Annotated in this window: 49 protein-coding genes (2 of these 49 only partly in view); 22 read left to right on the plus strand and 27 right to left on the minus strand. The window is 66.5% G+C overall.

The annotated features are described in order from the left end of the window. The 3 genes in view from hutH to hutU are tightly spaced (each overlapping or abutting the next) and all read left to right on the plus strand, a layout consistent with a single transcriptional unit that may run on beyond the window. Positions 1–622, plus strand: partial view of a histidine ammonia-lyase gene (gene hutH, locus AC5P6A_RS17135; protein ID WP_171952790.1) — the final stretch only. It extends 920 nt beyond the left edge of the window; 622 of the gene's 1,542 nt are visible here — the last part of the coding sequence; its start codon lies beyond the left edge, outside the window; it ends in the stop codon at positions 620–622. Next, positions 619–1,473 (plus strand): N-formylglutamate deformylase, encoded by an 855-nt coding sequence (gene hutG, locus AC5P6A_RS17140; RefSeq protein WP_227844477.1) that lies wholly within the window; start codon positions 619–621, stop codon positions 1,471–1,473. The genes hutH and hutG overlap by 4 nt, the downstream gene beginning before the upstream one ends. Continuing rightward, positions 1,470–3,137 (plus strand): urocanate hydratase, encoded by a 1,668-nt coding sequence (hutU, locus tag AC5P6A_RS17145; RefSeq protein WP_233653978.1) that lies wholly within the window; start codon positions 1,470–1,472, stop codon positions 3,135–3,137. The genes hutG and hutU overlap by 4 nt, the downstream gene beginning before the upstream one ends. Positions 3,138–3,283: 146 nt before the next feature. Here hutU and AC5P6A_RS17150 read toward each other — a convergent pair whose 3' ends face one another. After that, positions 3,284–3,952, minus strand: a complete 669-nt coding sequence (locus AC5P6A_RS17150; protein ID WP_346715078.1) for a GAD-like domain-containing protein — start codon at positions 3,950–3,952, stop codon at positions 3,284–3,286. Between the two features lie 194 nt (positions 3,953–4,146). Here AC5P6A_RS17150 and AC5P6A_RS17155 point away from each other — a divergent pair, with 194 nt between their 5' ends. Both AC5P6A_RS17155 and AC5P6A_RS17160 read left to right on the plus strand, forming a co-directional pair. Continuing rightward, positions 4,147–5,583, plus strand: a complete 1,437-nt coding sequence (locus AC5P6A_RS17155; protein ID WP_346715079.1) for a serine hydrolase domain-containing protein — start codon at positions 4,147–4,149, stop codon at positions 5,581–5,583. Positions 5,584–5,775: 192 nt separating this feature from the next. Continuing rightward, positions 5,776–7,887 carry a TonB-dependent receptor family protein gene (locus tag AC5P6A_RS17160; protein WP_155029796.1) on the plus strand — a complete coding sequence of 704 codons (2,112 nt, stop codon included), beginning with the start codon at positions 5,776–5,778 and terminating at the stop codon, positions 7,885–7,887. A gap of 46 nt (positions 7,888–7,933) precedes the next feature. Here AC5P6A_RS17160 and AC5P6A_RS17165 read toward each other — a convergent pair whose 3' ends face one another. The 3 genes from AC5P6A_RS17165 to AC5P6A_RS17175 form a co-directional block, all read right to left on the minus strand. Next, on the minus strand, positions 7,934–8,452 hold the full coding sequence (locus AC5P6A_RS17165) for a hypothetical protein (RefSeq protein WP_021202757.1): 519 nt from the start codon (positions 8,450–8,452) through the stop codon (positions 7,934–7,936). A gap of 224 nt (positions 8,453–8,676) precedes the next feature. Then, the gene (locus AC5P6A_RS17170; RefSeq protein ID WP_164144609.1) at positions 8,677–9,057 is read right to left on the minus strand and encodes a VOC family protein; all 381 of its coding nucleotides are present in this window, start codon (positions 9,055–9,057) and stop codon (positions 8,677–8,679) included. 44 nt (positions 9,058–9,101) lie between these two features. Beyond that, a complete protein-coding gene (locus AC5P6A_RS17175) occupies positions 9,102–9,683 on the minus strand; it encodes a TetR/AcrR family transcriptional regulator (RefSeq protein WP_164144610.1) in 582 nt (193 codons plus the stop codon). A 69-nt stretch (positions 9,684–9,752) separates the two neighbouring features. Here AC5P6A_RS17175 and AC5P6A_RS17180 point away from each other — a divergent pair, with 69 nt between their 5' ends. Beyond that, on the plus strand, positions 9,753–10,298 hold the full coding sequence (locus tag AC5P6A_RS17180) for a thioesterase family protein (RefSeq protein ID WP_019660345.1): 546 nt from the start codon (positions 9,753–9,755) through the stop codon (positions 10,296–10,298). A gap of 89 nt (positions 10,299–10,387) precedes the next feature. Here the strand turns inward: AC5P6A_RS17180 and AC5P6A_RS17185 are convergent, their stop codons facing one another. Next, positions 10,388–11,218 carry an SGNH/GDSL hydrolase family protein gene (locus tag AC5P6A_RS17185; RefSeq protein ID WP_134730852.1) on the minus strand — a complete coding sequence of 277 codons (831 nt, stop codon included), beginning with the start codon at positions 11,216–11,218 and terminating at the stop codon, positions 10,388–10,390. A 47-nt stretch (positions 11,219–11,265) separates the two neighbouring features. Continuing rightward, on the minus strand, positions 11,266–12,231 hold the full coding sequence (locus AC5P6A_RS17190; RefSeq protein WP_180877805.1) for a DUF2268 domain-containing putative Zn-dependent protease: 966 nt from the start codon (positions 12,229–12,231) through the stop codon (positions 11,266–11,268). 138 nt (positions 12,232–12,369) lie between these two features. Here AC5P6A_RS17190 and AC5P6A_RS17195 point away from each other — a divergent pair, with 138 nt between their 5' ends. Further along, a complete protein-coding gene (locus AC5P6A_RS17195; RefSeq protein ID WP_346715080.1) occupies positions 12,370–13,353 on the plus strand; it encodes a hypothetical protein in 984 nt (327 codons plus the stop codon). A 13-nt stretch (positions 13,354–13,366) separates the two neighbouring features. On the opposite strand, the gene AC5P6A_RS17200 is transcribed toward AC5P6A_RS17195, so the two are convergent. The 4 genes from AC5P6A_RS17200 to AC5P6A_RS17215 all read right to left on the minus strand — a co-directional run bounded on the left by AC5P6A_RS17200 (position 13,367) and on the right by AC5P6A_RS17215 (position 18,895). Next, entirely contained in the window at positions 13,367–13,687 is a 321-nt protein-coding gene (locus tag AC5P6A_RS17200; protein WP_058981328.1) for a hypothetical protein, read from the minus strand. Between the two features lie 251 nt (positions 13,688–13,938). Then, complete coding sequence (locus tag AC5P6A_RS17205; RefSeq protein ID WP_429001275.1) at positions 13,939–15,771, minus strand: M3 family metallopeptidase; 1,833 nt, start codon at positions 15,769–15,771, stop codon at positions 13,939–13,941. 165 nt (positions 15,772–15,936) lie between these two features. Then, positions 15,937–18,399 carry a S9 family peptidase gene (locus AC5P6A_RS17210; protein WP_346469907.1) on the minus strand — a complete coding sequence of 821 codons (2,463 nt, stop codon included), beginning with the start codon at positions 18,397–18,399 and terminating at the stop codon, positions 15,937–15,939. 166 nt (positions 18,400–18,565) lie between these two features. After that, the gene (locus AC5P6A_RS17215; protein WP_099605154.1) at positions 18,566–18,895 is read right to left on the minus strand and encodes a hypothetical protein; all 330 of its coding nucleotides are present in this window, start codon (positions 18,893–18,895) and stop codon (positions 18,566–18,568) included. A 239-nt stretch (positions 18,896–19,134) separates the two neighbouring features. Here AC5P6A_RS17215 and AC5P6A_RS17220 point away from each other — a divergent pair, with 239 nt between their 5' ends. Both AC5P6A_RS17220 and AC5P6A_RS17225 read left to right on the plus strand, forming a co-directional pair. Next, on the plus strand, positions 19,135–19,911 hold the full coding sequence (locus AC5P6A_RS17220; RefSeq protein ID WP_155029802.1) for a HipA family kinase: 777 nt from the start codon (positions 19,135–19,137) through the stop codon (positions 19,909–19,911). After that, positions 19,889–20,296 (plus strand): DUF3037 domain-containing protein, encoded by a 408-nt coding sequence (locus AC5P6A_RS17225; RefSeq protein WP_154351077.1) that lies wholly within the window; start codon positions 19,889–19,891, stop codon positions 20,294–20,296. The genes AC5P6A_RS17220 and AC5P6A_RS17225 overlap by 23 nt, the downstream gene beginning before the upstream one ends. Positions 20,297–20,443: 147 nt before the next feature. Here the strand turns inward: AC5P6A_RS17225 and AC5P6A_RS17230 are convergent, their stop codons facing one another. From AC5P6A_RS17230 to ligA, 8 genes are all read right to left on the minus strand, one after another. After that, positions 20,444–20,950 (minus strand): REP-associated tyrosine transposase, encoded by a 507-nt coding sequence (locus AC5P6A_RS17230; protein ID WP_233653970.1) that lies wholly within the window; start codon positions 20,948–20,950, stop codon positions 20,444–20,446. 205 nt (positions 20,951–21,155) lie between these two features. After that, the gene (locus AC5P6A_RS17235; protein WP_164144614.1) at positions 21,156–23,678 is read right to left on the minus strand and encodes a membrane-bound PQQ-dependent dehydrogenase, glucose/quinate/shikimate family; all 2,523 of its coding nucleotides are present in this window, start codon (positions 23,676–23,678) and stop codon (positions 21,156–21,158) included. 350 nt (positions 23,679–24,028) lie between these two features. Then, the gene (gyrA, locus tag AC5P6A_RS17240) at positions 24,029–26,743 is read right to left on the minus strand and encodes a DNA gyrase subunit A (protein WP_346715081.1); all 2,715 of its coding nucleotides are present in this window, start codon (positions 26,741–26,743) and stop codon (positions 24,029–24,031) included. Between the two features lie 261 nt (positions 26,744–27,004). Further along, positions 27,005–28,069, minus strand: a complete 1,065-nt coding sequence (gene mtnA / locus AC5P6A_RS17245; protein ID WP_111098196.1) for an S-methyl-5-thioribose-1-phosphate isomerase — start codon at positions 28,067–28,069, stop codon at positions 27,005–27,007. A gap of 47 nt (positions 28,070–28,116) precedes the next feature. Continuing rightward, a complete protein-coding gene (locus tag AC5P6A_RS17250; protein ID WP_155029804.1) occupies positions 28,117–28,845 on the minus strand; it encodes a DUF3011 domain-containing protein in 729 nt (242 codons plus the stop codon). Between the two features lie 141 nt (positions 28,846–28,986). Further along, entirely contained in the window at positions 28,987–29,943 is a 957-nt protein-coding gene (gene epmA / locus AC5P6A_RS17255; RefSeq protein ID WP_155029805.1) for an EF-P lysine aminoacylase EpmA, read from the minus strand. Then, positions 29,940–30,425, minus strand: a complete 486-nt coding sequence (locus AC5P6A_RS17260) for a GNAT family N-acetyltransferase (protein WP_019660365.1) — start codon at positions 30,423–30,425, stop codon at positions 29,940–29,942. The genes epmA and AC5P6A_RS17260 overlap by 4 nt, the downstream gene beginning before the upstream one ends. Before the next feature lie 47 nt (positions 30,426–30,472). Beyond that, entirely contained in the window at positions 30,473–32,944 is a 2,472-nt protein-coding gene (gene ligA, locus AC5P6A_RS17265) for an NAD-dependent DNA ligase LigA (RefSeq protein WP_180877810.1), read from the minus strand. Positions 32,945–33,224: 280 nt separating this feature from the next. On the opposite strand from ligA, the gene AC5P6A_RS17270 reads away from it, so the two are divergent. Then, entirely contained in the window at positions 33,225–34,349 is a 1,125-nt protein-coding gene (locus AC5P6A_RS17270; protein ID WP_171952804.1) for a pyridoxal phosphate-dependent aminotransferase, read from the plus strand. A 118-nt stretch (positions 34,350–34,467) separates the two neighbouring features. Here the strand turns inward: AC5P6A_RS17270 and zipA are convergent, their stop codons facing one another. The 6 genes from zipA to AC5P6A_RS17300 all read right to left on the minus strand — a co-directional run bounded on the left by zipA (position 34,468) and on the right by AC5P6A_RS17300 (position 40,799). Further along, positions 34,468–35,205: a cell division protein ZipA gene (gene zipA / locus AC5P6A_RS17275; RefSeq protein WP_058981305.1), complete on the minus strand. Its 738-nt coding sequence runs from the start codon at positions 35,203–35,205 to the stop codon at positions 34,468–34,470. 46 nt (positions 35,206–35,251) lie between these two features. Beyond that, complete coding sequence (smc, locus tag AC5P6A_RS17280) at positions 35,252–38,755, minus strand: chromosome segregation protein SMC (RefSeq protein ID WP_180877799.1); 3,504 nt, start codon at positions 38,753–38,755, stop codon at positions 35,252–35,254. A 250-nt stretch (positions 38,756–39,005) separates the two neighbouring features. Further along, complete coding sequence (gene rplI / locus AC5P6A_RS17285) at positions 39,006–39,455, minus strand: 50S ribosomal protein L9 (RefSeq protein WP_005410227.1); 450 nt, start codon at positions 39,453–39,455, stop codon at positions 39,006–39,008. Positions 39,456–39,559: 104 nt separating this feature from the next. Then, positions 39,560–39,790, minus strand: a complete 231-nt coding sequence (rpsR, locus tag AC5P6A_RS17290) for a 30S ribosomal protein S18 (RefSeq protein WP_002804494.1) — start codon at positions 39,788–39,790, stop codon at positions 39,560–39,562. Positions 39,791–39,801: 11 nt separating this feature from the next. Continuing rightward, complete coding sequence (gene rpsF, locus AC5P6A_RS17295; RefSeq protein ID WP_005410228.1) at positions 39,802–40,239, minus strand: 30S ribosomal protein S6; 438 nt, start codon at positions 40,237–40,239, stop codon at positions 39,802–39,804. 203 nt (positions 40,240–40,442) lie between these two features. Continuing rightward, positions 40,443–40,799, minus strand: a complete 357-nt coding sequence (locus tag AC5P6A_RS17300) for a HesB/IscA family protein (RefSeq protein ID WP_346715082.1) — start codon at positions 40,797–40,799, stop codon at positions 40,443–40,445. A 128-nt stretch (positions 40,800–40,927) separates the two neighbouring features. Here AC5P6A_RS17300 and asnS point away from each other — a divergent pair, with 128 nt between their 5' ends. The 12 genes from asnS to AC5P6A_RS17360 all read left to right on the plus strand — a co-directional run bounded on the left by asnS (position 40,928) and on the right by AC5P6A_RS17360 (position 51,405). Then, on the plus strand, positions 40,928–42,322 hold the full coding sequence (asnS, locus tag AC5P6A_RS17305; RefSeq protein ID WP_021202732.1) for an asparagine--tRNA ligase: 1,395 nt from the start codon (positions 40,928–40,930) through the stop codon (positions 42,320–42,322). A gap of 30 nt (positions 42,323–42,352) precedes the next feature. Next, positions 42,353–42,652 carry a hypothetical protein gene (locus AC5P6A_RS17310; RefSeq protein WP_005417403.1) on the plus strand — a complete coding sequence of 100 codons (300 nt, stop codon included), beginning with the start codon at positions 42,353–42,355 and terminating at the stop codon, positions 42,650–42,652. 7 nt (positions 42,653–42,659) lie between these two features. After that, a complete protein-coding gene (locus AC5P6A_RS17315; RefSeq protein ID WP_019660373.1) occupies positions 42,660–42,974 on the plus strand; it encodes a hypothetical protein in 315 nt (104 codons plus the stop codon). Between the two features lie 7 nt (positions 42,975–42,981). Next, positions 42,982–43,620, plus strand: a complete 639-nt coding sequence (locus AC5P6A_RS17320; protein WP_155029809.1) for an FMN-binding negative transcriptional regulator — start codon at positions 42,982–42,984, stop codon at positions 43,618–43,620. Between the two features lie 72 nt (positions 43,621–43,692). After that, entirely contained in the window at positions 43,693–44,355 is a 663-nt protein-coding gene (gene can, locus AC5P6A_RS17325) for a carbonate dehydratase (RefSeq protein WP_005417406.1), read from the plus strand. A gap of 20 nt (positions 44,356–44,375) precedes the next feature. Next, a complete protein-coding gene (locus AC5P6A_RS17330; protein WP_180877798.1) occupies positions 44,376–44,897 on the plus strand; it encodes a 3-hydroxyanthranilate 3,4-dioxygenase in 522 nt (173 codons plus the stop codon). Between the two features lie 138 nt (positions 44,898–45,035). Then, on the plus strand, positions 45,036–46,310 hold the full coding sequence (gene kynU / locus AC5P6A_RS17335) for a kynureninase (protein WP_019660376.1): 1,275 nt from the start codon (positions 45,036–45,038) through the stop codon (positions 46,308–46,310). Positions 46,311–46,341: 31 nt separating this feature from the next. Beyond that, positions 46,342–47,709 (plus strand): FAD-dependent oxidoreductase, encoded by a 1,368-nt coding sequence (locus tag AC5P6A_RS17340; RefSeq protein WP_180877796.1) that lies wholly within the window; start codon positions 46,342–46,344, stop codon positions 47,707–47,709. Beyond that, positions 47,709–49,148 (plus strand): exodeoxyribonuclease I, encoded by a 1,440-nt coding sequence (gene sbcB / locus AC5P6A_RS17345; protein WP_155029811.1) that lies wholly within the window; start codon positions 47,709–47,711, stop codon positions 49,146–49,148. The genes AC5P6A_RS17340 and sbcB overlap by 1 nt, the downstream gene beginning before the upstream one ends. Continuing rightward, a complete protein-coding gene (locus AC5P6A_RS17350) occupies positions 49,145–49,831 on the plus strand; it encodes a DUF2461 domain-containing protein (RefSeq protein WP_021202728.1) in 687 nt (228 codons plus the stop codon). The genes sbcB and AC5P6A_RS17350 overlap by 4 nt, the downstream gene beginning before the upstream one ends. Beyond that, positions 49,831–50,811, plus strand: coding sequence for an aldo/keto reductase (locus AC5P6A_RS17355; protein WP_111098201.1), 981 nt, complete (start codon positions 49,831–49,833; stop codon positions 50,809–50,811). Before AC5P6A_RS17350 ends, AC5P6A_RS17355 begins: the two co-directional genes overlap by 1 nt. A gap of 42 nt (positions 50,812–50,853) precedes the next feature. Next, positions 50,854–51,405, plus strand: coding sequence for a DUF2939 domain-containing protein (locus AC5P6A_RS17360; protein ID WP_111098202.1), 552 nt, complete (start codon positions 50,854–50,856; stop codon positions 51,403–51,405). Between the two features lie 61 nt (positions 51,406–51,466). Here AC5P6A_RS17360 and AC5P6A_RS17365 read toward each other — a convergent pair whose 3' ends face one another. From AC5P6A_RS17365 to AC5P6A_RS17375, 3 genes are all read right to left on the minus strand, one after another. After that, positions 51,467–52,411, minus strand: a complete 945-nt coding sequence (locus AC5P6A_RS17365) for a 5'-nucleotidase (RefSeq protein ID WP_021202725.1) — start codon at positions 52,409–52,411, stop codon at positions 51,467–51,469. Positions 52,412–52,458: 47 nt separating this feature from the next. Further along, a complete protein-coding gene (locus AC5P6A_RS17370; protein WP_010480442.1) occupies positions 52,459–53,232 on the minus strand; it encodes an NAD kinase in 774 nt (257 codons plus the stop codon). 296 nt (positions 53,233–53,528) lie between these two features. Continuing rightward, positions 53,529–57,671 carry the 3' portion of an NAD-glutamate dehydrogenase gene (locus AC5P6A_RS17375; RefSeq protein ID WP_180877794.1) on the minus strand. It continues 834 nt past the right edge of the window, so only the last 4,143 of its 4,977 coding nucleotides appear in the window; its start codon lies beyond the right edge, outside the window — the gene reads right to left on this strand; it ends in the stop codon at positions 53,529–53,531.

Genomic DNA, 57,671 nt, shown 5'->3' on the forward strand with positions numbered 1-57,671 from the left:
AGCCAACGGCGTGTCCGACAATCCGCTGGTGTTCACCGATACCGGCGAAGCGCTGTCCGGCGGCAACTTCCACGCCGAGCCGGTGGCCTTCGCCGCCGACATGCTGGCGATGGCGGTGTGCGAGATCGGTTCGATCAGCGAGCGCCGCCTGGCGATGCTGGTCGATCCGGCGCTGTCCGGCCTGCCCGCCTTCCTGACCCCACGTCCCGGTTTGAATTCCGGTTTCATGATTCCGCAGGTGACTGCTGCCGCGCTGGTCTCGGAAAACAAGCAGCGCGCCTACCCCGCCAGCGTTGACTCGATCCCGACCTCGGCCAACCAGGAAGACCATGTGTCGATGGCCGCGCACGGCGCACGCCGGCTGATGCAGATGGCCGAGAACGCCGCCAACGTGATCGGCATCGAGCTGCTGGCCGCCGCGCAGGGCTGTGATTTCCATGCGCCGCTGCGCTCCAGCGCCGCGCTGGAAACCGTGCGCGCCACGCTGCGTGCGCAGGTGCCGACGCTGGAAGAAGACCGCTACTTCCATCCGGACATGGTGACCGCCACGAATCTGGTGCGCAGTGGCGCGCTGGCGCAGGGCCTGACCGACCTGCTGCCAACCGTGGAACCGCAGGCATGAATACCCATCCCGACTGGCTGACGGTGCACGAGGGCAACGCCCCCCTCATCGTCAGCTTCCCGCATACCGGCAGCGAGCTGCCGCACGACCTGATCGGCGACTACCACTCTCCGTGGCTGGCACGCCGCGATGCCGACTGGTGGGTGCACGAGCTGTACGACTTCGTGCGCGGCATGGGTGCGACCACGGTGCGCTCGGCGATCTCACGTTCGGTGATCGACCTCAACCGCGATCCCAGCGGCGTGTCGCTGTACCCGGGCCAGAACACCACCGGCCTGTGCCCGCTGACCACCTTCGACAACCAGCCGCTGTACCACGCGGGCCGCGAGCCGGATGACGCCGAGATCGCGCGGCGCCGCGACACATATTTCCTGCCCTACCACGATGCGCTGGCCGCACAGATCACCCGCCTGCGCGCGCAGCACGGTACGGTGGTGGTGTACGACGCGCATTCGATCCGCTCGCATATTCCGCACCTGTTCGATGGCGAGCTGCCGCAGTTCAACCTCGGTACCGCCGGGCCGTCCGGCGCACCCGACACGTCCTGCGACAACGCCTTGAGCGATGTTGTGGAAAACCTGCTGAAGATCAGTGGCATGAGCCAGGTGCGCAACGGCCGCTTCAAGGGCGGCTGGATCACCCGCCACTACAGCAACATCGCTGGCGGCGTGCACAGCCTGCAGATGGAGCTGGCCTGCCGTGGCTACATGCACGAACCCCTGCCGGACCAGGTGGACGAACACAGCTGGCCCACCCCGCTCGACCCCGACCACGCCGCACCGTTGCGCCACACCCTGGCGCAGGTGCTCAACGCCTGCCTTGAATTCGCTACGAACCGGAGCGCCGCATGACCCGCAACGACCCGTCCCGCACCATCGCCGCGCCGACCGGCACCACGCTCAACGCCAAGAGCTGGCTGACCGAAGCACCGCTGCGCATGCTGATGAACAACCTGCACCCCGATGTGGCCGAGCGCCCGCAGGAACTGGTGGTGTATGGCGGCATCGGTCGTGCCGCGCGTGACTGGGAGAGCTTCGATGCCATCGTCGAAACGCTCAAGCGCCTGGACGACGACCAGACTCTGCTGGTGCAGTCGGGCAAGCCGGTGGGTGTGTTCCGCACCCACGCCGATGCGCCGCGCGTGCTGATCGCCAATTCCAACCTGGTACCGCGCTGGGCCAACTGGGACCACTTCAACGAGCTGGATAGAAAGGGCCTGGCCATGTACGGCCAGATGACCGCAGGCAGCTGGATCTACATCGGCGCGCAGGGCATCGTGCAGGGCACCTACGAGACCTTCGTGGAGATGGGGCGCCAGCATTTCGGTGGCGACCTGACCGGGAAGTGGCTGTTCACCGGTGGCCTCGGCGGCATGGGCGGCGCGCAGCCGCTGGCCGCCGTGATGGCCGGCGCCTCCTGTCTGGCCGTCGAGTGCCGCAAGAGCAGCATCGACATGCGCCTGCGCACCGGCTATCTGGATACCTGGACCGACAATCTTGACGAAGCGCTGCGCATGATCGAGGAGTCGTGCAAGGCCGGAACGCCGAAGTCGGTGGGCCTGCTCGGCAACGTTGCCGACGTGCTGGCCGAACTGCTCAAGCGCGGCGTGAAGCCGGACCTGCTGACCGACCAGACCTCCGCGCACGACCCGGTGAACGGCTACCTGCCGCAGGGCTGGACCGTCGAGCAATGGGACGAGAAGCGTGTCTCTGCACCGAAGGAAGTGGAAAAGGCCGCGCGTGCTTCGATGGCCAATCACATCCGCGCCATGCTCGGCTTCCACGCACTGGGCGTGCCCACCGTGGATTACGGCAACAACCTGCGGCAGATGGCGCTGGAAGAAGGCGTGGAGAACGCGTTCGACTTCCCCGGCTTCGTGCCGGCCTACATCCGCCCGCTGTTCTGCCGCGGCATCGGCCCGTTCCGCTGGGCGGCACTGAGTGGCGACCCGGAAGACATCGCCAAGACCGATGCCAAGGTGAAGGAACTGATTCCGGACAATCCCCACCTGCACCGCTGGCTGGACATGGCCGCCGAGAAGATCAAGTTCCAGGGCCTGCCGGCGCGCATCTGCTGGGTCGGCCTGGGTGATCGCGATCGACTCGGACTGGCGTTCAACGAGATGGTCGCCAACGGCGAACTGAAGGCGCCGGTGGTGATCGGACGTGACCACCTGGACAGCGGCAGCGTGGCCTCGCCAAACCGCGAAACCGAAGCGATGGCCGATGGCTCCGACGCGGTGTCCGACTGGCCGCTGCTGAACGCCCTGCTCAACACCGCCAGTGGCGCAACCTGGGTGTCGCTGCACCACGGTGGCGGCGTCGGCATGGGCTTCTCGCAGCACGCCGGCATGGTGATCGTCTGCGACGGCACCGAGGCGGCGGCCAAGCGGATTGGCCGCGTGCTGTGGAACGACCCGGCGACCGGCGTGATGCGCCATGCCGATGCGGGCTATGAGATCGCGATCGACTGCGCGAAGGAGAAGGGGCTGGATCTGCCGGGGATTCTCGGCTGATCGCAGGGGTGTCGGCCACTGGCCGGCACTACCGCAAGGCACCTGTAGAGCCGAGCCATGCTCGGCTCAGTGCTTCCAGGGTCACGACGCCTGACAGGAAGGCAGCCGAGCATGGGCTCGGCTCTACATGATTCGACTTGATTGGATCACTTCCGGGCCAGCGGTTTAACATCAATCGCATAGCGTGGAAACGCAGGTGTGGCGAACTCTCTGAGCATGTGCAGGTGCGGCTGAATCTTTAGCTTGCGCACATTCTCAATGGTGATTTCTCCGCCGCAAACCAACGCTGGCTCAAAGCCAAACATCTCATCCGCCAGCAAGTTCCCACAAGTGTTCACAGCCCTATCGAAGAGCAGTTCTTCATCCCCATCCATCAGATCAAAATCGTCGAGCTCCGCGCAGGCGAAGAAGGCCTTGATGCCCCCCTCCTGTCGTGCGAGAGACTTGGGTCTCAAACAGTTCTGAAGAGCAAATACTCCACTGCGGATCGGATCGATGCTCACCCCAGCGCCTGATGCTTCGCCGCATAGGTAGAGCCGTCCAAACCCGCTTCTGGCAAACACATGGTAGGTATCGATCAGGGGAAATGGAGTACCAGCCAACCACATGTGCATCAGGCCTTCGTAGTCCTCGGGATTCACCGTCCACAGCCGTCCATTGCCATAGTTCGCCCATCCATCCCGACGCCAATAGCTCAAGAGCGATTCAGGCAAGATGCCCGTCCACTTGGAGAAGCTGGTCTCTGGCACCGGATCGTGTTCAGTTGCCTCTCCGAAGCTCTCGATGAAGAGCGCGAAATCCTCATCCACCTCCATTAGCCCTCCCATGCAAGGCTATCTCGTCGGTTTGGACTGAGGCACTCTTATATCTGGTGCCTCATCAGTCGCGAAGAGCTGTTTACGACAGGCCATTGGAAATTCACGCATTCACATAGGCGCCCGCCTCCGCTTGACCCGTCGACCGCCGCTGATCAACATGCGCCATCACCGCTGATGGAAGGATCATCGCGATGTACCGCACCCTTGCTGCTGCATTGCGCTGCGCCCTCTTGGCCGCTCCGATCGCTTCGGCGCATGAGTCCCCCGGCGATCTTTCCAATCAGCTCGACACCCAACTGCAGGTCGACCGCGAGCGCTACGGCATTGCCGGCCAGGCGGTGCTGGTCGCACACAACGGCCAGGTGCTCTACCAGGGCGCCAGCGGCGAACGTGATCGCGCTACGCACACACCTGCCGCCGTCGATTCCATCTTCGCCGCGCAGTCGATGGCCAAGTTGCTGACCAGCACGCTGGTGATGCAATTGGTCGATCAGGGCAAGGTGGATCTGGAGGCGCCGGCAAGCCGCTATGTTCCGGACCTGCCGACTGCATGGCAGGCAATCCACGTGCGCGACTTCCTCAACCATAGCTCGGGTATCGGCGAGTACTACGACCGGGTGGAGAACCGCTGGGTCAGCAAGGGCTACACCGGTGTGGCGCCTGATCTTGCCGCTGCACTGAAGGTGGCTGGCGCGGCGCCGATGCAGTTCGCCACCGGCAGCCGCGTGCAGTACACCCAGGCGAACTACCTGGTGCTGACGGCGTTGCTGGAAGCGCACTATCGCAAGCCCTACCCGGCCATCGCACGCGAACGCATCCTGCAGCCTTTGAAGATGGCCAGCACCTCGTGGGGTGTCACCAGCGTGCCAGCCACGCGCGCGGCGGTGCCGTACATCGGCAAGGACGGCCAACTGCAGCCGGCCAATGAAGACCCTTGGCCGGACTACGGCTGGGGCCATGCCGACCTGCAGACCACCGTGGGCGACATGAACCGCTTCCTGCAGGCACTGGCCACCGGCAAGCTGGTGCGCACGGCGACCCTGGAAACACTCTGGCAGCCGCAGAAACTGAGCGGTGGCGGCAGCAATTTCTTCTCCACCGGCTGGGACACCACCCGCAGTGACGGCTACACCCAGGTCGGCCATGATGGCGGCACCCGTGTACGTGCGCGATTGGCCTACAAGGGCACGCTGGCCAGCGGCTACTGGGTATTCGTTTACCTGACCAACGGCAGCGCCCGCAATGTCTGGTCGAGCACGCTGGTGGAAAGCACGATGGCGGTGGCCGCGCCGAAGGAATTCCCGCATGCGGTGTTGTCCGAGCGGTTGATCGGCTATGCGTTGGATGACAGCACCGATGCGAAACCGCAGATGCGTAGCTGGCTGCGCGACAGTAATGGCGTTCCCACCGGCGAACTGGAGCGCGCGATCAATGCCGATGGCTACGCCATCCGCGAGAGTCTGGGTGCTGGCAAGGCGCTGAAAGTGTTCACGCTCAACACCGAGCTGTATCCGCAATCCGCCAACGTCTGGGACAGCTTGGCGGAGTGCCATGCGGCGTTGGGTGAGGCGGAGACTGCCAAGGCGCTGTACGCGAAGGCCAAGACGCTGGCGAAGCCTTCGCCGTAAACCCTGCTGTAGAGCCAAGCCCATGCTCGGCTGATCTTCATGGCGATCGCAGAGAACCCGCGCTGCGCGATTAGCCGAGCGCGGGCTCGGCTCTACAGGAACGCGGCGGGCGGCCATACGCCGCCGATGGGTGACGTGGCGCCGTCGACCTGTTAACTTGCGCGCAACTTTCGTGGTTTACAGCATTCCCGCATGTCGCTCTCGTTGTACCGCCCCACCCGATCACTGCTGGTCCTGGCAGTTTCCCTCGGCCTAGCTTCCACCGCCGCCGCGGTCCCACAGGCCACCACGCTGGATGCCGTGCACGTCACCGCTGCCACTGATGCCAGTGCCCAGGCGCGCGAGGCATTGAAGCGTGTACCCGGCGCCAGCAACGTCATCGACGTGGCCAAGGCCGACAGCCGCCTTTCCAGCAGCGCCGATGTGCTGGCCTACCAGCCGGGCATCAGTGCGCAGTCGCCGGGCAATGAGGGCACCAAGATCTCGATCCGCGGTTCGGGCATCAACCGTGGCCCGGGTGCGCATGCGTCTGGTATTGCAGTTTCGATCGACGGGCTGCCGCTGACCGGACCGGGCGGCACGCCCTACGAGCTGCTCGAACCGCTGTGGCTTTCACGCGTGGAAGTGCTCCGCGGCGCCAACGGCTTCGAACGCGGCGCGCTCGCGCTGGGCGGCGCCATCGACTACGTCAGCCGCAGCGGACGTGATTCGGCGGGCGTGCAGCTGCACTACGAAGCGGGCAGCCGTGGCTACCAGAAACGCGGCATCAGCTGGGGCGGTGTCAACGGAGATCTCGATTACTTCCTGGCCTACACCGATACCGAGTTCGATGGTTATCAGCGCCATGCGCGCGGCGACGGCAAGGGCGCGATGGCCAACATCGGCTGGCAGATCACGCCCGACCTGCAGACGCGTTTCTTCGTGCGCTACCGCGAAACCAATCACGAAACGCCCGGTCGCTTGACCCGCGATCAGATCCGCAACGATCCGCATGCGGCAAACGCGGCCAACCTGGCCATCGATGCGCGCCGCCCGCAGCCGGGCAGCACCTGGGTGGCCAATGTCACCACGCTGCAGATCGACGAGGATTCTTCGCTGCAGGCCGGGCTGGTCTACCACACGTACCCGATGGACTTGAACGAGAGCCTGTACCGCCAGCAGCTGGACTACGCCAACCTCAACGCCACGCTGGACTACCACCACCGCCACCGGCTGTTCGGCCTGGACAGCCAAACCACGATCGGTCTGCGCGTCACCCACGATCTGGACGCCGATGTGCGCGAGTCGCTGCGCTTTGCCAGCAACGGCTATGCCGCCGGTACGCGCACGCGTGACTTCCGCCACCACGGCACCGACAGCACGCTGCACGTCGGCAATACCCTCACCTTCAACGACCGCCTGCGCATGCAGACCGGGCTGGCACTGATCAGCACCCGCCGCGACGTGCAGGTGACCTGGCCGAGCAGCGGAGGCCGCCTGCGCGACCACCACTGGGACTACGCGCCGCGGCTGGGCTTCACCTGGCAGCACAGCGCGCAGACGCAGTGGTTCGGCAACCTCAGCCGTTCGGTGGAGGCGCCGCACCCGTGGTCGATGATCTGGGGCTCGAACCAGTACTTCGGGCCGGGCAATGGCCCGTCTACCGGCCGCCAGCGCGCGCCGGTGCCGATGCAGAACCAGACCGCCACCACGCTGGAACTGGGCGCGCGCGGTGACGCGGCGCTGGGTCGCTGGGAACTGACCGGCTACTACGCCCACGTGAACCATGAATTGTTGAGCGTGGAGCTGCAGCCGGTACCGAACCTGTTCATCGCAGAGAACAACGCCAGCCCCACCGTGCACCGTGGCATCGAAGCCGGATTGGACAGCACACTGTGGCAGGCCGCGCCGGGGCGCCTGTCGTTGCGTCAGGCCTACACCTTCAGTGATTTCGGTTACCGCCACGATGCGCGCTTCGGCAGCAACCGCCTGCCGGGCCTGCCGCGCCACAGCTACCAGGCCGAGCTGCGCTTCGATCATGCCTCCGGCCTGTACGCCGCGCTGAACAGCGAATACGCCTCGCGCATCGCGGTGGACTACGCCAACAGCTACTGGGCCGATAGCCACGTGATCTTCGGCAGCCGCATCGGCTACGAGGCACCCGGTGGTCGCTGGCAGGCCTGGGCGGAGATGCGCAACATCGGCAACCGCCACTACGCGGCCACGGTCACGCCGGGCTACGACGACGCCGGCAAGGATGTTGCGCGCTCGACCCCGGGCGAAGGTCGTGGCCTCTATGCAGGCGTGCGCTGGCGCTTTGACTGATGGCCGCAGGCGGCGCCGGGTCTGACCCGGCGCCGTCGTTCCAGGGTCAGCCGATACGCCAGGCCGGCAGGCGTTCGCTGCGCTTCCAGATGGAAGGCGCGAAACCAATCAACACCAGCGCCGCCAGCCACTTCGGTGAGGTAGTGAGCAGTGTCGAGGTGAGCGAGCCACCGACGGGGGCGGCCATTTCCTGCCACGGGTTGTAGCCCAGGTAGACGACGCTGCCAGCCCACCACAACAACGCCAGGCCGATGCCCACCAGCAACAGAGCCAGCGTGCGGCAGGTCCAGCGCTGCGACGTGCTGCCCCATTCCCGCGACGCTGCGATCAGCAGACCCACCACCAGCAGCGACACTAATGCAACCAGCCCGATATCGACTTTGGGCCCGATGCGTTCATAGCTGCAGGCGCGACATTGCGCCTCTTCCGTGGCAGTGGCGGCTTCGGCGCCATCGGCCTGCCCGGCTGCGGGCTGTGCCAGCGCTGCAAACGGCATCAGTACCGCCAGCAGTGCCACCATGATCCAACGAAACAACGTCCTGTTCCTGCGTGCAGCGACATCCATGCGCTTGTCCTTGTCAGGGTTGGTTGAAGCCGGGCCACGTTCCGAGGCCCCCGGCGGATAATAGCGCAGAGTCGGGCAGGATCGAAAACTGCGCGTGCCTCTACGGCTTGGGGAGTACCAGGGGCGGACGGGCGCTGGCCGATCGTCGGCCTGGTATGGGCCATGACGCGCTACGGCATGCGATTGGCAACTTCAGCGGGCTGGCGCCGGAATGCCCGGCTGCTTCACGCCGGCCGCGCCTTGGTCACCGCCTCGATGCGATGGCCCTCGGGGTCGACCACGAACGCCGCATAGTAGGAGTCACCGTAATCGGGGCGCAGTCCGGGCGCACCGTTGTCAGTGCCACCGTTGGCCATGGCTGCTGCGTGGAACGCATCCACGGCCGCTGCGGACACCGCAGCGAACGCCACGTGGAAACCGGGGCCCGGCGCTGCTGCGTCATCACGCAGCTTCAGGCACAACGCGTCCTCATCTTCGACCAACCCGTAGCCGATCGCGGTCTCGTCCTCGAAAACCCGGCGAAACCCCAGTGTGGCGAGTGCGGCATCGTAAAAGCGGCCTGCGGCGTCGAGGTCACGGACGCCGAGGGAAAGGTGGTGCAACATGCAGACATCCTTGCCGGGCACGCAGTCGTGCGTTCAGGCCGATTCTAGCGTGCAGGTGGCGCGACTGCCTTCAGCAACTGCGCGGCCACCTGGTCGAACGGGGCGATGTCCTGCAGTGCGCGGCACATCGCCACCGCACCTTCCACACTGGCAATCACCAGATTGGCCAGCCCACCCGCGGCGACCAGATCGTGGCCGTCGGCAATGAAGGCTGCGGCCAGATGGCCCTGCCAACGTGCGAACACTTCAGCAGCTGCTGCACGGGGCTGGCTCGGAACTGCCTCCACCGGCTCCTCCACGGCAGCGGCCAGTACCGGGCAGCCCGCCCGGAACCCGGAGCGCAGCAGGCGCTCGCGCCACATTGCCAGGAACTGCTGCAGGCCCTGCACCGCCCCTCCCTTCAACAGCTCGACGAGAAGCGCCTCCACCTTATCGCCGGCCATGTAGGTGGCGCGCGCCAGAAGTTCCTGCTTGCCGCCAGGAAAATGGTGGTAGGTGGAGCCCAGCGGCGCCTCGGCCAGCTTGGTCACCTCACGAATGCTGGTGGCATTGAGGCCTACCCGCGCCAGCATCTGTGCTGCGGCATCAATCACCCGTTGCGGGGCATCAGAGGGTCGTGGACTCACGGCGATCGCCTTGCTAAGACAGTCGTCATAGATTAGCGTACCGGCCGTTCTATAACAGTCGTCATAGCCATGAATCTCTGGTTCCGCCTGCTCCATCTACTGCTTTGCAGCCTGTTCCGGCCCAAGCTGGAGGCCCCGTTCGGGGTCTCACGGCTGCAGTTCCGGGTACTGCCCAACGACCTGGACAGCAACCTGCACATGACCAACGGCCGCTACTGGAACATCTTCGATCTGGGCCGGCTGGACCTGATCCTGCGCATGGGCCTGGGCCGGGTGGCGCTGCGCGAGAAGTGGGCGCCGATTGTTGGTGCCGGCACCATCCAGTTCCGCCGCGAACTCAAGCCGTTCCAGCGCTTTACCCTGGAAACGCGCCTGGTGGGCTGGGTCGGCTCGCGCGGCATCATGGAGCAGCGCGTGCTGATCGGGCCCGAGCAGAAGATCGCCACACGTGCGCTGCTGGTCACCGGCATCTACGACCGCCGCGCGCGCCAGTTCCTGGGCATGCCGAAGATGATGGAAGCGATCGGCGTGGTCGCCCCACCGTCGCCGTCGCTCAGTGCAGCCGCCGAGGCGCTGCTGGCGGCCGATGCGGCGTTGAAGCAGGACGATGCCTGAGGCACAGATGGGGGCGACCTGCATGGGGCGCTTTCCGCCGCGCCGCAGTAGGCTGATTCCCCAGTACAGGGCGGTAGATCCGCTGCTGATCAGTTTCGATACGTGGTGGTCGACAAGCCTGCCTGCCGCTGCGACCTCTGCTGCAGCGCGCGCTTGACTGCCGCTTCGGCCAGCGGCGCCATCACCGCATAGCCCTTCGCCGTAGGATGCACGCCATCCTCGGCCAGCTGCGGATCGAGTCCGCCGGCGGCATTGGCCATCGGCGTGTGGTAGTCCAGATAGACCAGCTGCTGTGCATCGGCATGGCGCTTCAACGCCGTGTTCAGCGCACGCACCTTGGGCGCAGGCGCGATCCCGGGCATCCATGGGTAATCGCTGACCGGCAGCACCGATGCCAGCACCACGGCGATGCCATGTGCGCGGGCCAGGTCCACCATCGCGTGCAGGTTGTCTTCGATCATCGCCTGCGTGGATGGACCGGTGTTGCCTGCAATATCGTTGGTACCGGCCAGGATCACCACCACCTGTGGCTTCAGCGCCAGCACGTCTTGCGGGAAGCGCACCAGCATCTGTGCCGTGGTCTGGCCGCTGATACCGCGGTTGAGCCAGCCCTTGCCGGGGAAGAAAGCCGCGCTGCCTTCCCTGCCCCAGCCTTCGGTGATGGAGTCGCCGAAGAAGACCACGCGTGGCTGGCCCGGCGCCGCCGCGGGCAGTCGCGCGTTGGCATCACGATAGTGCTGCAGCTGCGGCCAATCAGCCAGGCGCTGCTGCATGAAACGAATCTCATCAGGGCGCAGCTGCTCTACGGGCTTGAGCAGCATCGGATTGACCGCGCCCGTTTCAGCAGCCGCGGTCGGAACGGTCAAGCCAATGCTGAAGGCGATGGCCAACGTTCCGGCAAGCACTACAGGAATACGCATGGAGACTCTCCCGGTTCACGGTGGCAGTCTAGCGCCCCGGCCTGCAATCAGCGTGCTGCCGCGCGCGCTGCCACGCCGGTCACCTTGGCCGGCATCCACATGCCGGGCGTCCAGCCACTGGCAGCCAGGATCGCCTTGGGGTTGTCCTGCTGGATCAGCGCGCGCACCGCATCACGCTTGTCCTTGGCCTGCAGGTAATAGGCCTTGGCGATGCGGTAACCCACCCAGTACCCCAGGTCGTAGGGTTCCTGCGAGCCCGGCATGTAGTTGTACAGCCACGGCGACAGATCGGTGCTGTCCAGATCCAGCGCGAACGCGCTTTCGATATGCACTTCCCGGCCACGGGTCCAGGCCGCGTGGCGCCCATTGCCGACGTTGCCGGAAATCAGTTCGGCGATGAACTCGGCGATGCCCTCGCCCAGCGAAACACGCAGCACTGTCGCGCGCGGGTCACCCGGCTCGAAGTCGATCAGGCCGGTCTGCTGGATGTGCACGTATTCGTGTGCGATCACATGCACGAAGCGGTCCTGCACATTGGGATTCATGAAATCGGCTGCGCACAGCGCTTCCAGGCCGATGATCACCCCGCTTTTCGAGGTCAGCCCGACCGGACGGCCACGGCCCACCGCGATGGTCACCGGCGGAAACGCGGCCTGTGGGTAGATCGCCTGCAGGTTGGAAAACACCTGCGTCAGGCGTTGCTTCACCGCTGGCAGTTCGGCCAGGCAGCTTCGTCCCTGCGCATACAGTTCCGGCTGGTTGGCGATGGACTCGACAATGCGCTCGGGGGTGACCCGGCGCACCTTCGCCAGTTCGGCCAGGCCCGCCGAACCCTCGGCCAGGTATCCACGCAGCTGCGCAACGCTGGGCTTGCCGCCAGCGCTGTCATAAAGTGCATAGAAACGGCTGACATCCTCGGTGAGGATCTGCGGCCCTGCCGGTACCGCTGCGGTGGCCATGCCTACCGCCCCGGCACAGGCCAGGGCCAACAGGCCGCGCAGGATCATGAACATCGCTCCGTCCTTGGTGGAGTGCATGCGAAGCGCGCAATCTATCACTCCGCCCGGCCCACTGCAGCAGGCGGATGCGGGCGCACCGGCGCTGTGCCAGACTCGCTTCGGCACCTGCCATGGAAGATGGAGCACCGCACGATGATGATCGTTCCCGCGTACTGGGCCGAAGCCCGCCTGCAGGCCCGTTTCCGTGGCCGGCCGGTGGTCGTGCGCCGCTTCGGCTGGTCCGACGAAGGCCCTGCCGAGGCGCAGGTGCACGCCGACCGCCGCGCCCACGAAGCCCTCAATGCCATCCTCGCCGGGCAGGTGCTGCCGCGTCGCGAAGTGCGCAGCAACTACGGCGTGGAGGGCGTTCCGATCCGCGAGCAGATCGTGCAGCGCGACGGCGACGTCATCATCACCCGCAACAGCTACGGTGCGCTCTGCCTCAATACCCCTGACGTGCTGTTCGCCGATATCGACCATGCGCAGCCACCGGCGGGTTGCGTGATGCCCGCTGTCATCGCCGCAGCGCTGCTGTTTGCTGGCGCCATCGTCGGCACCCTGCTGTGGCACTGGCTGGTGGGACTGGTATTGGGCGTGGCGGCCGTAGTGCTGGTGAATGCCGCGATGCTGATGCAGCGCAGGCGGCGGCTGGCCGCCGCCGGTGGCGCCGAAGGTGTGGCGCTGCAGCGGGTCGCGGCCTTCAGCGAACAGCATCCGGACTGGCATCTGCGCGCCTACCGCACGCCAGCCGGACTACGCGTGCTGGTCATGCATGCCACGTTCTCGCCCGAGGACGAGCAACTGCAGGCCTTCTTCAAGGCGCTGGGTACCGACGCCCTGTACGCGCGCATGTGCCGGCTGCAGCATTGCTTCCGTGCGCGACTGACACCGAAGCCCTGGCGCGTCGGCCTGAAATACCGCATCCGCCCACCGGTGGCCGCGTGGTCAGCCGAACAGGCCAACAACCCGGACCGTCTGGCCTGGATTGCCGAATACGAAAAGAAGAGCGCTGGCTTTGCCGCGTGCACCTACCTGCGCAGTTTCGGTGATACCGCGCGCATCCATGCCAAGGCCGAGCACGTGCGTGCGCTGCACGACCGCCTGTCGCACGCGCAGGACCGTCTGCCGCTGGCGTGAGCGCAGCAGGCGCTCAATCAGCGCCCTGTACGAACGGCTGTCCTGCCAGGGTAGTGCCCAGCCGCATCGCGACCTGCTGCCCGCCCTTTTCGAAGGTTGTTGCGCATTGCTTGGCGCCCTTCTGGCATCCAACTTCCGGAAAGCCCTCGAGTGACTCAGGCGCGCCCTGGACCGGACTCGCCTGCCACCCTGCCGCATCCATCAGGCGCTTGGCCTTGGCATAAGGCATGCCGGCAACAATGCCCAGCTGCGCCAGTTCGGAGGGGAGTGATTGCGCATGCAGGATCGGCGTCATCACCAGCGCCAACACTGCGGCGATACGTTTGGACTTCATTCGTGAAACCCCTGGCAGACAGCAACAGGCCTGCAGCGTATCGCAGCTTCCGCACGCCATTGCACCCGCATCACATACGGTTACGCAATCGCAACGGCCAATGACACGAGGTCACCCCGGGGCCGCATCCGGTTCGCTTCGCGCGCGGCCGGCGCATTGCTGGCCGAGTCGAGGACCGCGGAAAGCGCGTCCGGCTCGCTGCGTACCGCGTATATCACCCGGGTGCCGGTCAGCAGCAGGCTGTCGCCTGTTCAGCGACCGCGCTGGCGCTCGATTTCCGCTCGCAGTACCTGCAGCTGCGCCAGGTACTGCTGGAAGATGCCCAGATCCTGCTCGACCAGGCGTGGCCAGTCGGGCTTCGCATTCAGCAACTGCTCGACCTGCTGCTGCGGCGGGCGATCAAACCCTTCGCCCAGGACGGCCAGGTAGCGCTCCCTGAATCCCTCCGGATCCTGCTGGTCCTGTGCGAAGAGCTGCACCGCAATCAATCCGGCATACAGGTAATTGGCCAGGTAAAGCGGATCCTCATACATCAGCCGCTTGGATACCCAGGTGCTGCGCAGCTCGGGATACTGCTCCGATGCGCCCCCATACCGGCCCAGTACCTTCACCGTCATCGCATCAAGCGCGTCTGCGTTGCCAACCTCATCGGCGGCCACTTGCTGATAGATGGACTGTTCCAGATCGGCCTCTTCAGACGATACGAACAGCTGCAGGATGATGTCATCGAGCAACGACTTCAGGTAATACGCTTTGGCACGTGGATCGCTGGCCTGCCGATAGAGCTGATCGCGGAACTTCAGTTCGTTGTAGATGGCGAAGGCCTCGGTCAACCACTTGTTGCCGTTGCGCTGGAACGAGGATGCGCCACCGCGCTGCATCCACTGCCCATGCATGGCATGGCCGGCTTCGTGAGCGATCTGGACATCCCCCTCCAGATCGCCCTGTCGATGACCAACGAACAGCAGCGAAGGCGCGCCAGGGGCGCCGATCGAAAACGCATCCATCGCGCGCCGCCCTGCCGATCCACCCAGATCCATGTGTCCGCCCGCAGGATCGAGCAGCCCGCGCAGCCCTGTCACGTAGTCCGGCCCCAGCACCTGCATCGATGCCGCTGCCGCATCACGCAATTGCGCCAGGTCAAGCGGCGGAGGGATATAGCCCGCATCAGGCAGGCCCATGTCCCAGATCCTTGGGGAGGCTTGGCCCATGCGCTCAAGATGGGTCAACTGCATCTGTTGGTAGTTGCGTCGCAGCGGCGCGTGGCGCGCTACCGCCGCCAGTGTCGCGTCGACGGCGGCCTGATCCAGGCCCATGTGCCGGTAGCTGCGGTCAGGCGCAGTTCCATCGCCCTGCAGTTCCGACGCTTGCTCGTTGAGGCGGACCAGGCCCAGCAGCACCGTTGCCATTTCGCTGCGCCGCGACGCCATTCCCTGCCAGTAAGCACGCCATGCCGCTTCGCGCAGTGAACGGTCCGGCAGGCGGGAAAGGGCTCGCGCATCGGTGCGGCTGTCAAACGTGCCGCCTTCATGTTCGAAGCGCGCAAAGGGCGCCGATTGCAGCAGCTGCCGGTGCAGTCGCCCGAAGCTGTCCAGCGCCGGGTCGGCCAACGTGTCGACCGCATCCACCAGCGCGGCATTGGCCGGCTGCACACCCTCCCGCAACGCCCGTTCACGCAGGTCGGCATGCGGCTCGATCCAGGCAGCCTGCGCGGGCGCATCACGTAATGCCTGCTTGGCAATCGCCGCGATGCGTCCACATGTGTCGGCCACTTCGCCCTGGGTGTTGGCCAGCCGGGCATCATCAGCATTGCGCGCTGCCTGAAGATGCAGGTAGCCATGGTGCCGGAGGCACTCGCCATACAGCTGCTCGGCCTGCTGGAACCGCACGTCTGGCGGCGCCTGAAGGGCCTTGAGGGCATCGGTGCTGCGCTCGAGGTTCTGCCATGCCTCACGTTCAAGGGAGGCGCTGCCAAAGTAGCTGCGGTCATCTGCCCGCAGAGCCTGCGCTTCCACTCCGTGTGTCATCCCGGCCAACAGCGTCGCGATGACAAAAGTGATGGCGCGCATTCCAATGCGATGCATCGATGTCTCCTGGTCCGTTTCCATTCCCAGCTTAGCAGCCCGGGTGGCCCCGCATGCCGCATGGCAGGTGGCTTCCCGATTCCCGATTGCGCATCCGGATCCAGGCCGTCTGCCCACTCACATCCCGAGACAGAAAGGCCACCCGGAGGTGGCCTTTCTGTTCCCTTACTTGGCGTTCTTCACGTAGGTGTCGAACCAGTTCAGCATTTCCGCCACCAGCTGCTCGTTCGATTCCAATGCGGTGTACCAGTGCGGTTCGTTCGGCAGCATCACCAGGCGGGTGGTGCCGCCGTTACCGCGGATCGCCTGGTACAGCTTGCGCGACTGGAACGGCTCGGTGCCCGGGTTGGCGTCGTCCTCGCCGTGGACCAGCAGCAGCGGCAGCTTGATCTTGTCGGCATAGAAGAACGGCGAGGCCTTCAGGTACACGTCCTGCGCCTGCCAGACCGAGCGGCGTTCGTTCTGGAAGCCGAACGGGGTGAAGGTCTTGTTGTACGAACCGCTGGTCGCCACACCGGCCTTGAACAGCTTGGTGTGCGCGATCAGGTTGGCGGTCATCAGGCCGCCATGGCTGTGACCGGTCACGCCGATGCGGTTGCGGTCGACCACGCCCATGTCCACGGCCTTGTCCACCGCCGCCTTGGCGTCGGCTTCCAGCTGCTCCAGGTAGGTGTCGTAGGCGTTCTTCGGGTCACCCACGATCGGGAACGAGGCGTTGTCGATGATCGCGTAGCCGGCCAGCAGCATCAGGCGGTACGGCTGCAGGCGGGTGAAGGTCTGCTGCGAACCGGACACCTGGCCGGCCTGCGCGGCATTGGCGAAGTCGGCCGGGTACGCATACAGGATCGCCGGCACGCGCTGGCCTTCCTTGTAGCCCGGCGGCGTGTACAGGGTGAACGACAGGTCCACGCCGTCGGCACGCTTGTAGGTCACCAGCTGCTTCTTGATCTGGCGCACCTCCGGGGTCGGGTCGACCAGCTTGGTCAGCGCGGTCGTGGTGGACGCGAACTGCGCCTCGCCGGCCTTCGCGTCGGCCACCGCCTCACCCTGCTGGCGGATGAAGGCATTCGGCGGATCGATCACCGACTGGTGCCAGGTCAGGTAGCGCCCCGGCGTGTTGCTGAAACCGAGGAACTGCTCGTAGGCATCGGCGCTGCTGCGGAACAGGCGCTCGCTTTTCAGCGTGCCCAGGTCGAGGCGGTCCAGGAACGGACGGTCGCCCTGCGGCGAGGCGCCACGGCCGCTCAGGAACACGTGATTACCCTCCTGGCGCACGACCTGTGCGCCGTTCGGCAGGCGGGTAAAGACCAGGTTGCCGGGGTTGCCGTACAGCTCATCGCTGGACATGTCCCACAGCAGGCGGCCTTCCTTCTTCGGCTGGTCCACATCGACGATGCGGGTCTGCATCCAGTGGCGGTTCTCGTCGTTCTCGAACTGGAACGCCACGGCCGGATCGGCAGTCCATGCGAAGCCCTCAAATCGCTGCGCGGTACGGGTGATTTCGGTCGGCTTGCCGTTGAACGGCGCCTTCAGCATCAGCACGCGATCGCGATGCGGCACGTTGACCTTCCAGTCGCCCTTGTCCAGCGCTTCGGCATAGACCAGGGTGGCCGGATCGGTGGCACGCCAGTCGAAACCGCGCGGACCTTCCGGTACGCCGTGCACCGGCACGCGGTCGGCCAACGGCAGGCTGGCGATCGGCGTGGACTTGCCGCTGGCGATGTCCAGCACGGCCACGTCGTTGGCGAAGCGCTGGTAGGTCACCGCATGCGAATACGGTGCCTTGATCGATTCGGTCAGCACGTGCACGCCATCGGGCGCGGCGCTGACTTCATTGAACAGCGCCGGTTGCCCGACCGGGCGCACGCGGTTGGCGACGGTATCGACCACGGCCAGCTGCGAGGTACCGTAATAGGCGAACAGCTTCTCGTCATGGACGCTGGTCAGCGTGTCGCGGGCTTCGTAGGTGCTGCTTTCGCCGCTGCTGCCCAGCGACTCCTGCGCGTCCGGACCGGTCGGCACGCCGCCATTGGACGGCGCCGGGCCCTGGTTGGCCGGCACCAGCTTCACCAGCAGGTTCTGGCTGCCGCCCAGCCACTGCACGGTATAGCCGAAAATCGGGTTCAGCTGCACGTTCGGCACCTGCTTCACCTGGCCGGTTGCCGCATCGCCCACCCACAGCTGTACGCTGGTATCGACCGCATTCTGGAAGGCGAAGTGGCTGCCATCGGCCGACCACAACGCGCCGGTGGCGCAGCCCTGCGGCAGGTTGACCTTGGTCTCCTTGCCGCTGCCGATGTCGACCAGGGTGAAGTCGGCCACGCAGGCCGGAATGCCGTAGCCACCGGGGGTGTCATGGCGACTGCGGTTCTTCGGTTCCAGGCGCACGCCGGCCAGCTTCAGATACGGCTGGGCGACACGGCTGATCGAAGGGTAGGTCTGCGCAGTGGTCAGCAGCAGGCGCTGCCCCCCCGGGGCCACGTTCGGCGCTGGCGGCGGCGGCGCCTTCAGCACCTTGAGCAGGTGTTCCGGCGGCTTTGCGTAATCGGCAAGCGCCGGGCCAGCGGCCAGCAGGCCGACGGTGGCAACGGCAACGGCCGCCGCCAGAGAGGTTCGACGGATCAGCATCCTTATCCCCTGGGTGTGAATGGGTACCCGGCATCGGGCATGAACCGGAATCTAGCACCGCAGGGGTTGTCGTGAATGGGCCGGAAGGGCTAGTGGCCGGATGGGGCAAAGTGCGGCCCCGGCAGGTGCCGCGGAACTGCCGGCACCTGCCGGGCGTGGCCTGGCACTACTGCTGCGCGTGCAGGTCCCAGGTGGCCAGGTAGTCGGGGTCGACCACGATCATGCCGCTGGTGCGCATGCGGTACTCGCCGGGCTCGGCCGGTTGGTACTGGTCCAGCATCGGTGGCAGGTAGCGCTCGTGGCCATCATTCTCGTCGGCCAGCACCACGCCCTCGTCGGCGCTGATGCGTAGCACCGTGCCGGCATACTGCTCCAGCCCCTTTACCTGGCCGTCGCCGCCATAGCGGGTCACCCCTACCAGTACGACCTTGCCGATCATTTCCTCGACCTTGGCGTCGTCCAAGGGCGGCAGCATGGGAGTGAATTCGTCGCTCATCGGTGCACCTCCGTAGCCTGCAGGACATCGTGGATGAGGTTTCCGCTTCGCAGTGCGCGTCGCTGGCAGCCGAGCAGGTACCCAGCCTGGAGCCTCTGCATCGAGAGTGCCAGTACGCCCATGAACCCAAGGGTTCCTGGAGCACGATGCTGCCATCGCAGGCGGAAGGGACAGGTGAAGGCCGAAATCGGTCCTCGCCGATCAGAGGGTTGCACCTGCACCCACGCTAGAATGCACGCATGCGCACCGTACATGCCCTCCGCTACATCACGCCCTTGCGGGAAGGTGGCTCCCTGCCGGCCGTGGTCGAGACCGACGACGACGGCATGGCCGTGCTGAAGTTTCGTGGCGCCGGCCAGGGCCCGAAAGCGTTGATCGCCGAGCTGATCGCCGGCGAGATGGCACGCACGCTGGGCCTGCCGATTCCGGAAATCCTGTTCGTCGAGCTGGACCGCGAGTTCGCCCGCACTGAGCCCGACCCGGAGATCCAGGAGCTGATCCGCGCCAGCGAGGGCCTGAATCTGGGCCTGGACTATTTGCCCGGCGCGATCAATTACGATCCGGCGGCAATGCCGGTGGATCCAGACCTCGCCTCGCGCATCGTCTGGTTCGATGCGTTCACCAGCAACGTCGATCGCACCACGCGCAATCCCAACCTGATGGTGTGGCATCGAAAGCTGTACCTGATCGATCACGGTGCCGCCATGTATTTCCATCACGACTGGGCCAACGCCGGCGATGCCTGCGAAAAGCCGTTCGTGCTGATCCGCGACCACGTGCTGCTGTCGTTCGCCAGCCGCGTCGCCGAGGTGGATGCCGAACTGGCCGCGCGCCTGACCGATGCCGAGATCGAGCGCATCGTCGGCCTGGTGCCGGACAGCTGGCTGGTCAACGAGCCGGCATTCGAAAGCCCGCAGGCCTATCGCCAAGGCTACATCGACTATCTCAAGCATCGCCTGAAAGTGCGTGCGGTGTTCGTGCAGGAGGCCATCCGTGCCCACGCTGCACACGTATGACTATGCGGTCATCCGCGTGGTACCGCGGGTGGAACGCGAGGAGTTCATCAACGTCGGGGTGATCGTCTCCTGTCCTGGCGCGCGTCATCTGGAGGCGGCCATCGAGATCGATCCTGCGCGCCTGCGCGCCTTCGCGCCGGCTCTGGACCAGGAGGCGCTGCAGCCGTGGCTGGATGCGATCGTGGCGATCTGTCGCGGCGACGCCAGCGCCGGGCCGATCGCACAGCTGCCCGCGCGTGCGCGCTTCCATTTCCTTACCGCCAAGCGCAGTTCGGTTGTGCAGATGTCGAGCACGCATGTGGGCCGCACGGCGGACCCGGCGGGCGTGGTGGAACACTTGATGACGAAGATGGTGCGGGTGCCGGCACCAACCGAGCAACATTGATTGGGTAGAGTCGACTGTTAGTCGACTAACGCGCGCAGCGTGGGCTCTTTGGCTGTGGTTGAGAAAGGCAGTCGACTAACAGTCGACTCTACCCAGTCGACTCTACCCAGTCGACTCTACCCGGTAGACGCCACCGGGCCGGTCCCATCACCGTGCGCGTTCGCCTGTCGACTCAAGCTCGCTCAACGGCCAGCGGCACCATCCATACGGATCGTCACTGATCTGCGCGGCAAGACCGGCTTGAACGGGATTTGCCAGAATGTAGCAAGCGTGCCTGTGCAGCGACGCGTCACTGCGGATCGCATGATCGCAATAACCCGCCTGCCAGATTGCCCCCCGGCTCCCTCGCCGTCGGTTTATTAGAAAGCTGCTGCGTGCCTTGAAACGCTGCACGCAGTAGCCCAGCGATTGACCACGAAGTTGAGCCAGCCAGTGAAGATGATCCGGCATGATGATCCAGGCAAGTGATGCAGCCAGGCCTTCCCGATCCATCGATCCGAGGAGCTGCATGGCAAGGTCGGCATTGGCAGGACAATCGAAGACGCGATGGCGGTTCCGGCACACCATGGTGATGGTGTAGACATTGCCCGCGATGGATCGCCGCCCGGAAAGCAGTTGGGGACTTGGCATGAGTTCGAGAATGCCCGCCCGCATGGATTTCCGGCATCGGTTCACTACCAATGCCAGAATCAGGGATCCTCTCGATACAGCGTCCGGGGATGTGGAGTCGCCTGGGTAGAGTCGACTGTTAGTCGACTATCGCGCGAAGCGCGGGCTTTCCAGCGTGGGAGAGAAGAGCAGTCGACCAACAGTCGACGCTACCCGGTCGGCTCTACCCAGCCGGTCATACCTGTCGGCCCTACCTGGGCAGCGCAAACGCCATCACGTAATCGCCGTTCGGGGTTTCCATGAAATGGTGGCCCCCGGCCATGATCACCACGTACTGGCGCCCACCCTGCTCGTACACCATCGGGTTGGCCTGGCCGCCGGCAGGCAGCTTGGCATGCCAAAGCTCCTTGCCGGTCTTCAGGTCGATGGCGCGCAGCAGGTCATCGGTGGCGGCGGCGATGAAGATCAGGCCGCTGGCGGTCACTACCGAACCACCGTTGTTCGGCGTGCCGATCTCGATCGGCAGGCCGGAACGGATGCCGAACGGACCATTGCCGCGCGCACTGCCGAACGGGCGGTCCCATAGCAGCTTGCCGGTGCGCAGGTCGATGGCACGGATGCCGCCATAGGGCGGCTGCTTGCACAGCAGGCCGGTGAATGGCAGGCGCCAACCGGCGTTGACGTCGATGGCATACGGCGTGCCGACCTGCGGATCGCCGGCGCCCTCGCCACCGCCCTTGTCGGCGCGGATCTTCTCGCGCGGCAACCAGCCCAGCCGGTCGGCCTCCGCGCGTGGCACCAGCCGGTTGTAGTTGGGCATGTCGTTGTAGTTGGCTACGATCACGCCGCGTCGCGTGTCGATGGACACGCTGCCCCAGTCCGAGCCGCCGTTGTAGCCGGGGTATTCGATGGAATGGCGCTCGCTGCTCGGCGGCGTGTAGAAGCCTTCGTAGTACGCCTTGCGGAACTGGATGCGGCAGACCAGCTGGTCGATCGGGGTGATGCCCCACATGTCACGCTCGGTCAGGTCATGCTCGCGACGCAGCGTGTGGTACAGCGAGAACAGCTGGGTGGGTGAACGCTGCTCGGGCTCGACGCCACCCACCGGTACCTTGCGCTCTTCGGCAGCGGTCAGCAGCTGGCCGTTGCGGCGGTCGAGAATGTAGATGTCACCCTGCTTGGTCGGCAGCAGGATCGCCGGCACCTTGCCTGCAGCCGTCGGGTAGTCGATCAGGCTGGCCTGCGAACCGAGGTCGTAGTCCCACACATCCTTGCGCACGGCCTGGAAATGCCAGGCCGGCTTGCCAGTGCTAACGTCGATCGCCACCAGCGAGGTCGAGTAGCGGTTCTGGTTTTCCGTGCGTGAGCCACTCCAGTAGTCGCCGGCTGAATTGCCCAGCGGCAGGTAGACCAGCCCGAGCGCCTCATCACCGGTGGCCGTGGTCCACATGTTCGGGGTGCCACGCGTATAGGTCTGCTCGCGTGGCGGCAGTCCGCTGCGCTCGGGCTGGTCCATGTCCCACGCCCAGCGCAGCTTGCCGCTGACCGCGTCGTAGGCCTGGATCACGCCCGACGGCGCATCGCGGCGCTGCCCATCCAGCACCTGGTGACCCGTGACGATCACTCCACGCACGATGGCCGGTGGCGAGGTGATCGAAACATAGCCCGGTGGGACCTCGCCCATGCCCAGGGTGATGTCGACCTGGCCGTTGTTGCCGAAATTCACGCACGGACGGCCGCTGTCCGCGTCCACTGCAATGATGCGCCCGTCCAGCGTGCCTTCGATGATGCGCGCCCAGCACGCCGGACGGCTGCCGGGTGCGGCGCTGCGGGTGACCGTTGGCGGTGGCTCGGGAAGGGCCAGATCCGCAGCGGCATCGGCCAACGCCGCATCGGCAATGGTCGGCGTGCTGGGCTGCTCGTAATAGCTCACGCCACGACAGGCGGCGGTATACGGAATCGAAGCATCCCTCACCTTTGGATCGAACCGCCACAGTTCCTTGCCACTGGCGGCGTCGAGTGCGATCAGGCGGTTGCGCGCGGTGCACAGGTACAGGCGGTCGCCGACCTTCAGCGGCGTGGTTTCCGCACCCCAGCGCTTGTTCGGCATGTCGCCAGTACGGAACTGCCAGGCCAGCTGCAACGTGGCCACGTTGGCCGGGGTGATCTGCTGCAGCGGCGAGTAGCGGGTGCCGGCATTGCTGCGCCCCCAGGCCGGCCAGTCGCCTTCGGCGGGCTGGTCAGCCGGCTGCAGGCCAGTGGTATCGCGCGTAGGTTCCAGTCCGGCACTGGCTGCGCCTTCCGGGAATGGCAAGTGCCCATCCACTTCGCCATGCGGGGCGAAAGCCAGACCGAAGGCCGCCACGAACACCAGCATCAGCACGCACGCCACGCTGCGCGACAGGCGCTTTGAAACCGGTTCGCGAAGGGTCGGCGCGAGCAGCGCCAGCACGATGCCGAGCGCGGTCACCAGGCCCAGCCGCGGCACCCAGCGCCAGTAGTCGCTGCCTGACTCCCACCAGGTCCACAGCAGCGTACCAATGAACACCAGTGCGTACAGCAGCGCCCCGCTGCGGCGGTTGCCGAACAACAGGATGCCGCTGGCCAGCAGGCCGGCCCCGGCGATGGCGTAGTAGGCCGAGCCCCCGAGACTGAGCAGCCACGCCCCCAGGCCGCCGATGACCAGGCCGAGCACGACCAGCAGCAGCGACAGCACGGTGACAAGGGGATGCCGGGAGGCGCGGGCAGGAGCGGACTGCGGCGTGGCGGACATCGTCGATCTCCGGGGGCAGCATGCGCCCTTATCCCACCGCCGATGTGAAGCGCGCGCGTATTTTCTGGGTGGACCTGACGGGGTGATCGTCGGCTGGGTGGTTGCCGACTGGGTGATTGTCGGCTGGGTGATTGTCGGCTGGGTGATTGTCGGCTGGGTGATTGTCGGCTGGGTAGAGTCGACTGTTGGTCGACTATCGCGCGCAGCGCGGGCTTTTCATCGCCCTGCGCAGAGCAGTCGACTGACAGTCGACTCTACCGCAGCGATCGGAGAATCCACCACGAAGATCCGCAGAAATGACGACGCCGGCACAGGGCCGGCGTCGTCGGGTACCTCTCACAGCGGCAGGGTCATTCCTGCGCGGCGTCCTCGCTGCTGGCCGCAGCCGGTGCGCCGTCGGTCGTGGCGGGGGTGGCGACCGCCACCTCGTCCTCGTCCTCATCGATCGAGGCATCCAAGCGCTCCACCGCCTGCAGCTTCTCATCCTTGGACAGACGGATCAGGGTGACGCCCTGGGTGTTGCGGCCGACGCGGCTGATTTCCGAGCCACGCGTACGCACCAGGGTGCCGCCATCGGAGATCAGCAGGACTTCGTCATTCGAGCCCATCAGCACCGCAGCAACCAGCTTGCCGTTGCGCTCGGTGGTCTGGATGCCGATCACGCCCTGGGTGCCACGGCCCTTGCGCGGGTAGTCCGGCAGCGGGGTGCGCTTGCCGTAGCCGTTCTCGGTGGCGGTCAGGATGTACTGCACGCTGGCGTCATCGGCACTATCGATCACCGCATCGCCATTGGCGGTGGCTTCCTCGACACCGTTGTCGTCCTCGTTCTCGTCCTCGATGCCACCGGCACTTTCGGCCACGATCAGGCTGACCACTTCCTCGCCGGCCGGCATCCTGATGCCACGCACGCCGGTTGCGGTACGGCCCATCGAGCGGACTTTGTCCTCGCCGAAGCGCACGGTCTTGCCATTGGAGGCGAACAGCAGGATGTCGCGCTGGCCGTCGGTCAGGCCGACGCCGACCAGGGCATCGCCCTCATCGAGATTGATCGCGATCTTGCCGCGGGCCAGGCGGAAGGCGAACTCGCCCAGCGGGGTCTTCTTGACCGTACCGTTCTTCGTGGCAAAGAACACGAACTGGCCATCGGCGTACTCGCGCACCGGCAGCACGGCCTGCACGCGTTCGCCCGGTTCCAGCGGAATCCAGTTGATGATCGGACGGCCACGGGCGTTGGAACCCGCTTCCGGCAGCTGGTAGACCGGCAGCCAGAACACCTTGCCCGAACTGGTGAAGGTCAGCAGCGTATCGTGCGTGTTGACCAGCCACAGCTGTTCGATGAAATCCTCTTCCTTGGTCGCCGCCGCACTGCGACCACGGCCGCCGCGGCGCTGCGCGCGGTACACGCTGACCGGCTGGCGCTTCACGTAGCCGGCGTGGGACACGGTGACCACCACGTCTTCCGGCGCGATCAGGTCCAGGATGTCCAGGTCTTCTTCGCTGTGGCGGATTTCGGTGCGACGTTCGTCGCCGAACTCGGCCTTGACGTTGACCAGCTCCTCGCGGATGACCTGCAGCAGGCGATCGGGATCTTCCAGGATGTGGATCAGCCCGGCGATCACTTCCAGCAGCTGCTTGTACTCGTCGGTCAGGCGGTCCTGCTCCAGCCCGGTCAGGCGGTGCAGGCGCATTTCCAGGATCTGGGTGGCCTGGATCTCGGTCAGCTGGTAGCCGCCCTCGACCAGGCCGACGCCCTTGGGCAGGTCTTCAGGACGCGATGCTTCGGCACCGGCGGCACCCAGCATCGCACCGACCAGGCCCGGCTCCCACACGCGTGCCAGCATGCGCTCGCGGGCTTCATTCGGGTTCGGCGAGGTCTTGATCAGTTCGATCATCTCGTCGATGTTGGCCAGTGCGACGGTCAGGCCTTCCAGCACATGGGCACGGGCGCGCGCCTTGCGCAGCTCGAACACGGTGCGGCGGGTGACCACTTCGCGACGGTGGCGGACGAACGCCTCCAGCATCTGCTTGAGGTTCATCAACTGCGGGCGGCCATCGACCAGCGCCACCATGTTGATGCCGAACACCGATTCCATCTGCGTCTGCTGGTACAGGTTGTTCAGCACAACCTCGGCAGATTCGCCGCGCTTGATCTCGATGTAGATGCGCATGCCGTCCTTGTCGGACTCATCGCGCAGCTCGCTGATGCCTTCGATCTTCTTTTCCTTGACCAGCTCGGCGATCTTCTCGATCAGACGCGCCTTGTTCACCTGGTAAGGAATTTCGGTGACGATGATCGATTCGCGGCCGTTGTCGGCCACTTCGATATCGGCCTTGGCACGGATGCGCACGCGGCCACGGCCGGTGCGGTAGCCGGCGACGATGCCGGCAGTGCCGTTGATGATGCCGGCAGTCGGGAAATCCGGGCCCGGGATGTATTCCATCAGGCCGTCGACGTCGATTTCCGGGTTGTCGATCAGCGCGATGCAGGCGTTGATCGATTCGCTCAGGTTGTGCGGCGGGATGTTGGTCGCCATGCCCACCGCGATACCGGCCGAACCGTTGACCAGCAGGTTCGGGAACCGGGTCGGCATGACCGTCGGCTCCAGTTCCTTTTCATCGTAGTTGGGCTGGAAATCGACGGTTTCCTTGTCGATGTCCGCCATCAGCTCATGCGCCAGGCGCGACATGCGCGCCTCGGTGTATCGCATCGCCGCAGCGGAGTCGCCGTCGATGGAGCCGAAGTTACCCTGGCCGTCGACCAGCATGTAGCGCAGCGAGAACGGCTGAGCCAGGCGCACCAGCGTGTCGTATACCGACTGATCGCCATGCGGGTGGTACTTACCGATGACATCACCGACGATACGCGCCGACTTGAAGTAAGGCTTGTTGCTGTGCGCGTTCAACTCGTTCATCGCGAACAGCACGCGACGATGCACCGGCTTGAGGCCGTCGCGCGCATCCGGGAGCGCGCGGCCCACGATCACGCTCATGGCGTAATCGAGGTAGCTCTTGCGCATCTCGTCTTCCAGGTTGACCTGGATGATTTCCTTGGCGGTTTCTGCCATTCGGGTTCCGTTGTCTGGTAGCGGTCCAGTCCGGCGCAGCCCTCTGCGGGAGGGGGTCGCGCCGGAACCTCGATTCAACCTGTGGATACTACCACAACAGGCCGTTTTCCGCCTCCCTTCATGGGGATTTTACCGGCACAAATCAGGAACTTAGGGCCCCATACCGCCCCTGTAGAGCCGAGCCCATGCTCGGCTGCGGCGGATTCGCTGGCTGAGCCGAGCGTGGGCTCGGCTCTACAGACATCCGCGACCCTGCCCGCCTCAGCCGCCGAAGGCGGCGCGCATGTTGTCGGCGGTCGGGTTCAGGATCACCCCGCGCTCAGTCACGATGGCATCGATCAGCTCGCCCGGGGTGACGTCGAACACCGGGTTCCAGGCGGCGATGCCCTCGGCCACGGTGCGGGTACCGCCCACGCCGTACAGCTCGCCCGGATCGCGCTGCTCGATCTCGATCTGGCTGCCGTCCACGGTGTCCATGTCCACCGTCGAGGACGGCGCTACGACCATGAACTTCACGCCATGATGGCGGGCCGCGATGGCCAGCTGGTAGGTGCCGATCTTGTTGGCGGTATCGCCATTGGCGCAGATGCGGTCTGCACCGACGATCACCCACTGCACGGCGCCGGTCTTCATCAGGTGCGAGGCAGCCGAATCGGCGATCAGGGTAGCGTCGATGCCATCCTGCTGCAGTTCCCACACCGTCAGGCGGGCGCCCTGCAGCCAGGGCCGGGTCTCGCCGGCAAACACGCGGGCGATGCGGTGCTGGGCCATGCCAGCGCGGATCACGCCCAGCGCCGTGCCGAAGCCTGCGGTGGCCAGCGAGCCGGTATTGCAATGGGTCAGCACGCCGCTGCCGGCCTCGATCAGGCCAGCACCCAGCGCCCCCATGTGGCGGTTGGCGGCCAGGTCTTCATCGGCAATCGCCTGCGCTTCCGCCTCCAGCAACGCCTTCCAGTCTGCGCCGGCGGCGTTCAGGCAACGGCGCATGCGCGCCAGCGCCCAGGCCAGGTTGACCGCCGTCGGGCGCGACGCATTGAGGCGCTGCAGGGCTGGCTCCAGCTGCTGCAGCGCATGCGCGCCATCGGCGGCTTGCACCTCGCGTGCCGCGAGCACCACGCCCCACGCGGCGGCAATACCGATCGCCGGCGCGCCACGCACGGTCAGCGCGTGGATGGCGCTGGCAACCTCGTCACTGTCATGGCAGACCACGTGCTCGACCACGAACGGCAGCTTGCGCTGGTCCAGCAGTTGCAAGGCATCGCCGGTCCACAGGATCGGGCGGATGTGGTCGTAACGGGCGTAGTCGATGTCGGAGGCAGTGTTCATGGGCCCATTGTAGGGCCACGCCCCGCGTGGTTGGAGCCTGCCCCGGCTCAATTCACCGAGAATTCGGCGCGGCAGCCGCCGTCCACCCAGATCCCGTTGCGGTTCCAGCCCCAGGTGCTGCCTTCCTCGCAGGGCGTGCTGGACAGCTGCTCGGAGACCACAGCACCCACCGAGATGCTGGCGCCGCAGAAGCGGCGCTTCTTCGACTTCGATTCGCAGGTCAGGCGGCGCGGCACATCGACGAAGCGGCCGTCCTCGTCGGCCACCTCGAAATCGCCCTGGCAGCCACGGCTGGTCCAGACTTCATTGCGCTTGTAGCCCCATCCCTGGCCTTCGCGGCACGGCAGCACCGACAACTGGCGAAGCAGGCGCACCGGCGCGCCATCCAGGCGTACCGGGCAACTCTGCGGACGGCCATTGGATTCGCAGCGCACCACGCGGCGCACCAGGCGCTTGCCTTCCGTTGCCGCAGGCGCCGCACCCTGCGCACGGCGCGCCCGGAACTCGGCGCGGCAGCCGAGGGTGACCCACACGCCGCTGCGGTCGGTGCCCCACTCGCTGCCGCGGATGCAGCTGTTGCTCGACAGCTGGCGCACCAGATCGACGCCGTTGTCCACATCGATATCGCAGTGCACCCAGCCCATGTCGCGCGATTCGCAGGTCACCACTTCGCCGTCATAGCCTGCCTGCTGGGCCGACGCCGATGACGGCAGCCAGGCACCCCAAAGCGCGATGGAGTACACCGGTGCCGCCACGACCGCAAACCACTTGACCAATGCCTTCCCCAACAGGAGTGGACGAATTCCGATGCCAGTGTCCCGCATCTGCCGTGATAAGAGCATCATCCCGCTTACCGAAGCAAGCGCGGAAACGCGGCAATCCGTTCAGTCTTCAACGTTCAGGAACGTGCGCCGCGCTCACGCGTGGGCAAAGTCGTAGGCCAGCACATCAGCAATCCGCGGCGTGCGGTTCATCGCCATCAACAGGCGGTCGACACCCACCGCCACCCCGGCGCAGGCGGGCATCGACGGCAGCGCCAACAGCAGCGCCTCGTCCACGGCCGGTAGCACCTGGCCGCGCTCGTGGCGGCGCTGCAGATCGCGCTGGAAGCGCGCGCGCTGCTCGTCAGCGTCGTTCAGTTCGTGGTAGCCGTTGGCCAGTTCCACCGCGCCCAGGTACAGCTCGAAACGTTCGGCCAGCGGGGGCGTGCCCGGGCGGATGCGGGCCAATGCTGCCTGGCTGGCCGGCCAGTCGTGGACCACGGTCATGACATCGCCATCGAAGCGCGGCTGGATACGGTGGGTCATCAGCAGATCCAGCCAGTCATCGCGGGTCAGCCCGACCGGGTCGATGTGCACCTCGCCCAGCGCGGCACGCAGCGCGGCCTCATCAGCATCGAACGGATCCACGCCCACATGCTGCTGGAACAGCTCGCGGTAGCTGAGCACACGCAGCGTCGCACTGCGCCCGACCAGGGCCAACGCCTGGCCTACCAGCTCGGCGGTTTCCTGCACCAGCCGGTGGTGGTCCCAGCCGACCCGGTACCACTCAAGCATGGTGAACTCCGGGTTGTGGCGGCCGCCGGCCTCGCCATTGCGGAACACCCGGCCCAGTTCATAACAGTCGCCCACGCCGGCAGCGAGCAGGCGCTTGAGCGGATACTCCGGCGAGGTGCGCAGCCATCGGCGGCGTCCGCCGGCATCGACATGGCCGGTGAAGTCGGTATGGAAGCTGTCGATGTTCGGCTCGGTGTTGCCCGCGACCGACAGGATCGGCGTCTCCACCTCGAGCACATCGCGCTCTGCAAAGAAGCGGCGCACCAGCGCATTGAGCGCGGCGCGCTGCTGCAGCGCGCGCAGCAGGGCCTCGCTCACAGGATGCCCTCCGGGCGCGGATGGTCGAGCGGCAGGGTCAGCAGATCGCGCGTATCGTCGATGTAGCCGCTGGCCAGGTACAGGCGCCGTGCCAGTTCGTTGTGGTGGTTCACTTCCAGGCGCAGGCGGCTGACGCCACGACCGCGAGCGCGCTGTTCGCAGATGGCCAGCGCCTGCTTGCCGCGGCCACGCCCACGCGCGCGATGGCTCAGGTACAGCTCGTCCAGCAGCATGAAGTGGCCGCCCTGCTCCAGGCTGAAGCCCATCGCGATCACCGCGTAGCCGACCACCTCGCCCGCCTCGTCCAGCCACAACAGCACTTCGCCATTGCGCGGATCGGCCAGCAGCGCGTCCACGCCGCGACGCACGCGCGCGTCATCGAAGTCGATCCTGTCTTCGGCGTAGAACTCGCGCATCAAGGTGATCAACAATTCCTCGTCGGCACGGGTGGCCAGGCGGAAATCCAGTGGGGCGGTCTGCATCGGTGCTCCTTTGTGCTGCATGCCAGGCGCGGCACCCGGCGGGATCGTCATTCGTGTTCGGCAAGGTAGGCCAGCAGGCGTTCCTCGTCCCACACCGGCACGCCCAGCGACTGCGCCTTGTCCAGCTTGGAGCCGGCCTCGGTGCCGGCGACCACGAAGCTGGTTTTCTTCGACACGCTGCCGGAAACCTTGGCGCCCAGCGCCTCCAGGCGCTCCTTGGCGACATCGCGGGTGAGCTGGGCCAGGGTGCCAGTGAGCACAACGGTCTGCCCGTCCAGCGGGCCCGCCACGATCTCGGCCAGCGCCGGCGCCTTGGCCAGGATCTGCTGCATCGCCTTCTCGGCCGCCAGCAACATCTCGCCATGGCCATCGGCATCGAGCCACTCCGCCAGTCCGCGCGCGGTGTCATCGGGCAAGCCGGCATTGACGAACTGGCCATGCTCGGCATCGAGCACCGCCTGTGCCCCCGGGAGCGCTGCCACCAGTTTTTCGGCGCGCAGACGGGTGATGCCGGGGATCTCCGATTCGACCAGCAGCTGCGCCAGGTCCAGTCCCTCGCGCAGCTTGGCACTGGGGGCATGTACATCGCTGATGCGCACCTGGCCGACCTGCAGCAGGTCATCGATGGCCTGCTGGTTGCCCTGCTGTTCGAAGAAGTGACCGAGCGAGCGCGCCACTTCGCCACCGATGTCCGGCACGCGCTTGAACAGCGGCCACGGCAGATGGCGGATCAGTTCCAGGTCACCGAACCACTGCGCCAGGGCCTTGGCGGTGCTCTCGCCGACGTGTTCGATGCCGAGCGCGAACAGCAGGCGTTCCAGCGTGGCGGCACGACTGGCGTCGATTGCTGCGATCAGGTTGTCGGCCCACTTGGTGGCGATCTTCTTCGTGTTCCATTCGAAGCTGGCGGGCTGTGCCAGCGCCTGCGCGCGCCAGCCCGGATCGCTGCCGTCCAGCTTCAGCACGGCGTTGAGTACCGCGCCACTGCCCTCGGCGGGCAGATGCGGTTTCAGCGCAGCGGCCAGTGCGGACGGGTCTTCCGCATCCAGCACCAGCTTCAGGTGCAGCAGCTGGTCACGACTGAGCCGGTACAGGTCGGCCACGCTCCTGACGATGCCGGCGTCGACCAGGGTTTCGATGTACTTGTCGCCCAGGCCATCGATGTCCATCGCGCGACGCGAGGCGAAATGGGCAATGGCTTCCTTGCGCTGCGCCGGGCAGGACAGTTCGCCCGAGCAGCGCCATGCTGCTGCCCCTTCCTCGCGCACGATCTCCGAGCCGCACACCGGGCAGCGCGTCGGCATCTGCCACGGCATAGTGCCCTGTGGACGGCGGTCGAGGATGACGCTGACCACTTCGGGAATGACATCGCCAGCACGCCGCACGATCACGCTGTCGCCGACGCGCACATCCAGGCGTGCGATCTGGTCGGCGTTGTGCAGGGTGGCGTTGGACACGATCACGCCGGCCACGGCCACCGGTGCCAGTCGCGCGACCGGTGTTGCGGCACCGGTGCGGCCGATCTGGATCTCGATGGCCTCTACCGTCGTGCTCTGTTCCTGCGCCGGGAACTTGTGCGCGATGGCCCAGCGCGGCGCGCGCGAAACGAAGCCCATGGCCTGCTGGCCGGCGCGGTCATCCAGCTTGTAGACCACGCCGTCGATGTCGAACGGCAGGCGATCGCGGCGCTCACCGATATCGCGGTAGTAGCCGAGCAGGCCATCAGTGCCCTCCACCACCTTGCACAGCTCGCTGACCGGGAAACCCCAGGCGCCGAGCTGGGCCAGGGTGCCCGAATGGGTGTCCGGCAGTTCGCCGCCCTGCACTTCGCCGGTGCCGTAGGCGAAGAAACTCAGCCTGCGCTGCGCACTGATCTTCGGATCGAGCTGGCGCAGCGAGCCGGCCGCGGCGTTGCGCGGATTGGCCAGCACCTTGCCGCCGTGCAGGCGCGCACGCTCGTTGTAGGCCTCGAAGTCGGCGCGGGCCATGTACACCTCGCCGCGCACCTCCAGCACATCCGGCCAGTCCTTGCCGTGCAGGCGCTTGGGAATGTCGCCGATCTCGCGCAGATTGGCCGTCACGTCCTCGCCGGTCGTGCCATCGCCACGGGTCGCGCCGAGCACGAAATGACCGTCCTCGTAGCGCAGGCTGATCGCCAGCCCGTCCATCTTCGGCTCGGCCGAAAACCGCAGGCTGCGACGCCCCAGCCGCTCGTCAATGCGGCGCACGAAATCAGCCACCTCCTCGTCGCTGAACGCATTGGACAGCGACAGCATCGGCACAGCGTGGCGCACCTCGGCGAAGCGGCCGGAAGGACGCGCACCGACCTGCTGGGTCGGGCTGTCGGCGCGGGCCAGTTCAGGATGTTCGCGCTCCAGTGCTTCCAGTTCGCGCACCAACCGGTCGTAATCGACGTCGGGGATCTCCGGCGCGTCCAGCTCATGGTAGGCGCGGTTGGCCTGGGCGATCTGCCGGCGGAGGTCGTCGGCGCGTTCGGCGGGGCTGGGACTCATCGGGATCCGGTGGTTCTGGGATGGCCGGGGATTCTACCGCGCCCGGCCGTCAGGCCCTGTAACGCCCTGCCTTCGCAGCGTCGCGCCATGCTCGACGGCCGCTCCCCTGCCCTGGTGGCCAACCTTCTCCCCTCCCGGCAGGTGCCGACCTTCTCCCCGCCCCGGCAGGTGCCAACCTTGGTTGGCACACCTGCAGCCGAGCATGGCTCGGCACTACAAAAAGCGGGCTTGCCGCCCACCGCAACCAGCGCTAGCGTGCGACGGTCTGCCCTTCGGAATCGTGCCCGTGACCCTGCCTGCTTCCCGTCGACGCTTCCTGCAACTGGCCGGTGCTGGCCTCGCCGTCGCTGGCAGCGGGCTGCCGCAGCTTGGCCATACCCAACCGGCGACAGCCGCCGCTCCTGCCCCCGCCGAAGGTGCGGTGCTGCTGAATTTCAACGAATGCCCCTACGGCCCCTCGCCCGCAGCCCAGCAGGCAGCACGCGACAGCATCGCCGGATGCGGTCGCTACCGCTTCGCGCTGGCAGGCCAAGTGCGCGATGCCTTCATCGAGCAGGCGCGCATCCCGGCTGATCACGTGCGCCTCTATCCGGGTTCCAGCGAACCGCTGAACCGTGCCGCCGTGCTGTGGACCGGGCCGCAGGCGGGACTTGTAGTCGCCGACCCGACCTTCGAGACGCTCGGCGAGGTCGCCGCCGCCCACGGTGCGCATGTGCAGAAAGTGCCGCTGCGCGAGGACGGTGCGCATGACCTGCGTGCGATGGTCGCTGCCGCGCACGCGCGCGCGACCGGGCTGCTGTATGTGTGCAACCCGAACAATCCGACTGGGTCGATCAGCCCGCCAGATGAGCTTGCCTGGCTGCTGGCCCACAAGCCCGCATCGACCCGCGTGCTGGTCGACGAGGCCTACCTGCAGTACAGCGATCAGCCCAGCCTGATCACCCAGGTGACGCAGCGCGATGACCTGATCGTGCTGCGCACGTTTTCCAAGCTGTACGGCATGGCCGGCCTGCGCCTGGGCGTGGCGGCCGCACATCCCGACCGTCTGCGCGAACTGGCCAGCCTGGGCGACAACCCGCTGCCGGTTCCGGCGCTGGCGGCGGCACTGGCCAGCCTGCGCGACCCGCAGCTGATCCCCCAGCGGCGCCTGCAGAACGCCACGGTGCGGCAGGCCACCATCGCCTGGCTCGGCAAGCGCGGGTTCAGCTGCGTACCCTCGGAGGCGAACTGCTTCATAGTCGACGTGCAGCGCGATGGCAGCGCGTTCGCCAAGGCAATGGCGGAGAACGGCGTGGTGATCGGGCGCAGCTGGCCGATCTGGCCGCAGCGCGTGCGCGTAACGGTCGGCACCGAAGAGGAGATGGCCGCATTCCGCCGTGCGTTCGCCAAGGTGGCCGGCGTACCGGCCTGACCCTGTTGGTGGGGGCGAACCTTGGTTCGCCCCATCCACGCATGGCGTGCATCTACTGTTATGGGTGCCGACCGTTGGTCGGGGTGGGTGCCGACCGTTGGTCGGCACACCATGGCGCTCACCAGCGCGGGGTCTTGGTCAGCGGCGGTGCCTGGTGCTGGCGGTCGTAGGCGCGCAGCTCGTCACGGATGTGCGCGATGCGCTGGCGCCCCAGGGCGTTGCGGCTGTCATCCAGCACCACGCCATCGAGCAGCTCGGCCATGCGCTGCACGGTCGGCAGCATCTTCTCCCAGGCGTCCAGCGCGGTCAGCGGCGCCGGCAGCGTCAGGAAGAATGCGATGGCCGGGGTTTCCATGGCGCGGATGTTGGCCATGTCGAAGCTGCCCGGCTTCATGATGCTGGCCATCGAGAAGATCGGCCCGCGTTCGGGGTGGCCTTCCACCAGGCGGTGGAACACGTTCATGTGGCCGAACACCAGGCCGGTCTTCTCTGCGGCCACCACGATGTCCTCGCCACGCAGCTGCTCGCCGGCCCGGGCGGCCACGAACAGCGAGACGATCTTGTCGAAATCCTGGGTGGCGCGCTTGCCGAGGTCGCTGGCGCCTGGGTCGGTATCGGTCAGGCCGAGTTCGGCCTGCTCGCCCTCCGTGCCCATGCCCGGTTCGATGCGACCCTCGGCCACGGCGACGCCGTCGTCGCCCAGCACCGGCTCACGGCGCTCGCCACTGGTGGGCTCCGCGCTTTCCACGCGGCGCCCCTGGGGCTTTTTCTTCGGACGGCCAAACAGGAAGATCGCGGCGATCAACAGCAGGCCGGCGGCCAGGATGCCGATGCGCAACAGTGCCGTGTCGGACATTCGATAGGTTCTCCGGCTAGTTCATTCAGGTAACTAGGATGGCACGTCAGGCCGCGCCCGCCAATCGCGCGGCCTCTTCCAGGTCCACGCTGACCAGGCGGCTGACGCCTGGCTCACGCATGGTCACGCCGGACAGCTGGTGCGCCGCCTCCATCGTCGCCTTGTTGTGGCTGACGAACAGGAACTGCACCTTCTCGCTCATTTCCTTGACCATGTTGGCCAGGCGGCCGACGTTGGCTTCGTCCAGCGGTGCGTCCACCTCATCCAACAGGCAGAACGGCGCCGGATTCAGCTGGAAGATGGCGAACACCAGCGCCACCGCGGTCATCGCTTTCTCACCGCCGGACAGCAGCGAGATGCTGGACACGCGCTTGCCCGGCGGGCGCGCCATGATGGTCACGCCGGTATCGAGCAGGTCTTCACCGGTCAGCTCCAGGTAAGCATGGCCGCCACCGAACAGGCGCGGGTACAGCGCCTGCACGCCGGCGTTGACGCGGTCGAAAGTGTCCTTGAAGCGGCCGCGGGTCTCGCGGTCGATCTTGCGGATGGCATCTTCGAGGGTTTCCAGCGCTGTGGTCAGGTCGGCGTGCTGCGAATCCAGGTAGTCCGAGCGCTGCGACGCCTCGCCATACTCATGGATGGCCGCCAGATTGACCGGCTCCAGCCGGCGCATGCGAGCATCGATCTGGTGGACCGCCTGCTCCCAGTCGCCCAGGCGGGCATCCTCGGGCAGTGCGTTGAGCACGTCCTGCAGCACGAAGCCGGCCTTTTCCACCGCCGCTTGCAGGGTGTCGGCACTGAGCACCAGCGCCTGCTGGTCGAGCTTGCGCTGCGAAATGCGCTCGCGCTGGACCAACGCCTGCTCGTCGCGCTGGTGGCGGGTCTGCTCGTAATTGCGCAGCTCGGCGTCGATGCCGTCCAGCAGCGTTCGCGCCTCGGTCAGCACGCGATCGGCGCGCACACGCTCTTCCAGCGCATTCTGGTGCTCGGCCTGCAGTGCTTCGATCGGCGAATCACCTTCGTCCAGCTGCGAATGCAGTTCGCCCAGCCGCGAATCCAACTGTCCACGTTGGGTGCCCATGCGTTCCAGCGCCTGGCTCAACGAGGCCAGCTGCGCCCGCTGCGATTCCAAAGTCAGGGCCAACGAATGCGCGCGCTCGCGTACCGCGCGGGCGGCATCGCGGGCCAGGTCGCGGGCTTCGGTCAGCTGGCGGCGTTCGCCCTCCAGCCGCTGCCGGGTCGACTCCAGGTCGCCCATGCTGCTGACCGCACTCTCCAACCGCGAGCGTGCTTCACGCGCCTGCTCGTTGTTGGCTTCAATGGTTTCCTGCAGTTGCTTCAACTCGCCTTCGATGCGGTCGATGCGCGTGCGCGCCGCCTCCACCTTGCCCTGCTGGCCCTGCAACTGGCCGGCCAGTTCGGAGACCGCACGATGGGCCTGGTACAGCGCGCGCTGCGCGTCTTCACGCTGCTGTTCGGCAGCCTGCAGCTGCTCACGGAAACCGGCCAGCTGTTCTTCCAGCTCAGCCTCGCGGTCCTGCAGCTGTTCGATCTGCTCGCGAAGCTCCTGGATCTCGCGTTCGCGCAGCAGCGCCCCCTGCTGGGCCGCGCCGGAGCGCGATACGCGCAGCCAGCCCTGGCCCAGGCGCTCGCCACCCTGGGTGATGACCGAATCACCTTCCGGCAGGCTGCCCTGCAACGCCTTCGCTTCGGAAAGGTCCTTGGCAGCATGCAGGTGTGCCAGCAGGCGACGGATCGCCACCGGACCACGCACGCGCGCGGCCAGCGAGGTCGGGGCGACCTTCAGCTCGTCATCGCCGTTGGCGACCAGCGCAAGGTGACCATCGCCGAGCTCACCCAGGGCATCGACCAGGCTGGCCGGGTCATCGACCAGCACACCTTCGATCAAGTGGCCGAGCGCGCTTTCCACCGCGTTTTCCCAGCCGGCATCCACGTCGAGGCGCTCGCCGACACGCGCCGCAGAATCCAGCCCCCGGGCCTTCAGCCACGCGACTGCCGCGCCCTGCTCCTGGCCCAGCGCGGCCTGCTGCAGGGCCTCCAGCGAGGCCAGGCGGCCACGAAGGCCGTTGGCCTGCTTGCGCAGTTCGGCCAGTTCGTTCTGGCCATTGCGCTGCTGTTCCTGCACCGCCGCCACGCCCTGCTTGCGCAGCTCGACGTCTTCGCTCAGCTCATCCAGCGCAGCCTTCTGCGTGTCGTGTCGCAGGTGCAGCTGCTCGAAGGCCTCTTCCAGCGCATCCACATCCAGCCCGGCGCGCTCGGCGGCCAGGGCCTCACGACGCCGGTCGGCATCCAGGATCTGCTTGTCCAGATAGTCCACGCGCGTGCGCTCGACATCGCCGGCGCGCGAGGCTTCCGAACTCTGCGAGGTGTGCTGTTCCCAGCGCTGCTGCCAGCTGGCCAGCCGCTCTTCGGCCTCGCGCAGGCTTTCCTGCTTGATCTCGTTTTCTTCCTGCAGTGCTTCCAGCTGCGGAGTGGCGGCCTCCACCGCCTCACGCAGCACCCTCAGCCTGGCCTCATCACCGCTGATGTGCTGCCCCAGTTCGGCCAGGGCCTGCTGGGTTTCATCGCGTGCCTTGTGCAGGCGCTGCGACAACTCGCGCTGGTGCTGGATCTGCTGTTCCAGGCGCGCCAGCGTACTGCCAACCTGGTAGACCGCCGCCTGCGCGGTGTTGAGCGCGTCGGCAGCCTCTTCGCGCCGCGCGCGCGAGGTTTCGATGCGGGCTTCGGCATCACGCTGGTCGGCGATCAGCTGCTGCAGCCGCGTTTCTTCCTGCGACAATCCTTCGCGCAGCTTGGACAGGCGTCCGTCGAGGCCGCGGAATTCCAGCGCCTTCCACTCGGCGTCCTTGACCCGGCGCTCTTCCTGCAGGGCCTGGTACTGCTCGGCCTGCTTGGCCTGGCGCTTGAGGTGCTCCAGCTGCTTGCTGATCTCGTCGCGCAGGTCGCCCAGCCGGTCCAGGTTCTCGCGGGTGTGGCGGATGCGGGTCTCGGTCTCCTTGCGGCGCTCCTTGTACTTGGAGATGCCGGCCGCCTCTTCCAGGTACACGCGCAGGTCTTCCGGGCGTGCCTCGATGATCTGGCTGATCATGCCCTGCTCGATGATCGAGTAGCTGCGCGGCCCCAGGCCGGTGCCGAGGAACAGATCGGTGATGTCGCGGCGACGGCACTTGGTGCCGTTGAGGTAGTAGTTGCTGGTGCCGTCGCGGCTGACCGTGCGCTTGACCGAGATTTCGTTGAACGAGGCGTACTCGCCCGAGATCGTGTGGTCGGAGTTGTCGAAGATCAGCTCGACGGTGGCCTGTGACACCGGCTTGCGGGCATTGGACCCGGAGAAGATCACGTCGGTCAGCGAGTCGCCGCGCAGGCGGCTGGCCGAACTCTCACCCATGACCCAGCGCACGGCGTCGATGATGTTCGACTTACCGCAGCCATTGGGCCCCACCACGCCGGTCATGTTGGTCGGCAGGTGCAGGGTGGTCGGATCGACGAACGACTTGAAGCCGGACAGCTTGATCGTGGAAAGACGCATAGGGGTTCCGGACTGGGGCCGGCAAGCGGCCTGCGTGCACCCTCCAAGTCATTGATCCTGCTGGGATCGATGCCCGTGGAACGGGTGTGACGCCCTGAGTATACCGATGTGGCCGTGTTCTACGAATGGGCGTGGAACATTACCCCCCGTCGGACGGACCTGGCCCGACACCGCGGAACGGCGCCAAAAACAAAACGGGCACCCTTGCGGGCGCCCGTTCTGCGGTGATGCCAGGCCTTGCGGCGCGGGATCAGGCTTCGGCGACGACGACGACCTTGACGGTGGTCTCGACGTCGGCGTGCAGGTGGACCAGCACGTCGTATTCGCCGATGTTGCGGAAGGCGCCTTCGCCCAGGATGACTTCGCTCTTTTCCAGCGGCAGGCCGGCGGCGGTGAAGGCCTCGGCGATGTCGCGCGGGCCAACCGAGCCGTACAGCTTGCCTTCGGTCGAAGCGTTGGCGGCGATGGTCACGCTCGCGCCTTCCAGCTTGGCCTTGCGGCCTTCAGCGTCGGCGTGGATGGCCTGGGCCTTGGCTTCGTATTCGGCGCGCTTGGCTTCGAACTCGGCCTTGTTGCTCTCGGTGGCCGGCACGGCCTTGCCCTGCGGCACGAGGAAGTTACGGCCGTAGCCCGGCTTCACGTCGACCAGGTCGCCCAGGTTGCCGAGGTTGGTGACTTTCTGCAGGAGGATCAACTGCATGGTATTGCTCCAGATAAGTTATTCGTTAGCGAGGCAACGCCCCGCAACAAAGGCTGTCCGAATAGCTGGCACAGCGGGGGCGGCGTCGGGCCGCCCCGCCTGCATCAGACGTCGTGGTTGTCGGTGTACGGGATCAGGGCCAGGAAGCGAGCGCGCTTGACGGCGGTCGCCAGCTGGCGCTGGTACTTCGACTTGGTACCGGTGACGCGGCTCGGCACGATCTTGCCGTTCTCGGTCAGGTACTGGCGCAGGGTGTTGAGATCCTTGTAGTCGATCTCCTTCACACCTTCAGCAGTGAACTTGCAGAACTTGCGGCGACGGAAGAACTTGGACATGGGAAGGCTCCTTAGGCGGCGGAAGCGGCGTCGTCGCCGGCTTCGTTGTCAGCGGTGTTGTTGGACTCGCCTTCTTCGTCGTCACGACGACGGCGCTCACCGCGCTCCGGCTTGTCACCCTTCTCGTCCTTGCTCTTCATGATCAGCGACTGCTCGGTGTCAGCCTCGTCACGCTTGATGACCAGGTTGCGCAGCACGGCGTCGTTGAAGCGGAAGCTCTCGGTCAGTTCGTTCAGAACGGCCTGGTCGGCTTCGATGTTCATCAGCACGTAGTGGGCCTTCACCAGGTTCTGGATCGGGTACGCCAGCTGGCGGCGGCCCCAGTCTTCCAGACGGTGGATGGTGCCGTTGCCGTTCTCGACCAGCGACTTGTAGCGCTCGATCATGGCCGGGACCTGCTCGCTCTGGTCCGGGTGGACCATGAACACGATTTCGTAATGACGACTCATGTTTTTTTCTACCTTTCGGATGTGGCCTTGCGGCCGGACAGCCCCCCGCCGTTGAGACCGCGGTGGGGCAAGGGTTCCCGCCAGGGAGGCAGGAAGCCGCGCATTATGGCGCAGATGGGGTGGCCGGGCAACCGGTGGGCCACCTGACACCCTGAACCGGGGGCGAGCGCCCAGCCAACCCGGGTTGGGCGCTACCAGAACGATCAGGCCCCGGCCGGCCGCCAGGCCTTGTCGGCGTCAGTGGTGAAGCTCTCGCCGCAGCCACACTCGGCGGTGGCGTTCGGGTTGCTGAACGTGAAGGTCTCGCTCAGGCCGTGCTTGCCGAAGTCGATCACGGTGCCGTCCACCAGCGCCAGGCTCTTGGCGTCGACATAGATCTTCACGCCGTCCTGCTCGAACACGGTATCGCCCTCGCGCTCATCGCGGGCCAGGTCGGTGATGTGGCCCCAGCCGGAGCAGCCGGTCCTGGTCACGCCGAAACGCAGGCCCAGCGCGCCGGGGGTCTGGGCGACAAAGCGCTGCACGCGCTCGAAGGCAACGGGGGTCAGGCTGACGGCCATGGGGCTACTCCAGAGGTACGGGGACATTATAAGGAGCTGTGGCTGCGAAAAATGCCTCGCAAGCAGAACGCTGCAACCGGTAAACTCCCGTGTTCACAGATCGAGTCGATCAGCAGAGGATTCAAGTCATGACGGTGGTCAGCGTTGAACATGCGCTTGCCGGGAAGATCCCGGAAGGCGGCGAAGTCACGGTACGCGGATGGGTGCGCACGGTGCGCGGTTCAGCGAATCTGGCCTTCGTGAATGTGAGCGACGGCTCCTGCTTCGCCCCGATCCAGGTCGTGGCCAACGACACCCTGGGCAACTTCGACGAGATCAAGCGCCTGACCAGCGGCTGCTCGGTCATCGCCACCGGTACCCTGGTGAAGTCGCAGGGCAAGGGCCAGTCGTTCGAGATCCAGGCCAGCACGCTTGAAGTGGTCGGCTGGGTCGAAGACCCGCTCACCTATCCGATCCAGCCCAAGCCGATGTCGCCGGAGTTCCTGCGCGAAGTGGCGCACCTGCGCCCGCGCACCAACCTGTTCGGGGCGGTCACCCGCATCCGCAACTGCCTGGCCCAGGCCGTGCACCGCTTCTTCCACGAGAACGGCTTCAACTGGATCAGCACCCCGATCATCACCACCTCCGACGCCGAAGGCGCCGGCCAGATGTTCCGCGTGTCCACCCTGGACATGGTGAACCTGCCGCGCGACGAGAAGGGCGCGATCGATTTCAGCCGCGACTTCTTCGGCAAGGAAACCTTCCTGACCGTGTCTGGCCAGCTGAACGTCGAGGCCTATTGCCTGGCGCTGAGCAAGGTCTACACCTTCGGCCCGACCTTCCGCGCCGAAAACAGCCACACCACCCGCCACCTGGCGGAGTTCTGGATGATCGAGCCGGAAATCGCCTTCGCCGACCTGGCCGAAGACGCACGCCTGGCCGAAGAGTTCCTGAAGTACCTGTTCCGCGCGGTGCTGAACGAGCGCAGCGACGACCTGGCCTTCATCGCCGAGCGCGTGGACAAGAACGCGATCACCAAGCTGGAAGATTTCATCAACGCACCGTTCGAGCGCATCGACTACACCGATGCGGTCAGCCTGCTGCAGAAGTCCGGCAGGAAGTTCGACTTCCCGGTGGAATGGGGCCTGGACCTGCAGACCGAGCACGAGCGCTGGCTGACCGAGGAACACGTCGGCCGCCCGGTGGTGGTGACCAACTACCCGGAGCACATCAAGGCCTTCTACATGCGCCTGAACGACGACGGCAAGACCGTTGCCGCGATGGACGTGCTGGCCCCGGGCATCGGCGAGATCATCGGCGGCAGCCAGCGCGAAGAGCGCCTGGACGTGCTGGATGCGCGCATGGCCCAGTTCGGCCTGGATCGCGAGCACTACAGCTGGTACCGCGATTTCCGCCGCTATGGTTCGGTGCCGCACGCCGGCTTCGGCCTGGGCTTCGAGCGCCTGGTGGTGTACGTCTGCGGGCTGTCCAACATCCGCGATGCGATCCCCTACCCGCGCGCCCCGGGCAGCGCGGACTTCTAAGCCCCAAACGACCACGGAGGTGCTGCACCCATGACCCTGTTCTTCGCCCTCTGTTTCGTTGGCGTTGCAGTGGCCGGGTTCAGTGCCTTCGTGATCTTCTGGCCGCTGACCTTGGTGCACGTTCGCGACCGCCATCCGGCGCTCGCCGAGCGCTTCGGCAGCGGCGCCTTCCTCAAGCCCGATGCCCTGGCCTGGCTGTTGCGCCGCGACTATCGCCAGCAGCCGGACCGCTCGCTGTCCGGGCTGGCGACGCCGGCCTGGGTATCGCTGCTGACCCTGCTGGCCGGACTGGGCATGGCTGCCCTGCTCTGGCTGGCCTCGCTCTGGTAACACATCCATGAATGACATCACCACTTCGCGCGACAGCTGGTGGCTGGCCAGCCTCGGCAACACCCTGATCTGGGCACGCCTGCGGGTGCGCCCTGCCGGCACCGCCGAAGTGCTCGACAGCGACGGCAACACGCTGAGCTATGACAGTGAAGACACCGCCCGTTCGCAGCTGTTCGACGCCGAATTCGTCGAGTATGACGGCCTGGACGAGGAGGACGCGCTGGTGCGCGGCTTCAGCCTGCACGAAGTGCAGCCGCCGCAGGCCGACAGCGACGAGGGCCTGCGTGGCCGCATGATCCAGTCGCTGGGCGGGCGCGCCTGACCCTGGCATGTTCACCCCGCGCGCCTTCGCCGAGACCGACCTGCTCTGGCTGGACCGCCTGCTGGCGCGCGATCCGTTCGTCAGCGTGCTCACCCCGGGCAGCGATGGCCTGCCGGAGCTGACGCGGATGCCGGTGTTGTACCGGCGCGAGGGCGAGCGCATCGAGCTGCGCGGGCACTGGGCCCGCGCCAACCCGCAGTCGCGCCACAGCGGTGCGGCCAAGGTACTGGTCGATGGCCCGCACGGCTACGTCTCGGCCAGCTGGTATCCGGACAAGGAGCCCGCCGCGCGGGTGCCGACCTGGAACTATGCGGCCGCCGAGCTGCGCGGCCAGCTGCACACCTTCGACGACACCGATGCGCTGGCCGAACTGGTCGGCGCGATCAGCGACCATTTCGAAGCCAGCGTCGGCCAGGCCTGGCGCTTCGATGCCGCGCGCGCCGAACACGGCCCGGAGCTGCGCGCCATCGTCGGCTTCCGCTTCCAGGTTGAACACGTGCAGCTGAAGCTGAAGCTGAGCCAGAACCACCCCGATGCGAACCAGCGTGCCGTGATCGCCGAACTGGAACAGCTGGGCACCCCTTCCTCCACCGAGTTGGCGCAGTGGATGCGCTGGCACCGCGAACAGGCCACCCGCAGCGGCTGAACGCCCCCGATTCCCGCGACGACGCAGCCGGATGGCTGCGGCGCGCCCCCACCCGACGCCAGGCATCCGAACATGAAAGACATCCACAAGCTGCTGCAGAACAACCGCGACTGGGCCGACCGCATCGAGAAGGAAGACCCGGACTTCTTCCACCAGCTGGCCAAGCAGCAGCATCCCGAGTATCTGTGGATCGGCTGCTCCGATTCACGAGTTCCGGCCAACCAGATCATCGGCATGGCGCCGGGCGAAGTGTTCGTGCACCGCAACGTTGCCAACGTGGTCGCCCACACCGACCTGAACTGCCTGAGCGTGGTGCAGTACGCGGTGGACCAGCTGAAGGTCAAGCACATTCTGATCGTCGGCCATTACGGCTGCGGCGGCGTGCACGCCTGCCTGCACAATACCCGCGTCGGCCTGGCCGACAACTGGCTGCGCCACGTCGGCGACGTCGTTCAGAAGCACCAGGGCATCCTCGATGCGATCGAAGACGATGAACTCAAGCACGCCCGCCTGTGCGAGCTGAACGTGATCGAGCAGGTCGCCAACCTCTGTCGCTCGACCATCGTGCTGGACGCCTGGGCCCGCGGCCAGAAGCTGATGGTGCATGGCTGGGTGTACAGCCTGAAGGACGGTCGCGTGCGTGAAATGGGCATCGACGTCGGTTCGCTGGAAGAGCTGCAGCCAGCGTATGAAAAAGCGCTGTCCTTCGTGCCGCGCAAGGGCCGTCGCGACTAATCCCCACACGGATGACCACCATGCTCGCCCCACCGATCAACCTGCACGCCTGGATCGAAGAGAACCGCCACCTGCTGAAGCCGCCGGTGGGCAACAAGATGATCGACAACGGCGATTTCATCGTGATGGTGGTCGGCGGGCCGAACTCGCGTACCGACTACCACTACGACGAAGGCCCCGAGTGGTTCTACCAGCTCGAAGGCGAGATGGTGCTGAAGGTGCAGGAGGACGGTGCGGTACGTGACATCCCGATCCGCGCCGGCGAGGTCTTCCTGCTGCCGGCGAAGGTGCCGCACTCGCCGCGCCGCCCGCCCGGGGGCATCGGCCTGGTGGTCGAGCGCAAGCGCCTGCCGCACGAGAAGGACGGGGTGATCTGGCACTGCGAACGCTGCAACCACAAGCTGCACGAAGAGTTCTTCGCGCTGCAGAACATCGAGACCGACCTGCCCAAGGTGTTCGCGCGCTACCACGCCAGCCTGGAACTGCGCACCTGCAGCCAGTGCGGGCACGTGGATCCGCTGCCGGTGCCGGCGGCGGGCTGAGCACCTGCCCCTGTAGAACCGAGCCCATGCTCGGCTTCGTGGCCCGGCAGCCGAACATGGGCTCCGCTCTACAGGTTCGGCGGCAGGCACGCCGCCAAGCGCTACACTGGCGGTCCCGTTGCAGCCTGTTGCCCGACCATGTCCGACCTGCTCAGCCGCACCCACGCCATTGCCCTGGACGCCGCCGATCCGCTGCGTCCGATGCGTAACGAATTCCTGATTCCGCGCCATGGCGGCGGCGAGCAGACCTACTTCGTCGGCAACTCGCTGGGCCTGCAGCCGCGTGGCGCTCAGGCCGCGGTGCAGGAAGTGATGAAGCAGTGGGGCGAGCTGGCGGTGGAAGGCCACTTCACCGGCCCTACCCAGTGGCTGTCCTACCACCGCCTGGTGAGCGCGCAGCTGGCCCGCGTGGTCGGTGCGCTGCCCAGCGAAGTGGTGGCGATGAACACGCTGAGCGTGAACCTGCATCTGATGATGGTCAGCTTCTACCGGCCGACCACGCAGCGCCCGGTGATCCTGATGGAAGCCGGCGCATTCCCGACCGACCGCCACGCGGTCGAAGCACAGATCCGCTTCCATGGCTTCGACCCGGCCCAGTGCCTGGTGGAAGTGCAGCCGGACGAAGCCAACGGCACGATCTCGCTGACCGCGATCGAACGCGCCATCGCCGAGCACGGCCCGCGCCTGGCGCTGGTGCTGTGGCCCGGCGTGCAGTACCGCACCGGTCAGGCCTTCGACCTCGATGCAATCACCCGCGCCGCACGCCTGCAGGGGGCGCGCATCGGTTTCGACCTGGCGCATTCGGTGGGCAACCTGCCGCTGCGCCTGCATGACGTGGCGCCGGACTTTGCGGTGTGGTGCCATTACAAATACCTCAACAGCGGCCCGGGCGCGGTTGCCGGCGCCTTCGTGCACGAGCGCCACCATCGCGACACCACCCTGCCCCGATTCGCTGGCTGGTGGGGCCATGAGGAAGCCACCCGTTTCCAGATGGCACCGCAGTTCACCCCGGCCATCGGTGCCGAAGGGTGGCAGCTGAGCAATCCGCCCATTCTGGGGCTGGCACCGTTGCGCGCCTCGCTGGACCTGTTCGAGCGAGCCGGCATGGACGCGCTGCGCAGCAAATCGCTGGCGCTGACCGGCATGCTCGAAGCGCTGGTGCGCGCACGCCTGCCGCAGGTGCTGGAGATCATCACCCCGGCAGACCCGCAGCGCCGCGGCTGCCAGTTGTCGCTGCGCGTGATCGGCGGCCGCGAGCGCGGGCGCGCCCTGTTCGAGCACCTGCGCAGCATCGGCGTGCTCGGCGATTGGCGCGAACCGGATGTGATCCGCATCTCGCCCACCCCGCTCTACAACCGCTACCTGGACGTGCACCACTTCGTCGAGGAAGTGGAAGCCTGGGCCGGCCTTTGAGCCGGTCCCTCCCCTACTGCTGGACAGTTCGTTGATCGCACACGCCTCCCGCTCGTTGAGCATTATCGGTGCCGGCCTCGCCGGCTCCCTGCTGGCCATCCTGCTGTCACGCCAGGGCTGGCGCATCACCTTGTACGAACGCCGCGGCGATCCGCGCGTGGCCGACTACGAGAGCGGCCGCTCGATCAACCTGGCGCTGGCCGAGCGTGGGCGCAACGCCCTGCGCCAGGCCGGTGTGGAAGACGAGGTGATGGCGCGCGCGGTGATGATGCGCGGACGCATGGTGCATCCACGCGACGGCGAACCGCAGCTGCAGCGCTATGGCCGTGATGACAGCGAAGTGATCTGGTCGATCCACCGCAGCGACCTGAACACCACGCTGCTGGAACTGGCCGAACAGGCAGGGGCCACCGTGCATTTCCATCGCCGCCTGCACACCGTTGATTTCGATGCCGGCTACGCCCGCTTCATCGATGACCGCGATGACAGCCCGCACGACATCCGCTTCGACACCCTGATCGGTGCAGACGGTGCCGGTTCGGCGCTGCGTGCGGCAATGAACCGGCGCGCGCCGCTGGGCGAGGACATCGCCTTCCTCGATCACTCCTACAAGGAGCTGGAGATTCCGCCGGCCGAAGACGGGGGCTTCCGCATCGAGCGCAACGCGCTGCACATCTGGCCACGCGGCCACTACATGTGCATCGCCCTGCCCAATCATGAAGGCACCTTCACCGTCACCCTGTTCCTGCCCAACCAGGGCGATCCCAGCTTTGCCACGATCAATACTGGTGCGCAGGCCGAGGCGCTGTTCGCTCGCGAGTTCGCGGACGCGCTGCCGCTGATCCCGAACCTGCGCGTGGATTGGGAACAGCACCCGCCGGGCCTGCTCGGCACGCTCACCCTGGAGCGCTGGCACCAGCAGGGCCGCGCCGTACTGATCGGCGACGCCGCGCATGCAATGGTGCCGTTCCACGGCCAGGGCATGAACTGCGCGTTCGAGGATTGCGTTGCGCTGGCCCGTCACCTGATGGAGGCGGATAACCTGGAAAGTGCGTTCGCTGCGTTCGAGGCCGAGCGCAAACCCAATGCACGCGCGATCCAGCAGATGGCGCTGGAGAACTACCTGGAAATGCGCGACCGCGTGGCCGATCCCTCGTTCCTGCTGCAGCGCGAACTGGAGCGGGAACTGCAGCGGCGCTGGCCGACCCGCTTCGTACCGCACTACACGATGGTCACCTTCCTGCACACGCCGTACGCCGAAGCGCTGCGCCGTACCGAACTGCAGCGCGATTTGCTGGTGGCGGCCACGGTCGGCCACGAGTCGCTGGACAACATCGACTGGGCGGCGCTGGAAGCGCAGATCCACGCGCAGCTACCGGTCCTGGAGGGTGCGCACTGATGGCCGACAGCTTCCTGTTCTACGACCTGGAAACCTTCGGCCAGGATCCACGGCGCACCCGCATCTCGCAGTTCGCCGCCATCCGCACCGACGCCGACCTCAACGAGATCGACACGCCGGTCAGCTTCTTCGTGCGCCCGGCCGATGACCTGTTGCCCTCACCGATGGCCACCCTGGTCACCGGCATCACCCCGCAGCAGGCCTTGGCCGAAGGCATCAGCGAGTCCCAAGCCTTCGACCGCATCAACGAACTGATGTCGCGACCCGGCACCTGCGCGCTGGGCTACAACACGCTGCGCTTCGACGATGAATTCGTCCGCTACGGCCTGTTCCGCAACTTCCATGACCCATACGAACGCGAGTGGCGCAACGGCAATTCGCGCTGGGACCTGCTGGACATGCTGCGGCTGATGCGCGCGATGCGCCCGGATGGCATCCAGTGGCCGCTGCGCGAGGACGGTGCCACCTCGTTCAAACTCGAGCACCTGGCCGAAGCCAACAACGTGCGCGAGGGTGATGCGCACGAAGCGCTATCCGACGTGCGAGCCACAATCGGCATGGCACGGCTGTTCAAGCAGTCGCAGCCGCGCCTGTGGGACTACGCCCTGAAGCTGCGCGACAAGCGTTTCGTCGGCACCCTGCTGGATGTCACCGCGATGACGCCGGTGCTGCACATTTCCATGCGCTACCCCGCCAGCCGTCTGTGCGCGGCGCCGGTGCTGCCGTTGGCCGTGCACCCGACGATCAGCAACCGGGTGATCGTGTTCGACCTGGACGGCGACATCGACGACCTGCTGGCCCTGCCGGCCGAGGTGATCGCACAGCGCCTGTACCTGCGCGCCAGTGAACTGCCCGAGGGCGTGGCACGGGTGCCGCTGAAGGAAGTGCACCTGAACAAGGTGCCCGCCCTGGTCGCCTGGAACCACCTTCGTGGCGATGACCACGCGCGCCTGGGCCTGGACGTGGCCGCGATCGAGGCCAAGGTTGAACGGCTGCGCGGGTTCGCCCCTCAGCTTGCCGAGAAGGCGCGCCAGGTCTACAACCAGCCGCGCGCGGCCACCGTGGCCGACGTCGATGCCTCCCTGTACGACGGCTTCCTCGGCAACGGCGACAAACCGCTGCTGGCGCTGGCCCGCACAACCGCACCGGAGCAGTTGGCCGCGCTGGAAGGCCGCTTCCGCGACCCGCGCCTGCCGGAGCTGCTGTTCCGCTACCGTGCGCGCAATCATCCGGACAGCCTCGCGCCGGCTGAACGCCAGCGCTGGCAGGATTACCGGCGCCAGCGCCTGCTGGGAGACGGCGGCCTGGGCGAACTCAACCTGCCCCAGTACCAGCAGCAGCTCGATGCGCTGGCCGCCGAGTCGCCCGACGACGCGCGGCGCCAGGCCCTGCTGCAATCGTTGCGCGACTGGGGCCAGCACCTGCAGGAGACCTTGTGAGTACCTATTTCTCGGACGCCAGCTTCAAGTTCCTGCGCAGCCTGGCGCGCCACAACGAAAAGGCGTGGTTCAACGACCACCGCCAGCAGTACGAAGAGCATGTGCGACAGCCGTTCCTGCGCCTGTTGGGTGATCTTCAGCCAGCCCTTGCCGAGGTCAGCGAACACTTCCGCGCCGATACCCGCGGCGTCGGCGGCTCACTGTTCCGCATCCACCGCGACGCGCGTTTCTCCAACGACAAATCGCCTTACAAGACCTGGCAGGGTGCGCGCCTGTTCCATGAGCGCCGTCGCGAAGTGGCCGCGCCCTCGTTCTATGTGCACCTGCAGCCAGGCGAGAGCTTTGTCGGTGCCGGCCTGTGGCACCCGGAACCGGAAACCCAGCGCCGCGTGCGCCACTTCATCCTCGACAATCCGGGCAGCTGGAAGGCCGCGGCCCATGCACCTGCGCTGCGCAGGCGCTTCGAGTTCGAGGAGAGCGAAAAGCTGGTGCGTCCGCCGCGCGGCTTCCCGGCCGACTTCGAGTTCATCGACGACCTCAAGCACCGCAACTGGGTAATGTGGCGCCCGCTGGATGACGCCACGATGACCGGCCCACGCCTGCTGTCCACGCTGGGCAAGGATCTGGCCGCGCTCGGCCCGTTCGTCGACTATCTGTGCGCAGCGCTGGACCTGGAATTCTGATGCCGTTGGCGCACCAACGGCGCACGCTGGGCCGCACCGGCCTGGCGGTTTCGCCGGTCGGCCTTGGGTGCTCCGGCTTCTGGGGGCATCGGCGCTTCCCGGAGCAGTCGGCCGCGCACGTCGTCGAGCATGCACTGGCACAGGGCGTGAACCTGTTGGACACGGGTCACAACTACTCCGGTTTCCACGCCGAGCCGCGGCTGGGCCGCATCCTGCGCTCCTTGCTCAAGCAATACCCGCGCGATTCGCTGGTGATCTCCAGCAAGGGCGGCACGCTGACCGGCCAGGCCGGCGTCAGCGGCGCCGAGCAGCGCAATTTTTCGCCAGCGGCCATCACCGCCAGCTGCGAAGCCTCGCTGCGCAACCTCGGCCTGGATTACCTCGATATCTACCAGCTGCACGGTGCCAGCCAGCACGACATCAACGATGACCTGCTGGCCGCACTGCAGCGACTGCGCGAACGCGGGCTGATCCGGCACACCGGCATCAATACGCACACGGCGTCGACCCTGTGCTGGATGATCGACCATCCCACGCTGTTCGACGTGGTGCTTCTGGACTACAACGCCCTGCAGCAGGATCGTGAACCCCTCATCGACCGGCTGCACGCGGCCGGTATCGGCGTGCTGGCCGGCACCGTGCTGGCGCAGGGCCACCTGCTGCCATCACGGGCCCGCCTGCCGCGCCCGGCCGACGCCTGGTACCTGGCCAGAGCCTGGCTCAAGCCAAGCAGCCGCTCCCTGATGCACAGCGCACGCCGGATGCGCCACACCATCGCCGCCATCCACAGCCAGCGCCCCGCCCAGACCGCGTTTGCCTACGCCCTGGGCCATCGCGGCGTCGCCAGCGGCATTCTGGGCACCACCCGCACCGGCAGCCTGGACGAAGTGCTGGCGACGCGCCTTGAGGCGCTGACCCCGGCGGAACGGCAACAGCTGGTCGATGCCTTCGGTGATGGCCGTGGTTCGCCCAGTCAGTGAGTCTTCACCCCGCACTGCCGCCGTTGCAGCAGTCTGTCCGCCATGAAGAAACTCTCCGCACTGGTTGTGCTGCTGGTCCTGGCCCTGGCGGCCTGGTGGTTCGGCGGCCCCTACCTGACCGTCAATGGCCTTTCCAAGGCCATCGAGCAGCGCGACACCGCGCGCCTGGAACGCTACGTCGATTTCCCGCGCGTGCGCAGCAGCCTGCGCGCGCAGCTCAATGACTACCTGGTGCGCCAGGCCGGCCCGGACGTGGCGGCCAGTCCCTTCGGTGCCCTGCTGTACGGGCTGGGCGACCAGCTGGGCGGTGCCGCGGTGGACACCATGGTGACCCCCACCGGGATCGGCGCGATGCTGCAGGGCCACGTGCTGTGGAAGCGCGGCCGCAATGAACTGCAGGGCGGCGATGCCTTCGGCCCGACCGAACCGGCGCGACCGTTGAAGCATGCCGAACACCATTTCGAAGCGCTGGACCGCTTCGTGATCGATGTCGATCGCGGTCCCGGCCAGCCGCCGATGAAGGTGGTGCTGGAGCCGCAGGGGCTGCGCTGGAAGGTGGTGGATCTGCAGTTGGGGATGTCGGGCAGCCCTTGATCGGACCCGTGGCCTGACGGCAGTGCCAACCAACGGTTGGCACCTGCCGGTCGAATCCGCCCTATCCCTCGTTGGCGACGCCGTGCGGTACGTGGCCGGCAGCCACATGCTCGCGGGCGCTGTCGATGTTGTGCTGCGAATCGTCGAAGAAGATGTCGGCGCCGAACGCCTGCAGGAACGGCCCCTTGTGCCGGCCGCCGAGGAACAGCGCTTCGTCCAGGCGCACGCCCCACTCGCGCAGGGTGCGGATCACCCGCTCATGGGCCGGCGCCGAACGCGCAGTCACCAGTGCGGTACGGATCGGCGCGCTCTCGCCGGCAGGGAATACTTCCTGCAGCGTGTGCAGCGCTGACAGGAAGCCACGGAACGGACCGCCGCTGAGCGGCTCGCGGGCCCGTTCGCGCTCATGGCGGCCAAAGGCTTCCACGCCCTGCTCGCGCGAAATGCGTTCACTCTCGTCACCAAAGATCACCGCGTCACCGTCAAAGGCGATGCGCAGCTGCCCGGCAGGGCGACCGATGTCGATCTGGTCGGCCGCTGCGGCTGCGGTCTCGCCAGGCGGCTTGGGCAGGATGGTCGCCGCCGCGATGCCATGGCGCAGCGCGCTGCGCACCGATTCGGGGTTGGCCGACAGGAACAGGTCGGTGCCGAACGGCTTCACGTAGGGCCAGGTCGGCTCGCCGGCGGTGAACGTCGCGCGGATGATGCCCAGGCCATAGTGCTGGATCGAATTGAAGATGCGCAGGCCGGTGTCGGCCGAATTGCGCGACAGCAGGATCACCTCGACCCGCGGGTCCTCCGGGCTGGCGCCCTGGTTCAGGGCCAACAGCTTGCGCACCACCGGGAACGCCACACCCGGGCCGAGGATGTCGTCTTCGTGCTGACGCTGGAACTCGGCATAGGCCGCCACGCCATCGCTCTCGAACAACGCGTGGCTTTCCTCGAGGTCGAACAGCGCGCGCGAGGTCACCGCGACGGTCAGCAAACGGGGGGAGTTGTCGCCCATCGGTGGGGGTCCTTCAAGCGGTCGGCATGGCCGGCCGCCCATTGTCCTCAAAAAACGAACTGTTCGCTCAGGATCCGGTCTTCCAGATTGTGCTCCGGGTCGAACAGCAGGGTCACGCGGCGGTCCTTCGACTCGCGGATGGTCACCTCGACCACGTCGCGGGTCTCGTGCGAATCGGCGGTCACGCTGACCGGACGCTTGTACGGATCAAGCACGCGGAAGCGCACTTCGGTATCGGCCTTGAGGATCGCCCCGCGCCAGCGTCGCGGCCGATATGGGGCCAGCGGCGTCAGCGCGATGGTATGCGACCCCAGCGGCAACACCGGGCCGTGCGCGGAATAATTGTAGGCGGTGCTGCCGGCCGGGGTGGCGACCAGCACGCCGTCACCGATCAGTTCGGCCACGCGCTCCTGGCCGTTCAGGTCGATGCCGATATGCGCAGCCTGCCGGGTCTGGCGCAGCAGTGAAACATCGTTGTAGGCCAGCGACCCGGTACTGGTGCCCGATTCGGTCAGCGCCACCATCTCCAACGGGCGCAGGTTGGCCGGTTCGGCACGGGCGATGCGCGCCTGCACGTCATCGTCGCCACGGTACTGGTTCATCAGGAAACCGACCGTGCCCAGCTTCATGCCGAACACCGGCTTGCCCAGGTGCCCGTGCCGGTGCAGGGTCTGCAGCATGAAGCCGTCGCCACCCAGCGGGCACAGTACGTCGGCCTGCTCCGGCGTGTGATCGCCATAACGCGAAATCATCGCCGCGCGAGCCATCTGCGCAGGTTCGGTGGTGCTGGCCAGGAAAGCGATGCGGGGGGTGTCGCTCATCGGTGGATCCGGGGGGAAGGCATGAGGGAGAGCATAACCGAGCGCCGGGGGTTGGACCCCGCGGGGCGGATGACCTGCCCGTCCGCCGGGACACGCCGTAAACCCATCCATTGGGGGCTCGGTCGCGCCATCCATGGCGCTCACGGTCCCGGCGGACGGGCCGGACATCCACCTGACAGGTCGACGGCCGGCGTCGGGTCAGTGATCGCAGAAAAGACAGGCAAAAACAGAACGGCCCCGCTTTCGCGGGGCCGCTGTGTTTCACGCATGCCGGGCAGCGCCCGGCGTTACATCACTTACGCGCCGTGCGCAGCGAGCTGGCCCAGGCGCTGGACTGCGACCGAAACGGTCGGGTAGTCCAGGGTCTTCTGCTCGGCCAGTTCGGCCAGCATCGCCAGGGTGAAGCGCAGGCTGTTGTCGTCGCGGCCCATCCAGGCGGCCACCTTGGCTTCAGCACTGCCACCCTTGGTGCCCAGCACCTGGCCGGCCAGGTTGCGGTGGTTGGCGGCCAGCTCGTCACGCAGCACGCCACGTGCCACGGCGTGCCAACGACCGTTGACCTCCAGCGCGTCGACCTGCTCGAACAGCCACGGCAGCTGCAGGGCATCGCCCAGGCGGAAGTGGACCTTGGACACGTCCACCGGCTTCAGCTTGCGGGTGCGGGCCAGTTCGATGATGTCGAACGCCGGCTCCAGGAAGTGCAGTTCGGCCAGCTGCTGCGCCAGCGCGGACGGCAGGCCCTTTTCCTTCCACTCGGCCACCAGAGCTTCGTAGGTCGGACGCTGCGAATCCGGCAGCACACCCGAAGCAACGCGGATGTCGTTGAACGGTCCCTGGTAGCGGTTGACCGCTTCGGTGATGCCCGGCATCGCGCCCGGGCGCGACAGCAGCCAGCGCACGAACGAACGCTGCAGCTTCCAGATCACTTCCAGTGCGTCGATCTGCACCGACTCCGGCACCTTGCCGTCGAGGGCATCGATCTGCGCCCACAGCGCGCGTGCATCCAGCGTTTCACGGCTGATGGTGTACGCCTTGGCGACCTCGGCGATGGAACGACCGGTGTCTTCCTGCATGCGCATCAGGAAGGTGGCGCCCATGCGGTTGATGGTCTGGTTGGTCACGGCCGTGGCGATGATTTCGCGCTTCAGGCGGTGACGCTCCATCGCGTCGGCGTACTTCTTCTGCAGCGGGGTCGGGAAGTAGCGCTGCAGTTCCTTGGACAGGTACGGATCTTCCGGGATGTCCGAATCCAGCAGCTGGTTGAACGCCACCAGCTTGGAGTAGGACAGCAGCACCGACAGTTCCGGTCGGGTCAGGCCCTGGCCACGTGCCTTGCGCTGGGACAGCTCGGCATCGGACGGCAGGAACTCGATCTGGCGGTCGAGCAGCCCCTGCTGTTCCAGGGTACGGATGAAGTGCTGCTTGGAACCCAGGCGCTTGACCGCCATCCGCTCCATCAGGCTCAGGGCCTGGTTCTGGCGGTAGTTGTCGTTGAGCACCAGCTCTGCGACTTCATCGGTCATCGAGGCCAGCAGCTTGTTGCGCTGCTCGACGGTCAGCTTCTTGGCCCGCACCACATCATTGAGCAGGATCTTGATGTTGACTTCATGGTCGGAGGTGTCGACACCGGCCGAGTTGTCGATGAAGTCGGTGTTGAGCAGCACGCCGGCCTGCGCGGCTTCGATGCGGCCCAGCTGGGTCATGCCCAGGTTGCCGCCCTCGCCCACCACCTTGCAGCGCAGCTCGCCACCGTTCACGCGCAGCGCGTTGTTGGCACGGTCGCCGACGTCGCTGTGCTGTTCGCTGGCGGCCTTGACGTAGGTACCGATGCCACCGTTCCACAGCAGGTCGACCGGTGCCTTCAGGATCGCACTCATCAGATCGTTCGGCGACAGCGCCTTGACGTTCTCGTCCAGGCCCAGCGCCTCACGCACCTGCGGGGTGATCTCGATCGACTTCAGGCTGCGCGGGTACACGCCGCCGCCCTTGCTGATCAGCTTGGTGTCGTAGTCGGCCCAGCTCGAACGCGGCAGGGTGAACAGGCGCTCACGCTCGATGAACGACGTGGCCGCATCCGGATTCGGGTCCAGGAAGATGTGGCGGTGGTCGAACGCAGCGACCAGGCGGATGTGGCGCGACAGCAGCATGCCGTTGCCGAACACGTCGCCGGACATGTCGCCGACGCCGACCGCAGTGAAGTCCTGGCTCTGGCTGTCACGGCCCAGCGCACGGAAGTGGCGCTTGACCGATTCCCACGCACCGCGCGCGGTGATGCCCATGCCCTTGTGGTCGTAGCCGACCGAACCACCGGAGGCGAACGCATCGCCCATCCAGAAGCCGTGCGCGACGGCCAGGCCGTTGGCGATGTCGGAGAAGGTCGCGGTGCCCTTGTCGGCGGCCACCACCAGGTACGGATCGTCCATGTCGTGGCGCACGACATCCACCGGCGGCACGATCTTGTTGTTGACGATGTTGTCGGTGATGTCCAGCAGGCCCTGGATGAACAGCTTGTAGCAGGCCACGCCGTTGGCGAAGATCGCATCGCGGTCGCCGTTCACCGGCGGGGTCTTGGCGAAGAAGCCACCCTTCGCGCCGACCGGCACGATGACGGTGTTCTTGACCATCTGTGCCTTGACCAGGCCCAGCACTTCGGTACGGAAGTCTTCGCGACGATCCGACCAGCGCAGGCCGCCACGCGCAACCGCACCGAAGCGCAGGTGGGTACCTTCCACGCGCGGGCCGTACACGAAGATCTCGCGGTACGGGCGCGGCTTCGGCAGGTCCGGCACCAGCGCCGAATCGAACTTGAAGCTGATGACATGGCCGTGCTGGCCGTTGGCATCGGTCTGGTAGTAGCTGGTGCGCAGGGTCGCGTCGATCACGCCCATGAACGAGCGCAGGATGCGGTCCTCGTCCAGGCTGGACACGCGGTCCATCAGCTTCAGCAGCGCATCGCGCGCGGCCTGCATCTGCGCGTCACGGTCGCCCTTGCGGGCGTCGACCACGGTCTTGAGCACCTTCAGGGTGGCCTCGTCGCCAGCAGCCAGCACATCGAAGTGGGCCTTCAGCTGGGCCTGGCCGGCGGCGATGTCGTCCTTGCTCTCGTGGCCGGTGGCCGGATCGAAGCGGGCTTCGAACAGCTCGACCAGCAGACGGGCCAGCAGCGGGTAGCGCGCGAACGTGCCTTCCACGTAGGCCTGCGAGAACGGCACGCCGGTCTGCAGCAGGTACTTGCAGTAGCCACGCAGCATGGCGACCTGGCGCCAGTGCAGGCCGGCCGCCAGCACCAGGCGGTTGAAGCCGTCGTTCTCGGCATCGCCGTGCCAGACGCGGGCGAAGGTCTCGCCGAAGGCTTCATCGACACTGGCGGCATCGATCGCGCCAGCGGTGGACTCGACCTCGAAGTCCTGCACGTATACCGGGGCGTTGTCGACCGACAGGCGGTACGGACGCTCGGCGATCACGCGCAGGCCCATGTTTTCCATCATCGGCAGCGCGTCCGACAGCGGGATGTCGTCCAGCTGGCGATACAGCTTCAGGCGCAGACCATCACCGCTTTCGCGCGGCACGGCCTGCAGGCTCAGGCGCAGGTCGTCCGGGCCGGTCAGCGCGTCGAGCTGGCTGACATCGTTGGCCGCAACAGCCGTGCTGTTGTCTTCGATGTAACCGGCCGGCAGCGCCTTGCCGATGCGGGCGGCGATGCGCAGGCCTTCGGTCTCGCCATGGCGGGCCACCAGCGCCTCGCGCAGGTCGTCCTGCCAGTTGCGCAGGACCTGGGCCAGCTTCTGCTCCAGTTCGGCGGTATCGACGTCGAGCATTTCACCCGGCTTCGGGCGCACGATCAGGTGCACCTGGGCCAGCGGCGATTCGCCCAGCACCACCGAGCTGTCCACGTACTCGCCGTGCAGCGCGTCCTTCAGCATCGCCTCGATGCGCAGGCGCACGTCGGTGTTGAAGCGCTCGCGCGGCAGGTAGACCAGCGCGGAGATGAAACGGCTGTACTTGTCGCGGCGCAGGAACAGGCGGCTGCGCACGCGTTCCTGCAGGCCCAGCACGCCCATCGCGGTGCGGAACAGTTCGTCCTCGCTGGACTGGAACAGTTCTTCGCGCGGCAGGGTTTCCAGGATATGGCGCAGGGCCTTGCCACTGTGGCTGGCCGGGGCCAGGCCGGACTGCTTCATCACGTGCTCGTGGCGCTGGCGCACCAGCGGGATTTCCCACGGGCGACGGTTGTAGGCGCTGGAGGTGAACAGGCCGAGGAAACGCTGCTCGCCGATGATCTTGCCCTTGGCGTCGAACTCCAGCACGCCGATGTAGTCCATGTAACCGGCGCGGTGCACGCGCGAACGGGCATTGGTCTTGGTCAGGATCAGCGCGTCCTTCAAACCGGACGTGGTGTTCAGGCCCTGCGCGGCCAGGGTCTTGACCGGACGGGCGGC

The organism is Stenotrophomonas sp. YJH_SMC_20 (genome assembly GCF_059367845.1).

Bases quoted from the DNA above. Each gene is read 5' to 3' on its own strand.
- gyrA (WP_346715081.1), bottom strand. From the start codon at position 26,743: ATGGCAGAAACCGCCAAGGAAATCATCCAGGTCAACCTGGAAGACGAG.
- AC5P6A_RS17215 (WP_099605154.1), bottom strand. From the start codon at position 18,895: ATGAGCGACGAATTCACTCCCATGCTGCCGCCCTTGGACGACGCCAAG.
- AC5P6A_RS17170 (WP_164144609.1), bottom strand. From the start codon at position 9,057: ATGTTGCACCACCTTTCCCTCGGCGTCCGTGACCTCGACGCCGCAGGC.
- AC5P6A_RS17315 (WP_019660373.1), top strand. From the start codon at position 42,660: ATGAATGACATCACCACTTCGCGCGACAGCTGGTGGCTGGCCAGCCTC.
- AC5P6A_RS17370 (WP_010480442.1), bottom strand. From the start codon at position 53,232: ATGAGCGACACCCCCCGCATCGCTTTCCTGGCCAGCACCACCGAACCT.
- AC5P6A_RS17310 (WP_005417403.1), top strand. From the start codon at position 42,353: ATGACCCTGTTCTTCGCCCTCTGTTTCGTTGGCGTTGCAGTGGCCGGG.
- AC5P6A_RS17195 (WP_346715080.1), top strand. From the start codon at position 12,370: ATGATGATCGTTCCCGCGTACTGGGCCGAAGCCCGCCTGCAGGCCCGT.
- hutU (WP_233653978.1), top strand. From the start codon at position 1,470: ATGACCCGCAACGACCCGTCCCGCACCATCGCCGCGCCGACCGGCACC.
- smc (WP_180877799.1), bottom strand. From the start codon at position 38,755: ATGCGTCTTTCCACGATCAAGCTGTCCGGCTTCAAGTCGTTCGTCGAT.
- AC5P6A_RS17205 (WP_429001275.1), bottom strand. From the start codon at position 15,771: ATGCATCGCATTGGAATGCGCGCCATCACTTTTGTCATCGCGACGCTG.
- rpsF (WP_005410228.1), bottom strand. From the start codon at position 40,239: ATGAGTCGTCATTACGAAATCGTGTTCATGGTCCACCCGGACCAGAGC.
- AC5P6A_RS17185 (WP_134730852.1), bottom strand. From the start codon at position 11,218: ATGCGTATTCCTGTAGTGCTTGCCGGAACGTTGGCCATCGCCTTCAGC.
- AC5P6A_RS17355 (WP_111098201.1), top strand. From the start codon at position 49,831: ATGCCGTTGGCGCACCAACGGCGCACGCTGGGCCGCACCGGCCTGGCG.
- AC5P6A_RS17155 (WP_346715079.1), top strand. From the start codon at position 4,147: ATGTACCGCACCCTTGCTGCTGCATTGCGCTGCGCCCTCTTGGCCGCT.
- AC5P6A_RS17200 (WP_058981328.1), bottom strand. From the start codon at position 13,687: ATGAAGTCCAAACGTATCGCCGCAGTGTTGGCGCTGGTGATGACGCCG.
- rpsR (WP_002804494.1), bottom strand. From the start codon at position 39,790: ATGTCCAAGTTCTTCCGTCGCCGCAAGTTCTGCAAGTTCACTGCTGAA.
- AC5P6A_RS17165 (WP_021202757.1), bottom strand. From the start codon at position 8,452: ATGGATGTCGCTGCACGCAGGAACAGGACGTTGTTTCGTTGGATCATG.
- hutG (WP_227844477.1), top strand. From the start codon at position 619: ATGAATACCCATCCCGACTGGCTGACGGTGCACGAGGGCAACGCCCCC.
- can (WP_005417406.1), top strand. From the start codon at position 43,693: ATGAAAGACATCCACAAGCTGCTGCAGAACAACCGCGACTGGGCCGAC.
- AC5P6A_RS17190 (WP_180877805.1), bottom strand. From the start codon at position 12,231: ATGTTCATGATCCTGCGCGGCCTGTTGGCCCTGGCCTGTGCCGGGGCG.
- AC5P6A_RS17220 (WP_155029802.1), top strand. From the start codon at position 19,135: ATGCGCACCGTACATGCCCTCCGCTACATCACGCCCTTGCGGGAAGGT.
- AC5P6A_RS17210 (WP_346469907.1), bottom strand. From the start codon at position 18,399: ATGCTGATCCGTCGAACCTCTCTGGCGGCGGCCGTTGCCGTTGCCACC.
- AC5P6A_RS17300 (WP_346715082.1), bottom strand. From the start codon at position 40,799: ATGGCCGTCAGCCTGACCCCCGTTGCCTTCGAGCGCGTGCAGCGCTTT.
- AC5P6A_RS17150 (WP_346715078.1), bottom strand. From the start codon at position 3,952: ATGGAGGTGGATGAGGATTTCGCGCTCTTCATCGAGAGCTTCGGAGAG.
- AC5P6A_RS17320 (WP_155029809.1), top strand. From the start codon at position 42,982: ATGTTCACCCCGCGCGCCTTCGCCGAGACCGACCTGCTCTGGCTGGAC.
- kynU (WP_019660376.1), top strand. From the start codon at position 45,036: ATGTCCGACCTGCTCAGCCGCACCCACGCCATTGCCCTGGACGCCGCC.
- AC5P6A_RS17330 (WP_180877798.1), top strand. From the start codon at position 44,376: ATGCTCGCCCCACCGATCAACCTGCACGCCTGGATCGAAGAGAACCGC.
- AC5P6A_RS17180 (WP_019660345.1), top strand. From the start codon at position 9,753: ATGAATCTCTGGTTCCGCCTGCTCCATCTACTGCTTTGCAGCCTGTTC.
- mtnA (WP_111098196.1), bottom strand. From the start codon at position 28,069: ATGAACACTGCCTCCGACATCGACTACGCCCGTTACGACCACATCCGC.
- AC5P6A_RS17360 (WP_111098202.1), top strand. From the start codon at position 50,854: ATGAAGAAACTCTCCGCACTGGTTGTGCTGCTGGTCCTGGCCCTGGCG.
- sbcB (WP_155029811.1), top strand. From the start codon at position 47,709: ATGGCCGACAGCTTCCTGTTCTACGACCTGGAAACCTTCGGCCAGGAT.
- rplI (WP_005410227.1), bottom strand. From the start codon at position 39,455: ATGCAGTTGATCCTCCTGCAGAAAGTCACCAACCTCGGCAACCTGGGC.
- AC5P6A_RS17235 (WP_164144614.1), bottom strand. From the start codon at position 23,678: ATGTCCGCCACGCCGCAGTCCGCTCCTGCCCGCGCCTCCCGGCATCCC.
- AC5P6A_RS17160 (WP_155029796.1), top strand. From the start codon at position 5,776: ATGTCGCTCTCGTTGTACCGCCCCACCCGATCACTGCTGGTCCTGGCA.
- AC5P6A_RS17365 (WP_021202725.1), bottom strand. From the start codon at position 52,411: ATGGGCGACAACTCCCCCCGTTTGCTGACCGTCGCGGTGACCTCGCGC.
- zipA (WP_058981305.1), bottom strand. From the start codon at position 35,205: ATGTCCGACACGGCACTGTTGCGCATCGGCATCCTGGCCGCCGGCCTG.
- AC5P6A_RS17260 (WP_019660365.1), bottom strand. From the start codon at position 30,425: ATGCAGACCGCCCCACTGGATTTCCGCCTGGCCACCCGTGCCGACGAG.
- AC5P6A_RS17230 (WP_233653970.1), bottom strand. From the start codon at position 20,950: ATGCGGGCGGGCATTCTCGAACTCATGCCAAGTCCCCAACTGCTTTCC.
- asnS (WP_021202732.1), top strand. From the start codon at position 40,928: ATGACGGTGGTCAGCGTTGAACATGCGCTTGCCGGGAAGATCCCGGAA.